Genomic DNA, 57,671 nt, shown 5'->3' with positions numbered 1-57,671 from the left:
TGAAAGAGAACACAGCACAACTTGAAGCCTTCACCAACAACAATGCGACAGTACTGAATGTTGAAGAATCTCGCTTAGCCTATCTAATCAAAGGTCACAACTTTGCTCTGAACTTCTCGAAAGTGAACGGCAAACTGACGTCATGGTTAGTCAATGGTGAGGAACTGATTAAGTCTGAGCCTAAGCTGAACTTCTTCAAGCCAATGATCGATAACCATAAGCAAGAGCACGATGGTTACTGGGAACCTGCACACCTACAGATCATGCAGGAGCACTTCCGTAGCATTGACCTTGAATGCGTTAACGTTGAACAGGTAAATGGCAAGGTAGAGATCACCACCACCAGCATCATTGCTCCACCAGTATTCGATTTCGGCATGCGTTGTGAATATCGCTACCAAGTTAATGCTGAAGGCCAATTGAACGTTGAGCTAAGCGGCGAACGTTACGGTGAGTACCCTCATGTAATTCCTGTGATTGGTTTTGATATGGGCATCAACGGCGACTTCGACCAAGTCCAATATTACGGACGCGGCCCTGAAGAGAACTACCAAGACAGCAAGCAAGCCAACATGATTGATGTGTACCAATCAACCGTTGCAGACATGTTCGAGAACTACCCGTTCCCACAGAACAACGGCAACCGCCAACACGTTCGTTGGGCTGCGCTTTCAAGCCGCGCGGGTAATGGTATTGCAGTAAAACCACAGCAAGAAATCAACTTCAGCGCATGGTTCTACACCAACCAAAACCTGCACCAAGCACAACACACCATTGAGCTAGAGAAAAGCGGTTACATCACGTTAAACCTAGATCACCAAGTGATGGGCTTAGGCTCTAACTCTTGGGGCAGCGAAGTGCTCGATTCTTACCGCGTTTACATGGACGAGTTCCGCTACGGTTTAACTCTGATTCCATTCCAAGCAGGCGATTGCGATGCGCAGCACCTAATCAATCACAACTTTGGCGATGAGTTTTTTACGGTGAATGCACCAAAAGCTCAACCACAACTGAACGAGGCATAAGCGATGATCGTTTTAGAGAACTTAGAACAATTTAAAGTCGTCTACCGCGATGGTCGTAAATGGCAACGCTGTGTAGAAGCGATTGAAAACATCGGAAACATCAAAGATGGCGTGATGTATTCAATTGGTGATTCACTGGCTTACATGATTGAAGACGGTGTGGCTCGTAACACAGAAAACTTCACCGGTAATCGTCGTTACTTCGACGTGCACTACTACCTAGAAGGCCGTGAAACGGTTGAATTCGCAGCGAAATCAGAGCTAGAGCAGATCCAAGCTTATAGCGATGAAACCGACCGCGAACACCTAATGGGGAACGGTGAAACTCGTGAGCTAGCTGAAGGCCAAGTGGCGATCTTTGACAACAATCAGGCTTACCGTTTCCACGGTGATAACCGAGTTCGAAAAGTGGTACTGAAAGTGACCATTGAAGACGGTTACTTCCTCAATAAATAAACAATAACGCTATCTATTCACAGTATGTATCGAGCCTTGCCGTTCAAGGCTCCAACATGCTGAACAAAGCCTCAATGCTTCCTCCCTACAAGGAAGCATTGAGAAATAACGACTATAATTACGTGATTCCTCGGAGGACACTATGTCTGAATCTGTACGCGGTAAGTTAGGCAAATTTGCCCTACTCTCCATGACATTTGCAGCGGTATTTAACGTTCGCAACATTGTAAACAACAACATCGAATTGGGATTGAGTTCAGCCCCTATCTTTTTGCTCGCGACCCTTATTTACTTCATTCCGTTCGTGTTCATCATTGCTGAATTCGTATCAGCAAATAAAAATTCTGAGTCAGGCATGTATGACTGGCTAAAAAAACCACTAGGCTCAAAAGCAGCCTACCTAGGTTCCTTCCTATACTGGTTCGTAAACCTTTTCTGGTTTGTATCCCTGCTACCAAACGTAATCGCCTATGCGTCTTACGCGATGTTGGGCTATGAATACGCCTTCTCGCCAGTCGTCACATCGGCTATCTCGATTGCTCTGTTTGCTGCAGCAACTCACATCTCAACCAAAGGCGCGAGCTGGCTAGGTAAGATTGCCGAGATCGTGGCCTACGGTGTATTCGCTCTGTTTGCAATCTACGTTATCGGTGCACTAATGGCACTGGGCGGCAACCATGAGCCAGTAGAACCAATCACGCTTGAAGCAATGACACCGACCATCAACTGGGCAACGCTAGGTATCATGTGTTGGATCTTCCAAGCAGCCGGTGGTGCAGAAACCGCAGCCGCTTACCTAAACGATGTTAAGGGCGGTCACAAGTCTTTCATCAAGGTTATCATTTGTGCAGGTATCGTAATCGGCGCAATGTACGCAGTGGGCTCTCTTCTAGTAAACGTATTCGTTGCTCGTGATGAACTGACCTACGCTGGCGGCATGGTTGAAATCTTCACAGGTATGGCGAACTACTTCGACATTTCACAATCTCTAACGGGTCGCTTCGTCGGTATTATCCTATTCGTTGCTATGTTCGGTTCGATGATGATGTGGACAGCAGCTCCAGTAAAAATTCACTTCTCTGAAATTCCTAAAGGTGTTTACGGCGAGAAGACAACAGAGCTTAACGAACACGGTGTGCCAGTACGTGCAGCTTGGTGGCAGTTCGCGTTTGTATTCGTGATGCTTGTGGTGAACGGCTTCGGCTCTGAATCTGTACAAGACATGATGAATACAGCAATCAATCTAACAGCAGGTACCGCAATGCTACCGCCAATCTTCATCATGGTGGCCTACTTTGTATTCCGCTTGAAACACGACGACACACCGCGTGATTTCCGCATGGGTACTCGAGTTCAAGGTATGGCAGTAGTATCGGTACTGATTGGTATCTTCATTGTGAGCATGACAGCATCGGCATTCCCGACAGGTGTTGACCTTGTTCAAGCCTTCTTCATCAACGTCTTCATGACAGCGGTATTCTCTGGTATCGCATGGTGGTGGATCTCTCGCTTTGAAAAGAAGCAAGCAGGTAAAGAAGCAAAGCTAGAAACGGCTAAGCAGTCGTAATCCAGAATCTATACATCTAGTTAAAAGCGCCTTAATTGGCGCTTTTTTTGTTTTAAATCAGATAATTAAAATAAAAACCCCAAAAATAAAAACGGCGTTCCGTCAAGGTTTCAGTTCACGAAAAACACCAATTAATAGGTAATAAAACTCAAATAAAAACCAAGGTAAAACATTAACTAAATTTATTTACTCAAGGTCACATATTTGATCAATTTCGATTAACTTCCCGCCGCTTAATCTTTAACCTTCTTGCTGAAGAGACAAACTGATTCATATAAAGAAAGCGACAAAAAAGCCCCTACACGCCTTATAAATCGTCGCTCATGAAACAAGCAATCTCTTAAATGAACTTCTTAATCTTTAACTCTTTGTTTTGGTAATAATTTTACTGAAATACCAAAGAAAAAAATCCCAAAGAAGTCCGATCGTAAATCTATAAAAACAACAATGAGCCAACCCTGACAAAACAAAGCGGGTGTTTGCCAAACCAACATAACAATAAAAGTGCGGCCTAGAGCTTCCCTCTCTAGGACCAAGTTATAACGATCATCAACGTGATTCACCGGAGAACATCATGTCCGAAAATAAACGCAGTACGATAGGCAAATTTGCCCTACTGTCTATGACCTTCGCGGCGGTATACAGCTTCAATAACATCATTAATAACAACATCGAGATCGGCCTTTCCTCGGCTCCGATGTTCTTTCTAGCAACCATCTTTTACTTTGTGCCATTTTGTTTGATCGTTGCAGAGTTTGTGTCACTGAATAAAGACTCTGAAGCGGGTGTTTACTCTTGGGTTAAAAGCTCTCTAGGCGGCCGCTGGGCGTTTATTTCAGCTTACACCTACTGGTTTGTTAACCTGTTCTTCTTCACCTCTCTGCTCCCTAGAATCATCGCTTACGCGTCGTATGCGTTCTTAGGTTTTGAGTACATATTCACGCCAATGACCACCGCAATTCTAAGTACTATTTTGTTTGCGGTCGCGACTCATATCTCGAATAACGGTGCGAAATTACTGGGCCCTATCACCTCACTAACATCATCACTGATGCTGCTGCTAACGATGTCTTACATCTTGCTATCTGGCGGTGCTTTGGTAGGCGGTATCGAGCCAGCTGACCCAATCACCATTGAAGCCATGACACCAAGCTTCAACTGGGCATTCCTTGGCGTAATCACTTGGATCTTCATGGCGGCAGGCGGTGCAGAATCGGTCGCGGTTTACGTTAACGACATCAAAGGCGGTCACAAGTCTTTCGTTAAAGTCATCATCATTGCCGGTATCTTCATCGGTGCGCTTTACTCGGTAGGATCTGTGTTAGCAAACGTGTTTGTTTCGCGTGAAGAGCTTAAATTCACAGGCGGCTCAGTTCAGGTATTTGAAGGGCTAGCAAGACACTTTGGCCTGTCTGAAATCTTGATGAACCGTTTCGTTGGTGTGGTTTCATTCACGGCGATGCTGGGCTCTCTGCTGATGTGGACAGCAACACCGGTTAAGATTTTCTTCTCTGAAATCCCTAAAGGTATCTTCGGTGAGAAAACGGTCGCTCTAAACAAACAAGTCGTTCCAGAGCGTGCGGCTTGGATTCAGTTCTTGATTGTGATTCCACTGATGTTCATTCCGACACTGGCGTCCGATACGGTTCAAGATCTGATGAGTACCATTATCAACATGACAGCTGCAGCATCGATGTTGCCACCGCTATTCATCATGATCGCGTACCTTAATTTACGTTTGAAGTTGGATCACTTACCTCGTGATTTCAGAATGGGCTCACGTATGACAGGCATTACCGTGGTCTCGATTCTGATCGGCATTTTCACTGTTGGCTTCTTTGCGTCAACCTTCCCAACAGGTGCTGACATCATGACCATCATCTTCTACAACGTGGGCGGGATTGTTATCTTCCTTGGCTACGCGTGGTGGAAGTACGGAAAATATGAAAAAAGCTTATCTCCAGAAGAGAAAAAACTAGAAGCAAAACCTGAACCGGCGAACGCTTAGTTTACCCTGCACTCTGATTTAAACTTCGGGCACTCTGACTTAAACTTCAGGCACTCACATTTGGTGAGTGCCTTTTTATTTGTCGGTACATTTCCACTAACCATCTCGATTAAATCAAAGCCATTCAAGAATCAAAACATTCGAACCAACAATCTAACCACCCATCAAACAATTCACCTCCCGAATACTTACAACCCTAGCCATACCTCTGCAAATTCAACTGAAAGTCAAAATAAAAACAAAGTAAATATTTACTAAAAACAGATCACACTTTTAAACTTAATTAATTTTAAACATCAAAATTATCATTAATATCGGTTTTGCGATCGTAAGTAACCTGACCAATACGCCTTGAAGAGCACCCCATATTAGAAGTCAGAACTGCTTGCGAACCTTCATTTATAACCCGACACAGAAGTGATTAAAATGAAAAGTAGTTTTACTAAAACCACTCTTATTACAAGCTGTATTCTTGCTGCCCTAAGTACCACTGCCCACGCGGAAGAGTCCGCAGCAAACCACAGTGATACTCAGCCTCCTAAAACAGAAACTGAAACCCTATTTAACTTTTATGGTGAGCTTGGCCTTGGTGGTCACGTGGCACTAGAAGGTGATGATAAGGGCCGCTACGCAGACGGCACTTACATTGAAGCGGGTTTAGCTATCGAGCATGGCAATTGGTTTGGTTTAGCTTACATGGAAGGCTGGACAGTACAGGCCGATGACGAAGGTAATGCTTGGGCGACAGGCCACGGTTGGGGCGGCTTCGAAGGTGGTTTTAACCGCTTTTACGCTGGCTACCGCACCGACGAAAAAACAGAATTTATTGTCGGTCGTATGGACTCGTCACTGGATGACGTTCAATGGTGGGGTGACCCAACAGTCGAGTACGGCTACGCAATCTCAAACACCCGTGATGTTCACGTTGGTGTGAAGATTCAAAACCTAGAAGGCAAACTTCGCTACAGTGTTTCATTCGCGCCAGAGTCTGACTTCTCTGAAGACGATGCTCTCATTCACTTCGGTAAATACGACAACTTTGCAGACCAATGGAAAGATAAGAACGCCATGGTCAACGGTTACCTCCAATACGAACTGACCGACGACTTAACCCTAATGGGTGGTGGTGAAGTGCGTAACAACGATGGCGGTGAACTATTGCTATTGGGTGCTGAATACAAAAACTTTGCGACTCGTATTTGGCACGACACAGATAAAGGCAACCAAGAATCATTTGGCAGCGAATCCGGTATTCAAACCAGTGCTTGGTACGAAGCGGCTCAGGGCGTTTACCTTTCAGCAGCCTACAACTACGCAAACTTTGATGGTGACAACGGCGACAAAGAGATCACCTCTTACATCAACGCGGGCGTTTGGTACGAATACGGCAACGGCACATTTGCGACAGCTTTCGATAGCCGCTTTGGCGTAGGCAGCGACACTGAAATCGGCGACGCTCAGGTGTTCGCAATGCAATACTTCTACTGGTAATAACAGGAATTGATCATGAAACTGAATAAATCATTCGCAGCTCTCGCTATCGGTGCAGCCCTTGTCGTTACTGGTTGTGCATCAAATTCCATCTCTGGCTCAAGTTCTGATGCTGAGCAACTGCAAGCCAACGAGTTTAAGAACGTTATCGACCGTACTGGCTCGCCAGAATACATGCGAGATTACGACTTCGATGACCACCAACGCTTTAACCCATTCTTCGACCTAGGCGCATGGCACGGTCACCTACTGCCAGACAGTGCAGAAGGCATGGGCGGATTCCCAGGTACAGCACTGCTTACCGAAGAATACATCAACTTCATGGCTGATAACTTCGACCGCCTAAGCGTGTTCAAAGATGGCAAAAAAGTGGCTTTCACTATGGAAGCTTACAGCCTACCGGGCGCATTGGTTCAGACACTAAAATCTGACGATGTGACTGTAGAAATGACGATGCGTTTTGCTTCAAACCGTACCTCTCTACTAGAAACTAAAATCACCACTGACTCGCCGGTTGAATTAGTGTGGGATGGTGAACTACTAGAAAAGACCCACGCCAAAGAAGGCGTCGCGCAAACCGACAAAACCATTGCCGAGACGTACCCTGAGTATGACCGTCAAATCGTCGCAACTGACGATGGCCTAAAAGTAACCTTTGGTAAGGTGCGTTCAACTTGGGATCTACTGACTTCTGGTGAGTCTGAGTACCAAGTTCACAAGTCGATTCCAACACAAACCACAGTCGATGGTTTAGCGTTTACTTCAACGGCAAACATTGAAGCATCGACCACCATCTACACGACTTACTCGCATGTTCTAACAGCAGAAGAAGCGCAAGCGGAACAGCCAGAAATCAAAAAGATCATGGCAAACCCTACCGACTTCTTAGCGGCATCAGCAGAACGCTGGGAAGGCTATCTTGAGATGGGTTTAACCAACCCGAACGCGACACCAGAGCAAGAGCGTGTTGCGGTTAAAGCGATGGAAACCCTAAACGGTAACTGGCGTGGCGCTGCAGGTGCGATGGAGTTTGACTCTGTGACACCATCCGTGACGGCGCGTTGGTTCTCGGGCAACCAAACTTGGCCTTGGGACACATGGAAGCAAGCCTACGCAATGGCTCACTTCAACCCAGATGTAGCGAAAGATAACATCCGCGCGATGTTCGCTTACCAAATTCAGGCTGACGATCCTGTTCGCCCTTGGGATGAAGGTTACGTGCCAGATCTATTGGCTTACAACCTAAGCCCAGAACGTGGCGGCGACGGCGGTAACTGGAACGAACGTAATACCAAACCAAGCCTAGCTGCATGGGCCGTGATGGAAGTCTACAAGACCACCAGCGATGAAGCTTGGCTAGAAGAGATGTATCCAAAGCTAGTGGCTTACCACGACTGGTGGCTACGCAACCGTGATAACAACGGCAACGGTGTTCCAGAATACGGCGCAGCACGCGACAAAGCACACAACACACCTGAAGGTGAAATGTACTTCACCGTGGTTCGTGGCGATAAACACGAAACAGTCGTAGGCCAAGCTGAACTGGATAAAGTGGTAGCAGAAGGCAACTACGATTACATCGAGAGCCCAGCTCAAACCGCTGCGTCTTGGGAATCAGGTCGTGATGATGCAGCAGCCTTCGGTTTCATCGATAAAGACCAGCTAGACGCGTACGTTGCTAACGGTGGCAAGCGCAGTGATTGGGATGTTGAATTCGCTCAAAACCGCGCTGAAGACGGCACTTTGCTTGGCTATTCATTGCTGCAAGAGTCCGTTGACCAAGCAAGCTACATGTACAGCGATAACAAGTACCTAGCAGAAATGGCTGACATTCTAGGTAAAGACGCAGAAGCGAAAGAGTTCCGTGAAAAAGCAGAGCACCTATCGAACTACATCAACACCTGTATGTTCGACGAAGGCACTAACTTCTTCTATGACATTCGTATTGAAGACAAGCCTTTAGCCAATGGCTGCGCAGGCAAACCGATTGTCGAGCGTGGTAAAGGCCCTGAGGGTTGGTCACCACTGTTCAACGGTGCAGCAACACAAGCTCACGCTGATGCCGTGGTCTCTGTGATGAAAGATACCTCAGAGTTCAACACCTACGTTCCACTGGGCACAGCAGCGCTTTCTAGCCCAGCATTTGGCCCAGATATTTACTGGCGTGGACGTGTATGGGTAGACCAGTTCTACTTCGGCCTAAAAGGTATGGACAGCTACGGCTACCGTGACGATGCGATTGAAATGGCAGGCGCATTCTTCGACCACGCCGATGGCTTGGTACAAGACGGTCCTATCCGTGAGAACTACAACCCGCTAAACGGTGAACAACAAGGTGCTCCAAACTTCTCTTGGAGTGCTGCCCACCTATACATGTTATACAACGATTTCTTTACTGACGCAGAGTAAGTAAAAACCTATACCTGTCTTCTGAAATTCAATGAAAATCTAACCTCATAAATTTCAGACTTTGGCACTCAGTTTCTCGCTGAGTGCCTTTTTTATATCTGAAGTAACGTAAGCGAAAAACAAGCACTTAGACCATTTGGCCTACCATGATCCTTTTACTCTGTTCGTTGTACTCAGCTAACACAGGCAAGCTTTTACTCACAAAAAGCAAAGAGTGCTCTTGCTATGAAATCCCATTCAAAAATTTCATCACCCTCACTGAAATATTGAATTCTGAAGACTTATTCGAATTTTATTTATCCTTATTAGCCTTCCGGACATTAATTTGATAGTCGTTTACTAAATAATAGCTAAACTATAGCGTCGCCTACCCCTTTTTTGAGAAAACCTAAATGCCTAATGCTGATTCCACCCTAAACAAACGTATGGGAATCGTTGCGCTCACCTGGCCAATTTTTATCGAAGTTCTTTTAAGAACCGCACTCAACACCAGTGATGTATTCATGTTATCGGGATACTCGGACAAAGCCGTGTCTGCCGTTGGTGTTATTTCTCAGATATCCTTTTTCCTGATCATTGTCTCGACCATGGTCAGCAGTGGTACGGGTATTCTAATCGCGCAGTACAACGGTGCCTCCCGCACTCAAGAGAGCGCTCACGTGGGTGTAGCAAGTATCATTCTGGCCATTATTGCCGGTGTGCTACTGAGTGTGATTGCCGTTCTTGTTGCTGAATATTTTATCCCGCTTTATCAACTCGAACCTCAAGTCGAACAGTATGCGCAAGAATACCTGTTCATCAGTGGTGCTCTCACCTTCAATGTAACCATAGGTGTGGTTCTCACCACTATTTTGCGCAGTCATGGCTATTCAAAATCACCGATGGTGATCAACATGATTGCTGGCGTTATCAACGTATTCGGTAACTACTGCGCTTTATATCAACCTTTTGGTTTGCCTGTATACGGCGTGCAAGGGGTTGCGACCGCGACCGTCATTAGCCAAGTGATAGGGATGTTGATCTTGATTGGTGTGGTCAAAAGCAAAGGGATTTATCTACCAGTGAAGCAGTTTAAATCTGTGCCGAAAGCCATCTATCAAAAAATCATGAAGATCGGCTCGATGAACGCTGGAGAAGTGCTCTCTTATAACATGGCTCAGATCAGCATTACCTTCTTTGTCGTGCAGATGGGCACCTCTTCACTGGCTGCGTTTACTTACGCACAAAACATCGCTCGTCTCTCTTTTGCGTTTGCACTGGCAATTGGTCAAGGCAGCCAAATCCAAACAGGCTATTACATTGGTAAGGGTTGGATCGACGAGATCACCAAGCGCGTGCAACGCTACTTTGTGGTTGGCTTTATCGCGTCAACCGCGATTACCTGCATGGTTTATGTGTTCCGGTTCGAAATTCTCGATCTGTTCACGCAAGATCCAGAGATCATTGCGCTAACGGCGGCACTGATTGCAGGTTCCATCATTCTTGAAGCTGGCCGAGTATTTAACCTGATCTTTATCTCTTGTCTAAAGGCTGCTGGCGACATTAAATTCCCGATCAAAATGGGTATTCTCAGCATGTGGGGCATTGGGGTTGCCATGAGCTATTTGCTTGGCGTGCATTGGGGTTATGGCGTATTGGGGGCTTGGATGGCAATCGCGATGGACGAGTGGTTCCGTGGAATCATCATGGCCTATCGCTGGCGAGCTAAGAAATGGACTCGATTCTCTTTTTAGACTTTTTAGCCTTCCATTTATCTTCACAAGATCGAAAAACGCCGCTCCTATTTTCAAGGAGCGGCGTTTTCGTTTTTAATGAATCGAACTCACCTACGCGGTCGCAAGTGCTTTCTTACGCTTTGCTAAGCGTGCTGCAATACCAAACAGCATCACAATGCCGCACACACCGTAAACCTGCATGATGGTTGGATCATCAGAGACAAAGCCCACATCAGAGAACATCACGTAAGCACCTAATACCATGTAGAGAATGATAGCCGAAGCCTCGAAACGGAACTCCCAAGGTGTCACATCAATATTCTCATTGACTGGCATCACGTACTCAGACTCACGCGGCATAAAGTAACCAATAATGAACATCAACGCAGTACATACCACGAACAGAATCGCTAATTGATGCAGGAAGTGAATCGGTGTTTTAAACACTAACTGCATTGCTGCGTAAGAACTTACAAACACCACCAACGCCACTTTTGCCGCTATAGCTGGAACACGTTTAGATACATAGCCGACAAACACGATAGTGAAGATTGGCACACTGAAGAACCCCGCCACCATTTGTAGGTATTGGAAAAGGCCTTCTGGCGCATACATGATGAATGGTGCGATACATACCGAGATAATCGCAATCACGACACCAAAAATACGTCCTTTACCCACTAGCTCTTCATCGGTTTTACCTTGTCCAAATAGCGGCTTATACACGTTCAATGCAAACAGAGTCGTTGAGCTGTTCAACACACCATTAAAGGTACTCAAAATCGCACCAAACATCACCGCAACGAAGAAACCCACCAGCGGCTTAGGCAAAACTTCATTCACTAAACGGGTGTACATGGTATCTGGGTTACCCGCATCAGCACCAAACATGTGGAAAGCGATGATGCCTGGAATGATCAAGAACAGGGGAGAGATAACCTTAATCGCACCAGCAAGGATGACCCCTTTCTGTCCTTCTTTCAGGTTCTTAGCACCTAATGCGCGTTGAATGATGGATTGGTCAGTACCCCAGTAATACAAGTTCACCAAAAGCAGACCTGTGAACAATGTTGAGAACGGCAGTGGGTCGCTTTCTGTACCCACAGATTGAAGCTTCTCTGGCGCAGCATAAAGCAGAATATCTAAGCCAGCACCGAAACTCCCCTCGCCCAATACCATTAAACCAAATACAGGGATCATCATGCCGCCAACAATCAAGCCTACGCCATTAATGGTATCTGCAATCACAACCGCCTTTAGGCCGCCATAAATCGCGTAAAAGAAGCCAAGTAAACCAATTGTCGCCGAAATCAGTGCGATTGAGCTAAACTCTGAAAAATTAAGCAGAGCCTGAACATCGAAGATTTCACCCAAAACAACGGCGCCCGCGTAAAGTGTGGTAGGCAAAATGTTGATCACGTATTGGCACAAGAAAAGTAACGTCACAAACTTCTTCACCGACATGTCGTAGCGGCTCTCTAAAAAATCAGGAATGGTGGTGATACCTTGTTTTAAATAACGAGGAACTAACATCAAAGCGATGATCACCAAAGTGACACCAGAAGCCACTTCCCACCCCATTACACTCATGTTGTGGGTGTAAGACTGCGCACTCATGCCCACGAAACTGGTTGCGCTCAAGTTCGTTAAGATAAGTGAGCTAGCAATTAAGCCACCGGTTAAGCTTCTTCCGCCAAGAAAGAAACCATCTTGTGAGGTGTTTTTGTCATTTTTCACTTTGTTGTAGGTAAACGCGACTACAAACCCAGTAAATAACAAAAATGACAGCAGAACTGTAATAGACATTTTGTTTTCCTTAAGTTGAGTTGTTGCGGCAGCAATACCTTGCTGCCGATTATAATTTTTATATTTAGATTTTTATTTGTAGGGGTACTCAGAGTCAGAGATTCACATCTTTTTTAGATGCACAATCAAGGCAGACTCTGGGTCGAGAATAGGTAAGGTCAATCCAATCTCTTTGAGGTTATCGCCGCTTAAAGTCAGTGTTTTATCTAACCATTGAGGGCGTTGCTTCATGAGTTGGAAACTGGTTTGTGGCATCTCCACTAACTTCACTTGATACAGCGCACTGTCTTCCACGCAGCTAATACGAAGTGGTGATGGCAGAGCGTATTCAGGCATGGCCAACTGACACACGGTGATCAGCATTTCATCATCATTCTGCACCCCATAGATGTTCTGGTTTTTGTCCGCGGGATCCATGCGGAAACTACGACCTGAGTGCAAAATATGGCGGAACTGCTTATGCAGAGAGATGTAGTGAGAGAAAGCTTGCTTCTCTTGTTGCGACTCTTTAACCGGGTCAAGTTCAACGCCCATGTGCCCCATCAAAGCGGTGACACCACGCATATTGATACTGTGACGACGATTGGTTGAATGGCACTCAGCAGGGCCAATGTGCGCACCCATAACTTCTGGTGGGAAGAAGTAGCTCATGCCTTTTTGAATGGCTTGTCGTTCCAATGCATCGTTACAATCGGATGCCCAGAATCGATGTGTTCTTTTAAGGATTTCAAAATCAATGCGACCACCGCCTGATGAGCAAGATTCAATCTCGACCTTAGGGTGTGCTTGATTCAGTTGATCAACGAGACGATACAAGGCTTGAGTTTGACCATGCACCGCCGCCTTACCTTGGTGGCCCGGCTGAACTAATTCACGGTTCATATCCCACTTAAAGTAACCGATATTGTACGTAGTCAGAAGCGTATCAAGGCGAGAGAACAAGTAGTCAAAACACGCTTCATTCTGCAAGTCTAAAACATACTGCCAACGACCAGAGGGTTGATGATAACCTTGCAAACCAAGCACCCAATCAGGGTGGTTACGGTATAGGTTTGAGTCTTGGCTGACCATCTCAGGTTCAACCCACAACCCGAACTCCATCCCCTGTTGGTTAACGTGTTCAATCACAGGTTCTAAGCCATTTGGGTATTTCACTTCATCGAGGTACCAATCGCCTAATGCCGTTCGTTCACCATCACGACCAATAAACCAACCATCATCAATAATGAATCGTTCAACACCCATCGCGCTGGCTTCCGTTGCCATCCGCATAATGTATTCCGGTTTATGGTCGAAGTAGATACCCTCCCAAGTATTCAAGTGCACTGGGCGAGGTTTATCGGTAGGGAATTGAATAATGTTGTCACGAACAAACTGCTGAAAACGTTGAGCAATACCGTTCAAACCAGAATTGCTGTAACAGCCATAGAGCCAAGGTGTCTGGTAAGTTGCCTCTGGTTCTAGAATCGATTCACCCGCTAGCAATAACTCTCCCGCTTGTACAAAGCGGCGGCCATCACTACGTACATCAGCGCGCATTTGGTGGTTACCACTCCAACCTAAATGGAAGCCCCACACCAAGCCGTTCTGCTCTGAGAACCCTTGAGTGCCTGCAAACATGCCAGGGAAGTTTTCATGTGAAGTACGACCGCGACGGTTCTCTTGCATGAAGCCGCCGTGTTCAAAACGCTGACGTTGCGTTTGGAACTCATGACACCAACGGCCATGGAACGTCATAAGCTCGTTAGCATGATTCGGCAATGGCAGCGTTGAAGAAAGCTTGTTCAAGTAGTATTTATTGCTGCCTTTATTGGTGACGGTTACACGCTTTTGGACGACGTCAGATTCGAAATCCAGCTTAATCTCTACCTTAAGGTTCAGTTGAGCAACCTTGTCTTCAAGGAAAAAACACGCCTCTTGATCTTGAGCATCGTAACGAACGGTCTTAAAGACAGGAGCCCAATCACTCCCTTCTCTGTGACCTTCAATGCCTGGAGCGTTAAAGTGTCCACTGCCTAACTCAGGGCAAAGAGAAAGTGGCACATCCACATCAAGTCGAGCTTGAGAAATCGGTCTTTCTGTCGAAAGCAGAAGATCTTCATCAATACTTGCGATCTTTGCCCCCCAATGCAAAACCTCTGGAACACGCCCTGATTTAATGATCAAACTATGGTTTTTACTCTTTAAGTGAATAAATTCGTTCATTACTAATCTCTATTGTTTTCGTAAACATAATATAGAAATAATAGTGAACCCATCACGCCAGATTAGTATCCAAAACCCACAAAATCGTGATGTAAATTGGCTTTAATATTCGAAAAATTTGCACAAGATCGACTGTTTCCGGAAACATTTTTAATGTTTTAAAAGACATTTATTTGAGAGTGAGCAGAGTTTAGTTTGGTAAATTTCGGTAGGATTATTTCACTCTAAAATATTCGATGAGCAGAGCGATGAGTATCACCTTCAAAGACGTAGCAAAACTGGCAGGGGTATCTACCCAGACAGTATCTCGAGTAACCAATGGCTCACAAGACGTCGCGGAATCCACCCGCAACAAGGTTAACGCCGCCATAAAGCAACTGGGTTATGTACCCAATAAAGGTGCTCAAATGCTCAGTCGAGCCAAGTCCACCAGCGTTGGTTTAGTCACGCTCGATATGGCACTGCATGGCGCAGCAATGATCGCCAATGGCGTGCGAATGCAGGCTCATGATATGGGTTATGGCGTCGCTTTCTCTGTTGTTTCCGAGCCTAATCTCGCGAACACCCGTGAGGCTATTCGTGAACTGATGGCTCAACAGGTCGACAGCATCATTCTCAATGTGCCTTTAAAGAGTGCAGACGCCGAATTGCTGGTAGAACAATATCAACACTTGAACCTCATCTTCATTGATGTCCCTTCTAACAGCCAAGTTAACTATATATGCGGCGATCACGCCGAGGGCGCAAAGCTGGCGGCTCAGCATCTTATTGAAAATGGTCGCTCTGAATACTTGTTGATCAGCGGGCCTAACGAATCCAGTGCCTCACAAATCCGTCTTCAGAGTTGGTTGGGTGTGCTATCAGATGCAAACTGTCAGGTACAGTTTCAACATCAAGGAAACTGGCAAGCGGAAAGTGGCTACCTTGGCATTCGAGACGCCGTTGCGAAACAAATCCCATTTGATGCTGTGTTGGTCGCCAGTGATCAAATGGCATTAGGGGTTTTACGCGCACTGCAAGAACTGCAGATTCCAGTCCCTGACAAGGTTGCGGTCGTCGGCTTTGATGGCATCGAGGACAGTGCGTTTTTTAATCCACCACTGACCACCATCAAACAAGACTTCACCACGATTGGTCGACAAGCTGTGGTACTTGCAGAGAAGCTCAACGCTAACTCACAAGATGCTTTACTGCAGCACCATATCGAAACTGCATTACTCCCAAGAGAAAGCAGCCAACCTAAGGTGACGGCTCACTATGAAAAACAAGAGATCGAGCAACTGCTGAAAAGAATTCAGACCCTTTTGCCAGAATCGACATAAAAGAAAAAGCGCTAGGGGGAGCTAGCGCTTTAAGACCAACTAAGTCCGTTTAGCCTGGTAGTTTTTTAAGCTATATCATGAGGATATAACCAATTTTTTTACTTAGGTAAATCAAAAAGCCTATTCTTTACGACTGCCTTGAGTCGTAAATTAAGTATAGTCGGGTTCTTATAATAAACCGGATTTTTCTAAAATTAATTCATATGAATTTGACGATTAACCGACACAATAAACTATTCGGAAATCACAGATGAGATCGCATTAGTAATCAACTTTCTAAGTAGTTTATTTTTATCATCTAAATGCTTTGCCTTTCTATAAACAAGCTGGATATCAAAATCTGGAACATCAATAGGTGGCTTCACAGCTAGTAAGGTTTCTTCACTATCAATATCCTTGCGCGCGACTAGCTTGGGGACAATACACAATAGTTCTCTGCCACGAATGAGTCGTTTAACAGTTAAAAAGTTACTGGAAGATATCGCGACTTTCCGGCTTAAGCCGAGTTCACCTAAACGAGTGTCCACTCCCGTCTTTAAAGCCCCTGCAGGGGAAACAAGCGCGTGCTCGACAGCAACAAATTGTTCTAGCGACATCGGCTCCTCAATAGATAGAACCGATTGATCAAGTAAACAAACATGTTGCTCCGTATACAAATGCTTTGTTCGATATTGCTTTGGTACCTCACCAAAGCTGCCTATCGTCATATCAAGCTTGGCATCGTCAAAGACTTGCTGGTAGTTACTCAGGTTTACATTGAACAACGCTACTTGAGAATAAGGAGAGGATTGCTTAATCAGGTCAAACAATATTGGAGCGAACATCTGCTCGGCATAATCAGTGAGACCAATCTTCCAAGTCCCTTTATAAGTCTCTGCATCAAACGATTTAGATAACAGAACTTCAGACTGGATGGTATTCAGTAGCGCGTCCACGGTACTTGATAGTTCAATGGCTCGGTCGGTCGCCTCCATCTTGCTACCTACACGCTCAAACAAAGGGTCATCAAACAACTTTCGTAGCCTTTGTAAGCTATGGCTCATCGCAGATTGGCTGACATAACAACGCTCAGCAGCCTTACTCACGCTATTCGTTTTATACAAAGCCTGCAGTGCAATCAACAAGTTAAGGTCGACCCCTTTCCAGTTAAAATCAGCCACAAATCAATCCCATATCATTCATAATTATAATTAAAACAATTAATTTGAATCATAGTTCAACTCCACCTAAATTACGCTAAACATTTATCTGGAATCGATCATGCTTTCAATTTTTAAAACCTTTTTCTGGCTTGGCTGGATTAGCTTCGGTGGACCAGCGGCACACATTGGCTACTTCCGTAAAACCTTTGTTGAGAAACTGAACTGGTTGTCCGACGAAGAGTACGGGCAGATTGTCGCTCTTAGTCAATTTCTACCGGGCCCAGGTTCAAGTCAGGTTGGCTTTGCGGTCGGCTACAAGAAAGGTGGATTAACAGGTGCTATTGCTGCATTTGTCGGCTTCACTTCCCCATCTGTGATTCTGATGCTGATATTGGCGTTAGTCAGCAACCAGCTATTGGAAGATCCACTTTTCAATTCAATCATTCACGGGCTTAAGTTATTAGCGGTAGTGGTTGTAGCTGATGCAACCTTTGGTATGTACAAAAACTTTTGCCAATCGAAGATAGCGACCGCCTTATGTGTGATTACCGCGATTGTACTACTACTGATTCCAGGCATCTGGCCTCAAGTTTTAGTGCTTCTATTTGCAGCAATGGTTGGCAGTAAGTTCTTGACGTCTCAAGAGCTCAAAACGATACCTTCAACGCAAAAAATATCGGTAACGCCTCTGGTGATTTTTGTTGCTTTGCTGGTTGGTCTGCCTCTATTCAGTGCTTACTCTCAAGGTATTGAAGTGTTTGGCCTGTTCTACCAAGCAGGTAGCTTAGTATTCGGTGGCGGCCACGTGGTACTTCCGTTGCTACAAAATGGTATTGGTGACCAACTGTCTCAAGATGCCTTCCTAACAGGTTATGCAGCAGCACAGGCAGTACCAGGGCCTATGTTTACACTTGCGACTTACTTAGGTTATGTATTGATGCCATCGGCACCGATCACAGGCGCACTACTCGCAACGATTGCTGTGTTCTTACCGGGCTTCTTATTGCTACTCGGTATATTGAAAAACTGGCAGGCGATTGCAAGCAAACCATTAGTTGCTGGTGCACTTACCGGTGTGAATGCAGCGGTAGTCGGGTTACTACTTGCGGCTCTGTATCAGCCAATCTTCACAAGTGCGGTGAGTGGCGGTTTAGACTTCGCTCTGATCATCATAGGTGTGTGGCTACTGAAAACGGTCAAGATGCCAATCGTAGGGCTTGTCGGCATGTTTATGCTATTCGGCGCTCTTACTGGCTTTGTTAACTAAAGATCTAACCGAAGCAAGAAGTTAGTGAATACCTAACTTCTTGCTTACGACTGAACGATAGGAGCCGTCGAACCTTTAACTAGCAGGCTTGATTCCATGGAAGTTAAAAAACAAATTGCAATCAATTAGCGGGATTGGGCTTAACGGCCAAAAAGAGTGTTTATTATCAGGGAGATAGTACTTTAAAAAGGCGATCAAATTATTGCAGGGATTAACATGTTCTCTCGCCATAATGTAATCGTAGTTCCACCCCTTTTTCACTCCAAGTTTTCTTGTCGTCATATAACGACCAACCTTCCATGCAATACCTGGGTCTGTAGGAATCAAAATGGACAAAGTGCCGCCCGGCTTTAATACCCTAAGCCATTCTTTAATCACAAGATGAGGCTCATAAAGGTGTTCCAATATATGTGTCGCAATAACACGATCAAAGCAGTTGCTTTCAAAGTCTAACGCTCGTGCATTCGTTACATTAAAAACGAGCTTGTCATAAGTACTGGTGTTACTGAGTTGCCTTTTTGCCACTTCAAGTGCGGCAGAATCGCCATCACTGACCGTATACTCGTCAAAACTATGCTGAACATGTCTCAAGTGTTCACCCGTTCCTGAACCCACTTCTAGCACCTTCGAGAAATGATCTCTGTTACTGAAAGGCTTCTCACACGCTATATGACCCGCCCTCATCACATAGCCTGTTGTACTGCTTTCGTAGACTCGCTCGTCATATTCATCACTGAAACGGGACAAATAATCGAGCCACTCCTTGTCTTCATCCTTGTTTATTCTCATTCCTGAATCCTATTGAGATGGCTTGTGATCGTGACTTCTTAATATTGAAAGGATCCTCATCTCTCGTCTGCCGCGCGACACGTTGTCGAGTATCAAGCCGCAAAAGAAAGACATCACCGCGATAAGTGCAATTGAACTAGACAGAATAGCTGTTGGGACTCTTTCAACGAGCCCGGTATCAATAAAATCGATAATAACGGGAATCCCTAATCCTAATGAAATAAAACAAAGCAACACTGACAACACACCGAAAAAAAACATCGGCTTTACGTCTCGTAGCAGGAACAAAATAAAGTTGAGGATTTTGATCCCATCACTCAATGTATTCAGCTTACTCGCCGTGCCTTCAGGCCTTGAGTGATAATGAGTGGGTACTTCTTTGATCGACATATTGTGGTGCAATGCATGCACGGTTAGTTCCGTCTCAATTTGAAAGCCGTCACTGAAAATAGGGACCGTTTTTACAAACCGGCGACTCATCACTCGATAGCCAGAGAAAACGTCATTCAATTGAGCATTGAACCCTTTATTTATCAGAGTCGAAAACATCTTATTACCCAAAATATGTCCTGCAGGATAAGCCTCGGAAGAGCGCTCTCGACTGCCAATGATCATATCGAGCTGTTCAGTAACCAGTTGTTCAATCAGTGTAGGGCAAATGGAGGCGTCGTAGGTATCATCACCATCAGCCATAATATAAATATCAGCATCAATATCTGAGAACATCCGTCGCACAACTTCACCTTTGCCCTGACGATACTCATGGCGAACAACAGCACCAGCTTGCAGCGCCTCTTCGACCGTGCCATCAGTAGAGTTATTGTCGTACACATAAACCGTCGCACTTGGTAGTGCACGTTGAAAGTCAGCCACCGTTTTTCCAACCGCTCCGGCTTCGTTATAGCACGGGAGTAACACCGCTATGGTTTGATTCTTCATGAGCTCTCCCTGACTCGAAACACTCGGTACCCATTTTCAATATTGTCGTACACAACATCTAACCAAGTTGGCGTATCTGAGCTGTACAGCTTATTGATCAATGCCTCCTCGCTAGCCGAGTCCTTTAAAATCAACAAATGCGGATCATTGCCAATAACAATGATATCGATGCTTTTCTCTATGATTTTCCGTTCGGCTAAGCTCAGATCTTCCTCTAGCATTACTTCAATAAGAAATTGGTTCCCAACAATATTTCGATGGTAAGGAGCAGCAATAATTCGATTATCCGTTTTTGCCAACACTGGAGCCCCCGTTTCAATCCCTGAAAGTATGGTGTGCGAATTTATATCGTTATCTTTTAACACCTTATGAATCTTCAGAGATTGCTCCTTTTGATCAAGAGTAGTTGTAATTTCTTCGGTTGGCGACAACGCGAGAATGACAAAGGCGACCGCTAGTGGTGCTCCAGAAGTAATAACCGCTGCTTTTATGATGGAGGAACGGATGTAATCTGCTAACTGAAGAATCACGTATGCTTGGAGGGGAGCCGCTAGCACAAAACACAACCTCATGACTCTAATCTGCCAAAAGATCGCAAGGGCTAAATTGAACATAAAGATGAGATACAAAATTGCGCAGTGGTGATTTTTACGCTTAAAAAGTGGATACAAAGTGGCAGGAATCACGAGCAAAGCGTAATTCTCTATCGAGAAAAAACCATGACTTGCGACATATCTAACGACCGATTTCGCTTCCGTCACTTGGTCTAACCAATAGACTTTAAGTATTGGAGGGTAATCAATTAACAACGCACTGCTGAGTGATGGATAAAGCACTGCCACTGGGATTAAAAATAGAACAGCTAGAAATACGAACAGAAAAACCTTTTGCAGTAGACTGTTATCTTCATTCATAAACCGATGATAAACATTAACGAAAAGCCAGCCACAGAAGAAAAGGATGATGAGAACAAATGATATTTCGTCGTACTTAAAAACGAAAAACTCATCGTAAGGCCGATTTAATAAAACCGCACAAATCCCAAACAGAGCGGAACTCGCATACAACTTAGAGATATAGCCAAACCACTCATGGCGAACAAGACCGTAATACACGGTGTAAATCGCGAAAAAAAACATGAATAGCAAAACATTATCAAGCCCCGTCCATAAAGATAGAGACAGCAAGATAGATTGCGCATACACACGCCACGCATGGCGCAACTGCTCATGATTCAATGGCGTTAAAGCTAGAAATAGGACCGCGAAGACCAGCTGAATATTATGATGATCAATAGAACCGGGTAAAAAATGGATAATTGAAGGCGAAGAAATCGCAAACATCATACTAATAAAGCGATACTTGGCACCGAAGAGGTGGTCAGCTAGGTAAAAGCATGACAGCGAAAAAAGTAGCAAGTAAAGCAGAGGGACAAGAGAAATGGATATTGTATAAGCAAGATTATCATCGACGATAAACAACAATGGAAAAGCTACGAGCGATAAGATTAAATCAGGAAAGCGAGACCAATGAATAACAATGCCATCAGCGGCATTAAAATTATTCATTGGCTCTAGGTACCAATGTCCAGTTGCCATCCAATCCTGAAATTGAACGAAACGCATATAGTCGTCATTATCATTCAGGTTAAGAGCTGAAACACTCTCCCACTTGTAAATAAAGATCACTGTGGCACAAACTAGCCAAATGACAGAGATAACAATGATATCTTTATTAAAACTCTCACTTTTAGGCGACATGAATATCCTTTTCACTGAGCCAAAATTTAAACGACTATTGCTCCATCTCTCTCACTTCCGCTAGTGCTCTGTTTAAGTTTTCGTTCGCAACTCTGTAATACGATGGTTTCTTGTCTATTGCTTGCTGAAGGTAAGGAACGGCTTCATCCGGCTTACCTTGTAATATTAGGAAATACCCTACATTATTCAACGCTTCAGGCGTATCCATATGTCGCATAAACATATTAGTGGCTTTCTTAACATCACCGGAAGCCAGATAAATGAGGGCTAGATTGTTTTGGGCCTTCTCACTATTTGGCTCTAACTCTAGAGCTGAACGCGTGTACTGATACGCTTCCTTGTAATTGCCGTACATGTAATGGGAGTAGCCCATATTCAACAGAGCTTTGAATGAGTTTTTGTCTATCTGCAGTGACTTTTTGAAGTACTCTTGAGCTATCTGATGCTTTCCGTCGACATCTTCCAACACACCAATTCCCATATATGCTGATGCAGGAGACATACTGTCAACCTTCAAGCTAGCGACTTCACTTTGGCTTAACGCTTGGTGGTTTTTAATCGTTTCACTGCTTTTCAAACGAACTTGGTCGGCATTAATCGCTTTAAAGAAATAACTTCGACCTTCATCCGTTCGTCGCTGCTTCGTATACAAAACGCCTAATTCCTCCAGTACCTCGGTATGTGCTGGATTGAAATCTAAGGCCGCCAAATACGCTTTCTCGGCAAGCGCCGAGTTGCCACGAGATGAATGGATTTTACCTATAGTAAACAGCGTTTTGTCGTGAAACTCTTGCTCAGGAAAAGACAGAGAGCGGATGTATTCATACAAGGCTAGATCGATGTTGTTGTCCCTTAATGCTACATCACCACGCATGATCGCTTCTTTCTCACTCAAAGGAGGGTCATCATTCGTTAACGTATCTATCGGTTTACCGGAATACAGTTCTGCATCAAATTGATTCGTTGGCTCATCAGATGATGCACAACCGAGTAGTAGTATTGGTAGGAAAAGTAGAAGGAACTTATTGTATAACATCATAAACTTGCTCCCGGCGCACTCAATGCGTCCATTACGATAAGTAGTCCTGGGCCAAGTGCAACAATGAAAAAACAAGGCCAAATAAAAATCAGCATAGGAAATAACATTTTGGTCGGTATTTTCGCCGCAATTTCTTCAGCGGCTTGCTGACGTTTATCTCTAAAGTCTTCAGTATAATCACGAAGCGTTTGCGCTAAGCTACCGCCCATTCTCGATGCATGAGAAAGCAAAGAAACCAACCCTTCCAATTCGACTAAACCGGTTCGCTCGATAAGCTGTCTAAGCGCATCAGGCATAGTGACACCCGCTTGGATTTTAGCAAACACAGTCTCTAGTTCATCCGCAAGTTCCGGCTGAGAGACATAGATCTCAGATGCGACACGTCCAAGGGCTGCATTAAAACCAAGCCCAGACTCGGTACACACAACAAGAAGATCAAGCGCATCAGGGACACCATTTCTTATTTTTTTCTGACGCTCTTTTTGTAACTTGTTCAGAATAATATTTGGCGTAAATGTTCCGAGAAAAACACAAGTCATGATGAGTAAATTATTGTAATCTCCACCCAACGATATGTAATAGACCATAAAAGCAGCGACGATGCCTATTAAACTAGATAAAACCTTCAACGCGTAGAAAACTGATAACGAGCTCTTCTCATGGAACCCAGCATGCATCAGCTTTTCTGAGTAAGTTTCATTGTCCTTTTTATTACCTTTACTTATAAAGGGGCTTAATGATTCTAACGTATTAGAAAAATCATAAGGTTTTCGACCACCAGTACTCCCCTCTTCAGATATTTGTCTTAGCTTCTTATCTAAAGGAGATCTAGCACCTAAAAACAAGAACCCAATAGTCAATGTTAATAAGACAGTAGTGAGCAAAATCATCGCATAGATAACAGCCTGAGAGCTGATCCCAAACTCTGCTAACATCTGCTTCCAGACTTCAATATTTAATAATTCCATAAGTTAAATCTCTATACTGATGATCTTTTTAATCCACAAGGCTCCGATCGCCAAGAGAACAATACCGACACTGACCATCGATAGACCGCGAGGATCTTTGTAAAGTGGCTCGATATATTCAGGACTGGCTACCTTTAAGGCAAAAAATAAACCAAAAGGGGATAAGGTTAAGATCCATGCTGACAGACGGCTTTCAGCAGAGAGCGTTTTTACTTTCCTTTCTAACTTAAAGCGGGCTCTTAGTACTTCAGATACCTTTTGCAGGTTCTCTGATAGATTCCCCCCAGTTTCTTTTTGTAGCATTACTGCACTAGAAAAAGCCAACATTGATACGGTGGGAACTCGCTCTGCCATCTGTAAAATAGCTAAACGTAAGTCATAACCGTAATTAAGTAAGTTGTAGGTATTTTTAAACTCAGCACCGATAGGTTCAGGAAGTTCTTCACCAACTTCATTAAATGATTGAACAAGCGGTTGCCCTGCTTGCAGTGCTCGTCGGATAATATCTAAAGCCTCTGGAAGTTGCTCTTCGAATCGAGCCATTCTATAAGCCACTCGATTTTGTACATACAGATAAGATATAACCCAAACAGAAATGAATGCTGCTAAACTAATAAACCATTCTTGATTGGTCATTATTGATATCAATGTGAGCAAGACACCACAAAGAGAAACAATAAGTAAAAACCGGCTCAATGCTAATTTAAAACCAGCTAATTCCAACATTTTTTTTAATCCAGCAAAGTATGGAATAACTATTAACTTACGGTCTATAGGAGATAATTCTTTGTTATAATGTTCTTTTAATAAAGATAGACTCTCTTCATCGATATTACGTTGCGCCTCCTTCAAACGCCGAGACAACTCTTTATGCTTCGCTTTTTTCCCTGCAGCAGGTAATAACAAAGCTTGAGAGATAAAAAGCACCGCAATGAATAACAGACCTAATGAAACGCTTACATTATCCATAACCTCTCCTTAACCGTGAGTCTCAGTAAAGAGCTCGAAAGGCAGGTCGAGTCCACGTTTGACTAACTGGTCATGATATTGAGGAACTACCCCCGTTGCTGTGTAATAGCCGATAATATTGCCATCTTCATCAATACCTTGACGTTGGAAACGGAAAATTTCCGACATCGTAATCACCTCACCTTCCATACCATTGATCTCTTGGATGCTCACCATACGACGCTTACCATCTTCTTGTCGTTCCATCTGTACGACGAGGTGGATAGCCGAAGCTATTTGAGCTCGTAAGTTTTTGGTTGATATGTTCCACCCAGCCATCGAGAACATGTTTTCGACACGGCTCAAAGCATCACGGGGGGTATTCGCGTGAATAGTAGCAAGAGATCCATCATGGCCCGTGTTCATCGCAGCCAGCATATCAACCGCTTCGCTACCACGAACCTCACCAACCACGATTCGGTCGGGGCGCATACGCAGGGTATTTTTTACGAGTTCTCGCTGGTTGATTTCGCCTTTACCTTCAAGGTTTGCTGGGCGAGTTTCCAATCGAATAACATGAGGTTGTTGAAGTTGAAGCTCCGCAGAATCCTCAATGGTAATTATTCGTTGATCACGTGGAATAAAGCCAGAGAATATGTTTAACGTGGTGGTTTTTCCTGAACCTGTACCACCTGAAATCAATATATTGAGCTCGCCTTTTACTGCAGCTTCAACAAACTTAGCCATTTGGGGTGAAACTGAATTGTAGTCAATAAGGTTATCCATCGTTAAGCGATCCACAGCAAAACGGCGGATAGAAACAGAAGGGCCATCAAGTGCGAGAGGAGGGATAATAGCGTTCACACGTGAGCCATCAACCAAGCGCGCATCTACCATAGGTGATGCTTCATCGATTCGGCGACCAACCTGGCTTACGATACGGTCAATGATATTTCTTAAGTGGCGATCATCAAGAAAAGTATACGGCGTCTTTTCAAGTTTACCTCTTCGCTCGACATAAACGCTTTTAGGACCGTTGACCAAGATATCTGAAACGGTTTGGTCAGCGAGTAAAGGCTCCAACGGCCCAAGACCAAACACCTCATCTTCTATCTGCTTTATAACCCGCTTTCGCCCTTCAGCACTCAGCGCATGACTACCATCGTCAGCCATCAACTGTAAAACGGCTTCATGCAAGTCAACCTTAGCCCGCTCTTTTTCCAAACTTGAGAGTAATCCTAAATCTAGGGTCTCAAGCAGTTGCTTATGAAAAAAGTGTTTGATTGATAACTCTTGCTCTAACACTTTTCGAGCTTCATCAATCGCCTTTTCCTTTTCTACATTCGCTTCAGAACTGCGAGATTGACTAGACGTATCAACACTGGATAAACGCTCAACAGGGTTGGTATCTTCTGAGTCATGCGAAATCTGTTCTACTCTTTTTTCAAACTCTGGATTTACATTTTTTCGTTTAAAGAACATCACAATCCCTCGTGTTCACTATTCATCTACCCGTTATGAAAACCACTTTTTCAACCAGCCTTTTTCTTCTTGCTCTGGTGGTGAAAGAACGTGAGACAAATCGATGATAGAACGAGTAATTGAGCTTTTCTTTCTCGACTGAACTAACGGTTGCCCCAAATTGGCACTCTCTAGTGCCACTTTAAAATCATTAGGCATCAGGTGGATGTCGTGATTGCCCACCGCCTGCTCAATGTCTTTTAACTTTATAGAATGTCGTTTTTCGTAACGGTTAAGGATTACCTCTATTGCGTCGCTTTGTAAGCCGTACTCAAACTTCAGAGACTTAATTAATCTACTTGTGTTTTTTACTGACACTAAACTCTGCTGTAAAACCAGAAGCACTTTCGTTGCAGGTGATATAGCAGATGCAAATACATGATCTAACCCTCTAGATAGGTCGATCACCACATAAGGGTAAAAACGGCGCAATATAGGCAGCAGTCTGCCTATTTTTTGTGCCTGCTCGAAATCATCAGCATTGTTTTCATGTTTAAAGCTTAGAACATGAAGACCAGATTCATGTTTATTGACCAAAGTACCTAAGGAGATTTCATCTAGGTCATTCGCGCTATTTATTGCATCAGAAACGCTGTAGGTGGGAATAATATTTAAGTAATCAGGAATTACTCCAAATTGGAGATCAATATCGAGTAAGAGAACTTCATTTGGGTGTTGATTAGCCATCTCAATAGCGGTATTTAACGCTAAAGTGGTTGCTCCCATCCCTCCCTTGGTGTTCAAAAACAAGATAAATTCTCCATAACTGGAGTTTTCAAGCTTTTCGGAAGCCGTTTTCTTAAGCAAAGGGAGTAAGTCTGAAATAGTGACATTATGAGATAAGAAATCTGAGGCTCCTAAGCGAAGCGCAATTTTTAATGACCCGTTATCACTTTCGTCCCCGAGTACAACTAAAGATAAATCCTTATCCTCGAGCGATAAATCATACCCCTGTAACTCCACCATTTTTTGTGCCCAACTTCCACTTGCTTCTACAAAGATAAGCTCTGGAACATCAGCATTTTTTAGGTATTCCTCGCTCATTGCTGCGAGAGAAAATGATGTAACATGTACATTTCGACATTTCTTTAATTCAAGACTCATATGTGAAAGAAAACCTTCTGAGCTGTATATTAACCAGACCTTAAGGTTTGTTTTCAAACGCACAATATCACTCTCATTTGGCGTTATTTTAATTGCTTCCCCCATGCTACAACTCCTGTATAAAATAACTCATGGACATCTATTCCTTGTTTCGGAATCAGCTCTAACAACTCCTAAACTCTCAGCTGGCAAAATAGTTTCGAACGAAGGAGCTGTAAGATACCCACTAGTACCAAAAAAACTCAAATCTCCGATTAACTGAACGCCATATCCAGTTGCACTCGCCCTTACAAATTTAATGGTACTAAATACTGGATCAGTGTCGTAACCTGACGTAATTTCATTCCCATCAATATCTAAATAAGCAACTTCTAAATTGGCAGCGGTAAATCCTACAAGAGGAATATCTCCCACAACCATTGCGGCAATATTATCTCTATCTGCTACATAGCAAACCGTTGCTAACCTTGCTGCTTTCCTCGTGGCTTCACTTACCATCTGCAACGAAAACATATAGGCACCCAATGCCAAGATTATAAAAATCAAGAGAAAAATCAGCCATGACACTAATGTGAACTCTATGATAGCAAGCCCTTCAATACACCTTTTTGACTTTCTCATCACAGCACCCTCATAACCGAAGTGACGCTTAACGGAATCGAAAAACTCTCCGAGGAAAAGGGAATAGACAAGAAATGTGGAACATAATCATAGGTAACACTTACCCGTACATAACTATCTCCTGACGGTGGCGTAACGGTAACATCTGCAGTCGTCAATGAAGATAACACCGCAGTCCCTACACTATTCTGTCCGTAAACCACCACATTTTGAATTTCGGAAGTCGGCGCAATAGTTCCACCGATCGTTCCATAGACTTCACTAACTGCGTAACGAGCACCGTTTTGCACAGATTTAGATATCACATTGTAATGGACTAAAATATTGCCAAATTCCAGCACCAATATCAGAAAGAACAGTAATACCGGGGTCGCTATAACCACCTCAATGGCTGCAAAACCACCCTGTAATTTATTGAATAGTTTCATGGTTACGACTCCCCACTATCTGGGTCCTTATACAATACGATTTTGTATGTCCCTTCCGTAGTCGAGTTAGTACTGCCAGATCCGCTAGCTACGCTACAAGAGTGTATAAATTCACCAAAAACTGCAGGCGTTCCTGAGTTATTGGTCGGCGCTTTTTGTAGCAAGAAGAAACAACCAATTTTGTTCACCGTAAATTCAGTCGCACCGCCACTTTTACCTGAACAATCCACCATAGGTATAGGTAATATACGACGCCAAGCAACACCATTAGCCGCACACCCAGAACCATTATTAGCTATGCATGTGTTAGTCGCTGATTCATATTGAGCATAGGTATAACTGCCGTCAAAATCGATATCTCCCGTACTAGCATCGATCGTAATCTCATTAGTAGGCTCAGTCGTTACATAATCAGTGGGGTAATCTGATGCCGATAATCCTCCACCATAATCACCAAATCGAGTATTTAAGCCATCACCGGTAGGACCAACCGTTCCTCCTGGTTTGGTGGTTATATCGTCACCTATTGCAACAGGATAACTATAGTCCCCCCCTAGACCTTCTTTTACCGTTTTACCACCAGAGCCAAAGTCCAATAGGTGGTAATTTCCATTACCCATTTCAGATAGTTTGTTATCTCCAACTTTCAAAGCATGAACGGTACCGACTTCATAGCCAAAAACATTCGTTATTTCTTCACCAGTTACATCATGAAAGCCATCTTCAGGATCTATATCATTGTCAGATGTCCCATCACCAATACATACACCTATTGGTACAACGTTATTTACAACTTCTTGCCCTGAACTGGGGCCCGCAACAGCACTAGCAGATACCTCTTTATCAAGGCCAAATAATTGAATAAAGAATTCACTCATACCCAATGAATCTACTCGAACACGCACATAAACATCATCGTCGATGCCAAAAGTAGCCGTGCCCGTAAAGTCTTGAGGATCATTAGAGTAATCGATACTGATTGAAGCGGTTGAAAAATCAAACTCGTGGTTTCCCGTCGAGCCAGCCATGGCATTTAATGCAGTGCCAACCTCGGCATCTACTGCATCTTTATCCTTACTATTATCCAAAATAGTTGCGGCAGCTAAAGCAGCTGAATCTACCGCATTTTGTAACCGTGTTTTGTTCACAACCATATGGTTGATATCTACAGCTAACGCTGAGACAGCTAAAAAAACCAACAAAGCGGCTGTAATCATGACTACGACTAAGCCTTGTTGCTTTTTGGGGCTTTGTGATACTCGATACAACATGTGAGTACCTCCAGATTTAGTTAAACTCTTCTAGGATCTGGCTACTACTGCTTCCGGACAGATCATTTTCACCTCTGCCAACATATCGGTCGTAACCAGCCTGCATCCGCTCCCCTGTACCGTCCGGTACTTCGAGTAGATTCTCTTGGGTCGCATTAGGGTTATATGTTTGTTCTGTTTTCACTAGTGCTACTGAATGTCCCAAACGGGCATCATTAGCACAGCCAACTAGCACCATCACGAGAAAGACCATCATTATTCTAATCATATCTATCTCCTTATAAATCATGACCAAATGAGCCTTCACTACCGCCGTCGGTTGGCGATACGGCCTGTGCTGATTGAGATTGCTCTGAAGTGGATTCAGACGGTTCAGCAATGTAAGCGCTTCGGCCTAACAAATAATATTCCAAGTCATTAGGGTCGACGAAAGCATCTGTTGGTAATGTCACTTTCGTGCGGTCGATTGGCTTGGCAAGCCTTGGAGTCACAAGAATAACCAGTTCGGTTTCGCCAGATACATACTCTTGGCTGTTGAAAAGCTGCCCTAAAATCGGCACATCACCAAAGCCTGGCATCTTGTTGCTGATATCTCTCACATTCTCACTCAGTAAACCTGCAATACCGATAGTCTGGCCATCTGCTAACTCAAGAGTTGAAGATGCACTACGACGCGTAATAGGTGGAATGAAGTAAGTCGCGTTGGTAGTACCAGGATCAATCGTTAGCGAGCTACTATTCGCAATTTCACTCACATCAACAGCCAAGTTCAGGTTGATTTTTTTATCACTAAGAACCGTTGGGATGAATTTCAGCCCTACACCATATTCTTTATATTCAATGGTGATGCCGTCTTCATCAGGCACAGGGATTGGGAACTCACCGCCCGCTAAAAATTCAGCTTTTGAACCACTTAACGCGGTTAGATTCGGCTCAGCCAAAACTTTGGCTACACCATTCTGCTTTGCAACATCCAAAGCAAAGGTAAACAATGTATTGCTATCGATAAAAGAACCTAAAATCCCATAATCTGTTGAGGTGGGAATATCAAAAATCGGCGTTGCACCCAATACACCAGCAGGCACAGAAGACGCTCCCCATGAAAAATCAGAACCACTGGTTTGGAAGAAATGGAAGTTAGCATCGAATTTTCGAACTAAGCTTCTTTGCACTTCAGCGACAGTGACCTCTAGCATGACTTGCTGAGCACCACCAATCGACATTAAGTTGATGACCCCAGTCGCCGCAGCTTGCTCACTACCACTCTCTTTTGACTCATCTGCGGTTTGCCCGGAGGAGTAAGTTTCTGCAATTCTCATCGCGACATTCATCTGCTGTTGGTTGCTCACCTGACCGCTCAGCAACAAACGGTTTTGCGCACTATGTACTTCGATAGTTTCATCAGGAAGGAACTCATATAACTTCGCCTTTAAACTATTAAGATCATGAGTAACCTCAATGTTAATAGACTCAATCAACCGACCTCGAGAGTCCCAAGCCATTAGGTTTGTCGCACCTAATTTTTTACCAATTAAAAACACTTCATTTGATTTTAAAATTACAATATCTAAAACTTCAGGATCACCAAGAGAAACCTTCGCCGCTTTTCCCGACAGCACGACATGCGTAGATTTATGATGTGGAACCGTGACTGTTTTTCCCGTTTGTAACGCCGCAACACTGGCCGTCGAAATACAAATTAGGCTCAAAACACACGCAATTAATATTCTCATATTTCACCTCAATCCTTGACGCGCACATTAGATGTTTCTGTACCTTTGATAATGGTGACACTTGGTCTAGGCACATATCGACGAACCACTTTTTTCTCAACTTCATGTGGGTTTCTCAAAGTCAGCTGAATACTGCCTTTGCTTTTAGCCGTGAGAAGTTTCTCGGCCTCTTTCGGCGTCATCTCAAGAGTTACCGCTCGTACAATAATTGGACTGTTTTCATTCGTTTTAGCCGTTTGATCTACAGCCAAAACCTTAATATCTTTAAGAACCGTTTGAGTAGCTGCAGAATTTTTTCCGTAAGAAACCGTATTGAGAATATCAACCTTGTTACCCGGTAATAAGAAACCTGCCACACCAATAACATCATCAACACGTATCGTTACCGCACGTTTATTTTCAGGGATAAGAGCTGCAAGCGTTGACCCTTCTCCTGGTACAGTAAATCGTAACTTGTGAAGCACCTCTCCGGCATAAATGGTATTAGCGACAACCTTACCGATTAGCTCAGATTGATCCGAATAGTTGTTTTCATTGATCCAATCAACTTCCATCAACTTCGTCGTTAAATACTGCTCTTCAATTATGGTTCCAGCTTCGATTTCTTGTGAGGCGACAACAACGGGGTGACGCTCGACCGTTTCAACTTCAACGGTTGGCTGAACTTGATCATCCATCCACTGCTTAGCAAAAAATACAGCCGCTAAGCCGAATACTACGGACAGTAAAAACAGTAGGAAAACTTGACTCTTATTCATTATTCTCTTCCTCGTGTCCATCAGAGGTAAAATAAACTTCCCATGCCATGGAAAGAATATCGAATGTGATAACAGGTGGTAGCTGCTCAAACGAAAGAATATCTTTGCTTATACCAACGAGATCTTTCGGTAAACATGGGAAAAGTGGCACCTTAAGCAGCGTGTGCATTTGAGACAAACGCTCAAAAAAACCGTCTTGAAGCTCGACCTCTTTATCAGCAACGACGCTCATCCATAAAGCTTCATAATCTCGCTGATTAAGTGGCTTGAATTCAATCTTGTAACCTAAACGACGTAAAAAGGCAGGATCGCTTATTTTCTTGGGGTTTAGATTGGTAGAAAAGGCAAGAGTTAATACAAATGGCATCGTAATTTGCTGACCGTTGGGCAGCGATAGATAATCAAAAGCGTACTCCATCGGCACTATCCATCGATTCAGCAATGTGTCTACAGGCATAGGTTGACGGCCAAGATCGTCTATCACGAAAATTCCATTGTTTGCCATCATCTGTACCGGGGCTAACCAGACTCGACTGTTTTCTGAGTGATTCACCTCAAGCATATCCATGGTGAGCTCACCACCGACCTGGATATTCGGTCTCTCACAGTTAAGCCAGCGCTTATCGTATTGATCTTTTAGCGAGATAGCTTTGGTACTGCCGTTTCTATCTAAAGGTTTATGGTGTTGTGCAGAGAAAACCTTGATGATATTGCCAAGCGCATAGACGGCATAAGGAATAAACACCGAAGTGTGCAAAGCGTTGACAATACGGCTAGCAACAAAGGTTTTACCAGTACCAGCATGCCCATATAACAAAAGGGCTCGCCCTGAGTTTATTGCCGGCCCTAGGACGGAAATCATTTTATCGATGCCATAGACATCACTTAACGCCGCCTCGACATGTGGACGAGTCACGAGCTCAGCCCTAAGGTCTTGCTGCTTGACCACCTCACTATATTGCTCAAGAGAAACTGGGGCTGGACCTAAATAAGCATCACGCTTGAAAGCTAAATCGGCTTCTTCTAGCCCTTTCTCTGAGAGAGAATAACGAACATGACTATGTGATGCAGATGAGAGAGAAAGATCTGAGGTAGGTTGAAAAACCTCAATTAGAGATTTTTTCCTCAATACCGCCAAAGCACTTTCCACAATATGAGTCACAACACATATATGGTTGGAAAGTTCTAAAACGTCCGATTTAGGGTATGCAGACAAATGCTTAAGTACGAGATTTTCAATCACGACTTCAGGAATTCCCAACGTATCAAGTGATGTTGGGACAACAGGAGCTGATATTTGCGGTTTTAATGTTGTTGAAGCCGTATGCCCTATAATATCCATTATATTATTCCTCTCCACAAAGCTTACCAACAACAGCTTTAATTAAAATAGCTATACATCGCTAATCCTATGACAACAGAGGGGGCAAAAGGCATTGTCACTTTATTTAAGTATCGATTATGAAAATTAGTACGCTCATCTTTGACTGGTGAAACACCACTCAATAAAATAAGTTTATTTTGGAAATAACCTTTAATGCTGACACTACTTGAGTTAGCGTAGTTATACAGTAAATAAAAGGATCCGATCATCCCAGAAGCAAGTAAGATAAAGTACGATGCATCAAGTATTTGTCCCCACCCAAGATACATTCCAACAACGCCCAATAACTTCACATCACCTGCAGACATTGCTCTCATAAAATACAAAAGCAAACCAAACCCAAAAAGTACTGCAAACCCTGCTAATGAAGACAAGAAAAAGCCCAACGTATAATTGCTATCAAACATTGACAAAAAATAAACAAACAAAAGAAGTATCAATATTTTATTAGGTATACGATGCTTCTCAACATCGTATACCGAAACTGCAATTAGCAGCGCCCAAAAAGCAGAAGGCTCATTAATCATATTTTCTATTTATACACTCGATATAATACTCTGGAACTTACTAAGTAAGGCTGTTGCCATTCCAGAAAAAATAAATCCAACAGCAAGAACAAGTGAAGCAGCACCAATCACGTATTCGACCGTAGTAAGCCCTTTTTGCTGTCTTGCTCTTTTCTTATCCATAATCGTATCAACCACTACTCGTAGTGTTACCAACGTTAGCAACAATAGCGTTTAATTTATTTGCCAGAGTATTACCTAGGCCAGAAAATACAGTTGTTAAGCCTAAAACCAATAATGCTGCACCGATTACATACTCGATTACAGTCAACCCTTCTTCATCTTTCATGAATTCTTTGCAATTATTCAAAAACTTACCCATGACAACCTCTCCTTGATTTTCATAACAGGCTTCGTTTACCTGTAAAGTAAATCTAGAGGTGAGTCACACATTCGGTTAGGATTTTTTTGCCATTTACTTGCACTTTTTTGTTGTACTTCTAATCTCTGTAATAACTCCCTTATTTCTAAATTTTCACATCTGGCCCTTTATATATGATACAGGTTTAGTAGAAATGAAATTAATAACACCACTGCTATCAGATATAGATAGCGAGTTTAATTCAATTATTATAAATAAAATTAGTCGCTACTTCCCTGTGGAAAATTTTCAACAAGATATATCAGTTATCAGTAACTTAGATGTAATAATTGTATTTTTCATTTTAAATAGAGAAAGTGAAATTCAATTACTTACCATGGCATTATCTATTTGTAAAAACCTAAACAAGCGGATAGTTTTAATTTCTCCATTTGAGATACCTAATATCATTCGAAATCATAAGAATATATTTTTCATTATAGAAACGAGTAACAATCATCTGACCAGTGCCTTCGAAGAATTAAAGAGTAAAACACAGCATATCTTTGAAGCACACTTCGACCTCGATAGAGACATGAATAGCAACAACCAGGAGCCGACCAAGCAGTTTACTTCTGAAGTTGTTAATTTTGTTATGGATAACATTAACAAGGAAATAAGAGAAACGGACATAGCTGAAAAATGTCACTGTTCAGCAACCTATTTTTCTAAAAAGTTTCATCTACACTTTGGAGTAAGCTTTAGAGACTTTGTGTGCGATAAACGAATACTGTTAGCCAAAAAGTTGATTGAGGCGGATACCGAATCAAAAATAGCTGTAATTTCTTATCAATGTGGCTACAAGGATGTGTCGTATTTTTCAAGAATTTTTAAGAAAAGGACGGGCGTAACCCCTGCAAGCTACAGACGTGCCTGCACAGATAACAGAAAACGCTAATTTTACTCCCTAAAAGAAAAAATCATGGTACATTTAACATGATTTTAACAAAAATAACCAAAAATAACTTAGCGAAAAACATGGAGTTAGACAATGATTCAGCCTAACGAGTTTAGCCAAGAACAAGCAACAGCTCTCCCTACACCCAATGACATGATTTTAAAATGGGCAGAAGATCGCCCAGATGAAGTCTATTTGAAACAGATTATTAACCGTCAATTTGTCGAATTTACTTATAAAGAAGTAGCCGACAAAGCACTGAAACTGGCGTCAGCATTAGAAGGACTCGGAGCCCAACCTGGCGATCGAGTCGCTCTCGTATCGAAAAACTGTGCAGAGTGGTTCATCTGCGATCTTGCCATGATGTTAGGAGATTTTGTCAGCGTCCCAATCTTTCCAACAGCAGGTTCAGATACCATTCAGTACTGTATTGAACACAGTGAATGTAAAATTGTGATTGCGGGTAAGCTTGACGATCCTAAAGCCACTCAAAAAGTACTTGATGACAACCCGAGCTTGGTGAGTATTTCACTGCCATACGACAGCGCAGCGAAGTGCCAACACACTTTCGAGCAGCTCATTGAGACACATGAACCATCAACCAAACGCCCTCAGCATCACGACGATAAGCTGATGTCACTTGTTTATACATCGGGTACATCAGGGTTACCAAAAGGCGCAATGCTCACCTACGGCGCGTTTACTTGGTCTGTTCAAAGGTTGATTGACCATATTGGGATCCAACCTGGCGATCGCCTGTTTTCTTACCTACCGCTTGCTCATATTACAGAACGCGTTTACATCTTTGGTTCTTCAGTAATGGGGGGCGTGGTTACGGCTTTCCCTGAATCTTTAGACACCTTTATTGATGATGTGAAAATGCATCGCCCTACGCTGTTTATTTCAGTTCCTCGCTTATGGACTCTGTTCCAGCAGCGAATCCAAGACAAATTGCCACAGAAGAAACTGAACTTCTTACTGAAGATTCCGTTTATCAACAACATCATTAAGAAGAAACTTGCTGATGGCTTAGGGTTAGACCAAGCTCGCGTTCTTGGATGTGGTTCTGCACCTGTATCACCCGCTCTACTCGCATGGTATGAGAGTGTTGGCCTGCACATTACCGAGGCATGGGGCATGACAGAGTCTTTCGCCTACAGCACGCTCAACTACCCATTCAGAGCCGATAAAATTGGTACGGTTGGTAATGCAGGTCCAGGGATCGAACTCAAAATAGCTGAAGATGAAGAGATTCTAGTTCGAGGCAAAGGCTTATTCTCTGGTTACTACAAGAATGATATTGCAACCCAAGAGTCTTTTAACTCGGATGGTTGGCTTCATACCGGTGATATCGGTGATATCGATAGTGAAGGTTACCTAACGATTCGTGGGCGTAAGAAAGATACCTTTAAAACCGCTAAAGGTAAGTTTGTTGCCCCTGTACCAATCGAAAACAAACTGTTTGAGTACAGCCGCGTAGAAATGATGTGTTTGATAGGTCTTGGCCTACCTGGTCCAATCCTACTTGTGGTACCGCATGACTTCCCTAATTTCGATCGAGCTCGCTATGAGAAAACGACAAAGCGCGTTATCGAGAAAATGAACGAGCAGCTTGGTTCACACGAGAAGATCAAAGGTGTATTGATGATTAAGGAACCATGGAGCATTGAGAATGGCGTGTTAACACCAACACTCAAGATCAAACGCCATGTACTAGAGCAGAAATACCATGAAGTCGGTCATAACTGGCCGAAAGATAAATTGGTGGTTTGGGAAGAATAATTAAAATCGAGAGGGAGCCATTATGGCTCCTTTTTTGTAAGCTCACATTATAAGTACTTAGTATAATCCGCAGCATCACTACTCTCGTAATCTAAGCCGACATCCTTTCTCATTCGATGACTTAACGATTCCAAGCAAACAACTTGTCTAGATTTAGCCCCCTTCCTCACCTTAGTATTATCATTGATTTTAAGTACCTGAGTAACAAATATACCGACCCAGCAGGTTATTGCTTTCATGTTCTCTCTCTTGTATTCCCTGTTTATTTATCGCTATTATGAAAACAACCTGTTCGATAAGCGAACAATCATTATTAACAAGAACTATAAGCTGAGATTATGGACAATAGACTGCGTCACCTTTCAGGCCTCCGTTACTTTGAAGTTGCAGCACGCTTGAGCAATTACAGTAAAGCGGCTGAAGAGCTGTTCGTCACTCAGGCAGCAGTCAGCCAGAAGATTCGACAGTTAGAAGAACAGGTTGGATGTAAGCTCTTTATTCGTAAGGGGCGTGCAATGACTTTGACACATGAAGGGCACACACTTTTTAGACATGTCTCTGATGGATTTCAAGAGGTTCTGCTGGGGTTAAACAAGATCCAATCAGAACCTATTCAAGGGTTGCTTGTTGTTAGAAGTCCCCCTTCTTTTGCTTCTCGTTGGTTGCTGCCTAGGCTGTGGAAGTTCTCGGTAAAACACCCAGAGATCCCAATTAAGGTGCTCACAGGGTCTGACACCCCAAATTTAAAACATGGTGAGATTGACGTGGCTATTCTGCAGGGCGAAGATCTGTGTGTTGAAGAAGGCTTAACTCTCGAGATGCTAATCAACGAACCGGTTTACCCTTTTTGCTCCCCTGAACTCGCAAACTCTTTGAACTTCACATCACCTGAACAACTCCTCAAATGTTGGCTGATTCAGTTTGATAGCGGTTGTTTCCCGTGGGAGGAATGGTTTAGGCAAGCAAACATATCGACTCAAAGCAGCACCATTCAGTGGATGGAAGTAGGAACCTTTGATATGGGGCTAACCACGGTCATGGCAGGGCATGGGGTTTGCTTGGCAACAGACAGCTTGGCTGGTGACTTCATCGAACGCGGCTTGTTAGTGAAGCCCTTTAATATTGGCATGACACCTGGTGTTCAAGTAAACCTATGCTTTGATCCTAACTCCCCGAGAGAAGAGCGCATTACCGCGTTCACCAATTGGTTGCACGAAGAAGTAAACGAGCTATTGGAGAGTTAAATCTCATCTCTCACTTCTTTATATAAACCATCAACCTAACTCAACATAGAACGGTAACGTAAACGTCCCGACACCGACAAAACTATGTTGAGTTAAAGCAACGTCGAGTTAAAAGCTACGCTGCCTTGAATCACTCCCAAAATGACTTCTTCAGTTCTTTCTCGACTTGTTCCGACGTAATCCCAATATCTCTCAGTAAATAATCGGGTAGCTCAGACAGTTGCTTTCTGGTTCTACGATTTTGAAAGTACAGGTCTAATTTAGAATAGAATTTCTTAATTGATAATGATGATAAAAATGAATGGTTGGTATTTGCTGTTGCTGTGATCGTATTCATAGCCTTTCTCCTGTTGATCTTTTGCTTTGTTATGGTCAATAATCGACCAGTAGAGCAACATCGACAAACGATAGATACTGGCATTCAGTTAAGGAAAACTAATGTGAGAGAACGCACTCCACCATTCCAAGGGATCTACTATTTTTACACGGCGGCAGAAACAGGCAGTTTTAAACTCGCCGCACAAAAGCTATTTGTCACGGCTGCAGCAGTCAGCCAACAAATTCGCCAACTTGAAGAGTGGTTAGGCGCAGATCTGTTTATTCGCCAGCACCGAAAAATAGTATTAACCCATGAAGGTGAAGTGCTTTACCTGCAAGCGAAGAAAGGCTTTGCTCATATTCAAGATGGGGTGAGACGAATCAACCAAGATCCTAACCCCACTCAACTGTCGATCTCTACCGTGCCTTCCTTTGCTCAGCATTGGCTCGTACCAAGAATTGGCGACTTTCGCGATCGCCACCCTGATCTATCCATGCTAATTGAGCCGACCAATAAGCTAGTCACATTTGAAGATTCTAATGTCGATATCTGCGTTCGATACGGTCATGGAGACTACCCAAACATCGAATCACGTTGGTTGATGGACGAGGTCATTTACCCGGTTTGCCACCCTATTTATCAAGAGAAACATGGTATCTATGACATCGACGATCTGCATAAAGCGGAACTTATTGAAGACCGTTGGCCTGATATGGATTGGAATCTCTGGTTACAAGTCGCAGGGGTAAAAGCTGGCCGAACATCACTGCAATTTGATGGCTCTCATTTTGTGTTAGAAGGTGCGCTATCCGTTCAAGGTGTCGCGCTTGTTAAGCACAGCTTGGTATACCGCTATTTACAAGAAAAGAAATTGGTGCGAATCGGAAACATCGCGCTGAAGCCTAAGTACAATTATTTTTTGTGTGCGCCTCCAGGTTACTTTCATCGAGAAAAGATAAAACGTTTCGAAGAATGGATGCAGAATCAGGTTAAATTATTTGGTAATACAGGTAGAGAAGAGCTTTCGATTATCCACACCGACTACGAACTCAAATGGTCGGATAATTCATAAGGCGAAACTGGTATACTTAGCTCAAATAAATGGCGAGAACATCTCATGACACAAGACAATAATCCACTTCACGGTATCACGCTACAGAAGCTACTGACTGAATTGGTTGAACATTACGGTTGGGAAGAGTTGAGTTACATGGTGAACATCAACTGCTTTAAAAAAGACCCAAGCATTAAATCGAGCTTAAAGTTTTTGCGTAAAACAGATTGGGCACGTACCAAGGTAGAGCAAATCTACATCCAACTAAAAACTAGCTAGTCCCTACCTTTAACAAACGCACCATTTACGGTACTAAAGTATGAACCCATTGGTGCGCATTCCATTCAATTTTATTATTTTCCTTTGAAAATCAATAATTAAAACAAATAGCACATCCATTCCATTGAATAATGCTCAATCAATACTAATATTATTGAACCAGAGACAGTGGGATAACTCCCCATTAACCTAGCGATTAATAAAGATTTTGTGTATGAGTAAATAGAGAGGTCAATCATGGAAGTTGATTCTGAACTCGCGTTAGACATTCATGTCCTTACCCGCAATAATTCATACTATAGGGTGATAAAAGACCTACTTTCGGTATCTATTCCTAGCGCGCAAATCACTCATTCCCAATGCTTTGTGCAAGTACCGAAACTCGAACCTGAAACGGTTGTTTTATTTGATATTCAAACAATGCCATGCCCCAAAAGATACGGATTTATCCTACATGAACGAAACGAATTTTGGTTAGCAGTCAATGTGAATGACAATACCTCTACAGTATGGCTAGAGAAAGGCTTTTCAGGGCAAGTCGGTCAGCACTTTGAGTTTATATCGAAAGCAATTTTATCTGTTTATCAAGAAGATATATGGTTCCCAAGGTCAGTGTTAAATAAGCTGGTTTCTTCCTATCAAAGCAATGAGCCTAATTATGAATCAGCTTGCGAAAATATAATCAATTACAAAGAGTTAACTAAAAAGGAAAGGGATACCTGCACATTGATGCTAAAGGGGCTTTCAAACTCTCAGATTGCATCTCAGCAGCACGTCAGTATCAATACAGTGAAAACTCACTCATCAAACTTACTTCGTAAATTAAACTTACGATCGAGATATGAACTTCTTGCTCAAGTAAAAAGCGCTAACTAGGTAGCAACAAGGTTAAATCAAAAGAAAAATGAATTATGACAAAACTCATTCTAAACTCACCCTATGCAAACGATATTTTTCACTCCATGTGATGAGGTTTGACTAACCGTTCCCTCGTAGTCTTTAGAGGCGATGCACAGATATGCATCTTAACTAACGAGGGATTGAGTTATGAAAAAGTTACTTCTTGCTACTGCTGTAGCAGCCGCTTCACTTTCTTTTGGCGCTTCTGCGGTTCAATTTAATAATGCTGTGGACTTTACGACACTGAGTAACACGGACCAAAAAACGATTCGAATTGAAGGCCGAGTTCCAAAACGCTGTCTACTGCGAATAGGTAAGAAAGATGTGAAGAATAACGTTCTACGCAAAGCGAACAAAGTGCACGAGGATTCATGGTCCAATGGCTTCAACAATAAGGAAGTTTTGGTAGGTAACTTGCGTGCATGGTGTAACTACGGAACTGATTTGGAGTTTTCAGTAACAGCTTACCAGCTAAACGGCGTAACCAAGCACAATATGAGTGAAAAAATTAACTACGCAGTGAAAATTGGTTCAGATACGGTGGCGAACACCGAAAACGACCATGGCATGGAGGTAACGGCGTCGCCAATTCCATCATTGGGCGAACACTTGGTGAACAAAATCAACAAGCATCCAATTTATGTACAACCTGAAGATTCAGGCTTTGCACGAGCAGGTAAATATAAAGGTAAAATCAAAGTGAGTCTTGCTGCAGCAGGTCCAGCAAGCTAATAACCGAATGACGCTTTATGGATAATGTCTTTTAGGCAAGAAACTTGGCTCGGTTCTCGAGCCAAGTTTATTTTATGGAGAAATATCAATGACTAGGATTATAACTCTTCTATTTTCTTTATTGTTCAGCTCAGCCCTTTTCGCGTACGAAGTCAGCCCAATCTATCTAGAACTTGATGATGTTGGTCGAAATGCACAAGGCTTGTATAAAGTGACTAATGTGGAAGAAGAACCAATCCTCTTAGAAGTAAATGTCTATCAAACTGATTTTTCTACTGGCGAAGAAATTTTAACACCATCGGAAGATGAGTTTCTCGTCCTACCACCTCAAGCTAAAATTGACGGGCAAAAATCTCAGACTTTCCGCGTACGTTACATGCCAACAGGACCTATAAAACAAACCGTCACCTACCGTATCGTCTTTTCGCAAATTGAACTAGAAAATCAAATTGAGGAAGATGACGACAGTTCTATTTCCATGTTATTAGAGTTTGCGACTTTGGTTTTTGTCTCTCCCACATCCAGTAAATCAATTCCAACTACTACACTCCAAAATCGCCAGGTTGCTATCCGTAACGATGGCAAACGAGTACTGAACATGAATGGTATGGAGTTCAGCTTCTCTGGTGACAAAGCAAACAAAACGGTCGATTGGGAAGTATTAAGTAAAAAGACAAGCGCTTACTTAATGCCAGGAACAACCGTCAAGTACACCTTACCAAGTGAATTAGGGCAGCCAGAGAAAGTTTCTGTTAAAACAATAGACTAGTGAGGTTTTCATGAAAAATCTCATTTTATGTCTCACTCTCATTACTGTTATACAAACCGCGCTCGCGCAAAGTTGGTTGTTCCCATTCCCAGTAACTTGGGGGGAAAACACTATCGGCGAAGTAAATGCGTATTCTGATGGTATGACTGTTGGATCCATTAACGTAGAACAGCTTGTGCAGGCAACTGAAAAGCTGATCAACCCTGAGACATTGGTGGCGCTACGAAATTTCTCCGAAGAGTACATTACGATAGAACAACTGAACCATATGGGTATCAGTGCAACCTTCAATTCCTCCGATCAAAATATTAACCTAGTTATTGATGAAACCGCTGCTGCTGAGTTTTTGCTTTCGTTTGGTAGCAAATATGAACCCGCCCAATACTCAGAAAGCGCTTTTTGGACAATGCAAAATACATTAAATGCCAGTACTGACTACTCCTTGTTTAACGACTCTAATACAGAGGACACCCAAACGTGGCTTGGTGAATGGTTATTAAAAACCAATATTGGCGGCGTTCGAGGCGCTAATATTGACATTTCCGGTTTTGTTACTGGTGGTAACGATATCAACTCTGACGTCTATCGTGGCGAAGCTCGTCTTTTCTTCGATGAACCGACAACCCCTTTTCGACTTACCTTTGGCGATGTAACCCAAGCAAGTGCCGGACACCTTCCTAGTACACCTCTCGGTGGACTTGCTTTTGAACGTTTGTACCAAGACTTACAACCTACCCGGAATATCCAAAATGGCGGAACTCAACCACTGGTACTGAATGAGAGTGCTGATATAGAAGTCTATATTAACGACGTTTTTCTCACTGAAATTCGCTTACCTCCAGGTCGATATACACTAGACGACTTGCCTCTCGTTTCTGGTACCAATGATGTTCGGTTGGATATTAGTTATCAATCAGGTCGAACCGATACCATCGTTTATAGCCAGTTCTTTAACTCGCGTTTGTTACGCGAAGGTATTTCAGATTTTGGATTCTACTCTGGTTTAACGTCGACGATTGAAGATAACAACTTTAAGTATGACGACGAGCAATGGGTAACTTCTGGTTATTATGACTATGGTATTAGCGATACCTTAACAGCCGGTGCAAACGCTTTGTATCACCCTGAAGGACAGCAACTAGGCGTGATTGCAACAATAGGTTCTGATTGGGGGAATTTAGGCGTTAGAGCTTCAGCACAAAACAACAAGCCCAATAACGATACAGGTAGCATCTACAGCTTAGATTATTCCCATCAACTATGGGGAACAGACAGTTATGGCTCCCCAAACTTTCGCCTTGGTAGTGAATACCAGGATAATTATTTTGCACTACCCTGGCAGATTGCAGATGCGAGTACTGGACTTCGTGTCTTTTCAAACTACGTTTTCAGTATTACGGATAACCTTAGTTTAATCCTGAGCGGTGACTATCGTGATTTTGAAGAGGCTGAAGTGCAATGGCAGGCTTCTACTGAAGTTGCTTGGCAATTTTATAATATATCACTCTCTGCTGGTATAGAGAAAGAAGATAACCCAAATGAAAACATTGACGAAACCCGTTTTACTTTTTCAGCAGATTGGGACTGGAACTCTGACAATGGAGAATACAATGCAAATATATCCTACTCCAACGAACCAGATACCTATCGAGCTCAATTTCAACGCCCATCAGAGGACTATACGGGCAGTTATGGCTATGCGATGACTGCTGAAGGCGAGAGCGACTCTCAAACTTACTCTTTCGAGGGTAATTATGTGGCAAACCGTTTTATCACAGATGCTAAGGTTTCTCACCTAGCATTTGATAACTCAGCAAACTACCAAACCGCTTCTTTACGAGCAAGTACAGCGCTTACCCTGGCTGACGGTAACTTAGCTTGGTCACGTCCCATCAATGGTCCAGTGGCAATTATTGCCGTTCATAACTCGTTAGATGCTGATGTAGAAATTAATGCGGTTGCAGATGATCCTGCAGAAGCAATATCTACCTATACTATTAGTAATGCCGTTCAGTTGTCTGGAGGGCACCAATTGTCCAGTATCTACATTGATGTGCCAGACGCACCGATAGGTTATGACTTTGGCGACCACGAGTACAGCATTACGCCAGGATCACAAACAGGCCATCTAATAAAAATCGGATCGGCAGCATCGAAAACCATCATTGGTAAAATTGAGATCGGACAAGAAAAACCATTAAAGCTCTTCCAAGGTCAGTTGGTTGGACAACAGAAAACGTATGAATTTTTCACTAATCGATCAGGCAGGTTCGTTGTGGAAGGCGTTGCACCGGGCAACTACACCATCGTCATAGATGGCTTTAGCCCAACAAAATTGAACGTCCCAGAAATCAATGACAACCTGATTTATCTACCAACTTTACTTATTAAAGAGGGATAAACCATGAAACACTTTCTAAAGATCTCAGTGTTCGGTTTAGCCATGTTATCTCAACCAATTTGGGCCGCCGAATGCAATGGCAAGTGGATGCTAAACATCGACAGAAGCAATGTTGAATTTAAGCGAGATTTAGGCGCTTATATTCCTGTTTATTTAGAGTTGTCACGTGATATTCAGAACTGTCGATTCCCAATGGCCATAGTATCGGTCAACAATAAACAATCTAGCTACTTAAGTTCAATTGGAACGAATTTGCCCCTTACTATTCTGGACAAGAACTTCCGTCAATTGAGTCACTTTCCTAGCAAAGGTTTTCAACTACCTCTGGATAATAGCCAAAGGACGAAGTTTTGGATAAAGGTACCAGAAGCTAAAGTAGCAGCATCTGGTAACTATAACGGACTTCTTGAAGCCTCTATTTCCTTAGATAGAAAGCAAGAGACCAAAAATGCCAAAGTTAAACTCAAAGTCCCAGCGTTTGTAGCTTTCAACTCAGTGCCAAATGCGCCACACGTTCAACGTTCAGGGAGCTCAGGTTATCGCTTCCAACTTGGTGATCTTGAATCTAACCGCACCTACCGTTCTGATTTTGATCTTCTTTCAAACTCGAATGTAAGGTTAGTTGTAAAGCAAAAATATGGAGAGTTAAAGCAGAAGTCGGAACCCAATATCTCGATCCCATATACGTTGCGATTTAATAATGCTTTGGTAAACCGGAAGTCAGTTTATACCTTCTCAAACAATGATGAAACCAAGCGTTGGGGGCTCCCCCTTGAAGTAATGCTAGGTAACATAGACTTTGCGAGAGCTGGTAAATATCAAGATACGATAACGGTTGAAGTTAAAGCTATGCCATAGATACACGTGATGAAGAAACCTACGGTTTAGTCAGTGGACAGCTAAAAATATTAACGAACACCGTATATGGCTCTACCACTATCCTATGAAAAGAAATTAATGCATCACTGTAACTTTAAGTTTTTGGATATAAGCACTTAAGATAAGAGAGCAGAATTAGTTTTGTTGAAAATAAAAAGCCCCGCAAGCTTTCACTTGCGGGGCTTTTTTAGCTAATTGAGAAAAGGGCTAATTACTTACCAGCTTCTTTTTCTGCTTTAACTTTTGCAATCACTTCGTCAGCAACGTTAGTTGGACATGGTGCGTATTGTGCGAATTCCATAGAGAATTGGCCACGACCAGAAGTGATAGTACGTAGGTGACCGATGTAGCCGAACATCTCAGAAAGAGGTACGTCAGCTTTAATACGAACACCAGTAACGCCAGCTTGTTGATCTTTGATCATGCCACGACGACGGTTAAGGTCACCGATAACATCACCAACGTGATCGTCTGGAGTGAACACGTCAACGTTCATGATTGGCTCAAGAAGTTGCGCGCCAGCTTTAGGCATAGATTGACGGAATGCGCCTTTCGCTGCGATTTCAAATGCGATAGCAGATGAATCGACTGCGTGGAAACCACCATCGAAAAGTTCAACTTCAACGTCTAGAGTTGGGAAGCCAGCTAGTACGCCGTTTTCCATCATAGATGCGAAGCCTTTCTCAACTGCAGGCCAGAATTCTTTAGGAACGTTACCGCCCACAACTACAGAGTTGAACTTGAAGCCAGAACCTGCTTCGCCTGGTTTGATACGGTAATCGATCTTACCGAATTGACCAGAACCACCAGATTGCTTCTTGTGCGTGTAGCTATCTTCAATTGCTTGAGTGATAGTTTCACGGTAAGCAACTTGAGGAGCACCTACAGTTAGGTCAACGCCGTATGTACGCTTAAGGATATCTACCTTGATGTCTAGGTGAAGTTCACCCATACCTTTCAGGATAGTTTCGCCAGTCTCTTCGTCAGTCTCAACTTGGAAAGATGGATCTTCTGCAACCATTTTACCGATAGCGATACCCATTTTCTCAGAACCGCCTTTATCTTTTGGAGATACAGCGATTGAGATTACTGGAGTTGGGAATACCATTGGCTCAAGCGTTACTTGGTGCTTAGGATCACATAGAGTGTGACCAGTTTGCACGTTCTTCATACCAACGATCGCAATGATGTCACCAGCTTGTGCGCTAGTTAGTTCGTTACGGTCATCAGCTTGCATCTCAACCATACGGCCAACACGTTCAGTCTTGCCAGTGAATGAGTTAAGAATCGTGTCACCTTTGTTCAGTTTACCAGAGTAAATACGAACGAAAGTTAGAGCACCGAAGCGGTCATCCATGATTTTGAATGCAAGCGCTTTGAAAGTCTCATCTGTAGAAACGATAGCGTGTTCGCCAGTTTCTTCACCGTTCTCATCCATTAGAGGCTGAGGGTCAACTTCAGTTGGTGCTGGTAGGTAATCTACTACAGCATCAAGGATAAGTTGCATACCTTTGTTCTTGAACGCAGAACCACAGAACGTTGGGAAGAATGCGATATCACGAGTACCTTTACGGATACAACGCTTAACGTCTTCAATAGAAGGCTCTTCACCTTCCATGTAAGCTTCCATTAGGTCATCGTCTTGCTCTACAGCAGTTTCGATTAGCTCTTCACGGTATTGCTCAACGTCATCAACCATGTCCGCTGGAACATCTTTGATTTCGTAGTTTTCAGGAAGACCAGTGTCATCCCAAACGTATGCTTTACGGCTTAGTAGGTCTACAACACCAACGAACTCGTCTTCACGGCCGATTGGTAGAACCATTACTAGAGGAGTTGCACCTAGAACGTTTTTAACTTGGTCAACAACGTTGTAGAAGTCTGCACCCATACGGTCTAGTTTGTTAACGAAGATCAGACGAGATACTTCTGATTCGTTAGCGTAGCGCCAGTTAGTTTCTGATTGAGGTTCAACACCACCAGAACCACAGAATACACCGATACCGCCATCAAGAACTTTAAGAGAACGGTATACTTCAACTGTGAAGTCAACGTGTCCAGGAGTATCGATAACGTTTAGACGGTGATCGTTCCAAAAACAGCTTACAGCTGCTGATTGGATAGTAATACCGCGCTCAGCTTCCTGTTCCATGAAGTCAGTCGTTGATTCGCCATCATGTACTTCACCAGTCTTGTGGATTTGACCAGTTAGCTTAAGGATACGCTCAGTGGTAGTTGTTTTACCCGCATCAACGTGCGCGAAAATACCAATGTTTCTGTATTTCGATAAATCTGCCATTGTCTTACTCTGTTAATAGGATATAAAATGCGCGCAGAGTATATCACAATCTGTGAAGACTGATAGCTTTGCATGCATTTGGGACTAAAAAACTTTGCCTTTTTCTAACATATAGAAAAAGGCACTCAGTAGTAACAATCTAAATGATTGTTAATTATAGTGCTAACCTAAAGCCTAATCGGCGTTAAGGTTAGGCTGAATTGCTGCTGTATAGAGTAGCTGAAGTGAGTTCAATTACAACTCATCAAAAGCATTAATTGCTTCCGATAATTTTTTCACACCGTGGATCTGCATTCCTGGAATGCCACCTTTAGGCATGTTAGCCGCCGGTACAATCGCTTTCTTAAAGCCGTGTTTAAATGCTTCATTTAAACGCTCTTGTCCGCTCGGTACAGGTCGAATCTCACCCGCTAGGCCTACTTCTCCAAATACCACCACATCTTTTGGTAATGCGCGGTCTCTGAAACTAGAAAGTAGAGCCATCACCAACGCAAGATCAGCACTGGTTTCGGTTACTTTAACACCACCGACGACATTCACAAACACATCTTGGTCAGCCATTTGTAAGCCGCCGTGTTTATGCAGCACCGCTAATAACAAAGAAAGCCTGTTTTGCTCTAGGCCGACAGCGACGCGACGTGGGTTAGCCAGCTGTGAATAATCCACCAGCGCTTGGATTTCGACAAGAAGTGGACGCGTCCCTTCCCACACCACCATGACAGAACTGCCCGAGGTTTCTTCTTCACCACGAGACAAGAAGATAGCGGATGGGTTGCTGACTTCTTTTAGCCCTTGGCCTGTCATCGCAAACACACCCAGTTCATTCACTGCACCAAAACGGTTTTTGTGGCTGCGTAGCGTTCTAAAACGGCTATCGGTTCCGCCATCTAATAAAACAGAACAGTCAATAATGTGCTCAAGTACTTTTGGCCCTGCTAAGGTGCCGTCTTTAGTTACGTGTCCAACTAAGAACACAGCAACGTTATTCTGTTTTGCGTAGCGCGTTAATGCGGTTGCCGATTCACGAACCTGTGCAACACTGCCCGGAGAAGATTGAACATCCGCAACGTGCATAACTTGGATCGAGTCGATAACCATGATCTTAGGTTGTTCTTTTTCTGCAACCTGACAAATCTTATCCACGTTCGTTTCTGAGAGCATCTTTAGGTGCTCTTTTGGCAATCCAAGTCGAGACGCACGCATCGCGACTTGTTGCAGAGATTCTTCCCCGGTTACATAGAGAGTCGGTAATTGAGAAGAAAGCTGACACATGGTTTGTAATAGCAGCGTTGATTTACCGGCACCCGGGTTACCACCAATCAGGATCGCAGCACCCGGTACGACACCACCACCAAGTACGCGGTCTAGCTCTTTAAAGCCACTGCTAAAACGTGGGACTTCTTGCAGATCGATTTCTGACAGCGTTTGAACCGAAGATTCAGTTGCACCGCCCGCATAACCACTCAATCGTTCATTACGTGCGACCTGAGGTGAAGCGGCTAACCTAACTTCTGTAATCGTGTTCCAAGCACCACATGCATTGCACTGCCCCTGCCAACGTGGAAAATCGGCACCACAGTCATTACACACATAAGCTCGCTTTGCCTTCGCCATAAAACCTCAATAATTTACTCAATTACACAATGATGTTGTCAATTTGTGACTTATTTGACCGTACGGATGAAAATAAAAGTTGCAGTCATACCACTTATACTTAAAGATCGATTTAAACTAGTCGATAACATAAACGCACCGTCCATTCTAACAAGAAAAGTATGCAGCAATCTGAAATTCTATCTGTAGCAGAACGTTTAATCCCGGCTTACCACGCCGAAGATTTCGAATTCCTTCTTTCTCAAATGACAGAAGGGGAATCGCCGTCTCTGAAGCTGCTCGTTAAAATGGAACTGAATCGTATCATGGCTCCGTGTACAAAGAGCATTGATTTACGCGGGCGTATTGATAATGAGTGTCGTCAGTTCACTCTCGATGGCCGTAAGCACTGGCTCGATGATATCGCTTTAAACGCATATCAACGTGGTACGAAAAAGTTTAAAGGTTACACAGAAGGCGCATGGGAGTTAGTAATGACTCCGCGAACTCAGCCTCTGAGCGTTGTTAAAACATCTTCTCAAGGTAACCTCGACATTACTAGCGCCAATAGCCCGTATGAAGCGGAAGCTATTAACCTAGGTTACGACTTAAAGCGCCAAGAGAACAGACTCAAGATTAGCTCGCAGATCGAGATCACCACATCGAAAGGGCAAAGCCTACATGGTGTCACGGTTGATATCTCCCCGTCGGGCGCAAAGTTCAAGGTGCCGAGCGCCTTTCGATACAACCTCGGCGAGATCATCAGCGTTAAGTTTTCAGAGCTTATCGAAAAGTCCCAAGAAAACGATGTTAACCAAGCGGTTGAATTTCGTGTTTTGGGTATCGACGAATCTTATGAGAACAACGCGGTCAAATTTCTAAGAACCATCAAGGTAAGCGACAACAATATTGTGGCTCGCTTACTCGATGAGTCTTTAAATAGCACCAGTAAGAAAACCAGCCATGAGAATCAAGATAGGATTATTCGAACTCGTACTCGAGGAATCGAACATACCTATCTAAAGCATACTTGTAACCTACCCCTGTTTTTCAGCGGCAGCGAACTAAAGCTTGCCCTACTGACGGATAACAACCATCCATTATGGCAATATTGGCACGACGAACGAAATCAACAAGCGCTGGGTACCCTGTTCAACGAGCAACGTATGAACCTGTTGGCGAAACCAGGAGTGAAGGGAACCAGTAACGTTATCTACTCTTTTACCCATGAACACCAAAACAAGACCTTGTTCTATTCAATGATGCTGCCTGAAGCCTCTCGTGAACAAAGACAGCTGTTCTGGCACATCGGTGGCAAACGTAAAAGTTGGAAGGCGTTCAAGTTCTCGGTTTTCGAACTTTCAGACACTGAGCGACAAGCATTAGCTAAACACTCGGATACGCTGGCTCAAAGCTCAGCTCAACTGACGCATTGCGGAATCTTGCAAGAGATTGGCGATCACGAAAGTGCGGCGGACTATCTTCTGAGTGAAAAGCCACGCATTCCAAGCAGTGAATTGAACCGCTTCCGTCACCCGCGTACTGTCGTCGGCAATATTCAAAGCATCTACTTTGACTCTCAGACTCGTCGTAAAGAGCCGAGATACCAATTTAAGTCACCGTTGCAACTTACATCACAAGATGGCGCAGCGGCGAACGGACACACCTTAGATATTTCGAAGCGTGGACTGAGCATTAGCCTTGAACACCCAATGGTACTCAAGATTAATGATCCGGTATTAGTGAACTTCAATGAACTGCAGCTCTATGACAAGAACCTGCCACTGAGCACAGTGCCTTACCACGTAATTCGAGTGAGTCCGAATGGTCGCAACGTGCAGTTGGTTATTGCCGAGAACGCCAAGACAATGCGTACCATCGCTTTCCTTAATGGGCTTATCGATCAAAACCAAAGTAAGCTGATTAAGAAGCAAGAGATACTGCCAACACATTCGCTACTCGAATCACTGCACAACATTTTGTTGAGCAAGATGGTCAGTAACCCAATATTCATTGATAAGCCAAGTTCAACGCTGCGCTGTAAGATCATTGGTGTGAATTTCCCACTGAATAAGCATCTAACGTTACTTGCTAAACTTGGTCACAACCAAAAGTTCTCACTCGAGCCAATCTTCAAGGGTCACACCAACTCACTGTTGGCTGAGCCACTAAAAAGAATTGAAGGTGCGGAGCCTAAGCATCATGACGTGTACATTGCTGCAGTGAAGTTTGGCGACAAAATCCAGTCGGTACACACCAAGTTGGTCAAAGACTTCGCCTCAGCAAAGGAACGCATCTTATTCATCAAGAAAGCGCAGCACTTAGGTGATGTGTATGTATTGCGAGTCACCACGGCACCTATCTTTAATCCGCTAACGAGTTTATTCCAGTCGGATTTAGAAGAGCTTTCACGCATCAGTATGCATCAAGCTAAGAAGCTAGAGAATGAGGTGACGGCGTTTATCGGTTATGGCGAGATAGAGGACATTACCGATGAAGTGCTGATTCGATTGGAGCTAACACGCTAGCCTCGAGTGGCGTATTAACTTAAGCATGAAAATTGAAAAAGCAGGCTGATAGCCTGCTTTTTTTGTGTCTGAGCCACTATTGCTAAATAAGATACATAGCCAATAGCACTTAGGTAGAGCCCCTAAGGTTTCGCTTGCCAGCTGATCTTCTGTTGCTTAGCCAATACACCCGACAAGATACACAGCACACCGCCTAAACCTGCGTAACGAACAGCAGTTTGAGCTTGCTGCTCTACTTTTGGTTTTGCGTGGTAGGCAATGCCTAAACCTGCAGAGCCCATCATCACCAAGTCATTGGCACCATCACCAACGGCAACGGTATTATGTAGTTCCAATTCGTACTCTTCAGCCAACTCTACCAAGATATCCGCTTTGGTCTGCGCCGAAACAACATCGCCTAAGACTTCACCCGTCAACTTACCGTTGACGATCTCAAGCGTGTTTGATTGAGCATGGTCTAGATCAAGGGTATCTTTCAGGTAGTCAGAGAAGTAAGTAAAACCTCCTGATGCAATCGCTGTTTTCCAGCCAAGCTTATTTAGAGTATTCACCAGCCCGACCAAGTCTGGCATGAATGGCAATGACTGACGCACTTGCTCTAATATCGACTCATCCGCACCTTTCAGTGCTCCTACTCGTTGGCGCAGGCTCTGTTCAAAGTCGAGCTCGCCTTGCATCGCTCGTTCTGTGATTTCAGAGACTAACTCTCCCACTCCAGCTAGCTTGGCAATCTCATCAATGCATTCAATTTGAATCGCTGTGGAATCCATATCCATCACGATCAAACCTTGCTTAGATAAGTCTGGGACCTCGCTAAGGCAAGCATAATCAAGCTTTAGCGCTTGGAGGATTTCTTCGTGTGCTGGCGTTAGATTGCCTGACATCAAAGCCACTTCATAATGCCCAACCTTCCACGTATCGAGGATGGTGTTGTAAGTGCCAGTGAAAAAGTCGATGTCATCGAAAGATTGTGGAGATAGGTACTCACCAAACACAATCCAATTGGCCTTGGATTTAGCGAGTTGAGAAGCGAAACGAGTCTCGGGGAGTCGAGTTAATAATGTCGTATGCCTTTTTATCGGCAGATATTTCTGAGCGTCCATGTGTATGATTCCTAATTAACTATGCTAAACGTTAACCTATTGCAATTTGAAAACGCAAGTCTCAATATGTCTTAATCATAACATTTGTTTATTTCAGGCTTCGTGAAACATGAATGAATCATTGTTCTCAATACGTAACGCTTTACGAATGCTAGCCCTCATTTTGTTGGCTACCATGTTCGTTGTAACGATTAAAAATACGGTCGTGATCAGTAAAGGTAACGAGAAGATCCAAGCAAAACAGTTGGAAACTCTTACCAAGCTGCTTATCTCTCAGGCATCACTTTCAGCCAGCAAGATGATCACGCAACAAGACCAAGAGCGATTGCTTGATCTGACTAACCAGCTATCTCAAGACCGACTGGTGTTCGATACCACCATCTATGATGCAGAGGGTATTCGACTGGCTTCGAGCGAAAAAGCCCTCTCGGTACGTGAGGTTCTTGGCTTAGATACACCACTTTCAACAGCAAGTATCGGCAGACAACAGTTAGTTGAACCTATTTATTCTCCAGAGAAAACGATCATCGGCTTTATTCGAGTGACTTTTGAAACCGGTAAGATGACGGCGATTTCTGATCACCACTACCGCAAAAGTGATCGCTACATGATCGGTATGGTGTTGATGGGGTTTGTGAGTGGCGTGTTGTTCATCATGCTGATTCGCAGAAGACCAACTAAGTCTGGTGAGAACTTACTATTGAAAAATGTAAGCTCATAAACACACTAGGCTGACAATTAATACTAGACTCAGAATAAGTACAGCAATCCAATAAAAAGCCCCGACGCTCAGGCAGCAACGGGGCTTTTTGTTATCTGTTAACTTATCAAGCTAAGACAAATCAAGATTATTCTTGGTCACCAAGCAACACTGAGTCTAGTGCGATAACCATCATGTCGTTGAAAGTCGTTTGACGTTCATCTGATGTCGTTTGCTCACCGGTCTTGATGTGATCAGAAACAGTACAAATCGTTAGAGCTTTGGCGCCATATTCAGCACATACACCATAGATGCCTGCAGCTTCCATCTCTACGCCAACAATGCCGTATTTGTCCATTACTTCGAACATCTCTGGATCTGGCGTGTAGAACAACTCAGCCGAGAACAGGTTACCGACTTTTACGCCAACACCGCGAGCTTTGGCTGCATCTTCTGCCGCGCGCACCATCTTGTAATCCGCAATAGCTGCAAAGTCATGACCTTTAAAGCGAATACGGTTCACTTTAGAGTCAGTACATGCGCCCATGCCGATCACCACATCACGCACTTTGATATCTTCGCTCACTGCACCACAACTGCCGACACGAATGATCTTCTTCACACCAAAGTCTTTGATCAGCTCAGTCGCGTAAATAGAACAAGATGGGATACCCATACCATGTCCCATTACGGAAACCTTACGACCTTTGTAAGTACCGGTGTAACCAAACATGTTGCGAACGTCGCACACTTGAACCACTTCTTCTAGGAAGGTTTCAGCAATGTATTTAGCACGTAGCGGGTCGCCTGGCATTAAAACTACGTCAGCGAAATCACCCATTTCAGCATTAATATGTGGAGTAGCCATTGAAAATATCCTTAATCTCAAAACAAAAAAAGAAGAGAGAGGTTTCCCTCTCTCTTCGTTAACTATTATAGAAAGCTTGTACCGTGTCCCATTGGCGATGTGCCAAAGTATGACGCTAAGCTTTGACCGATATCAGCGAAAGTATCGCGACGGCCTAAAGAACCTGCTGGAACCTTTTGACCGTAAACAATTACAGGGATGTGTTCACGAGTATGGTCAGTACCTGGCCATGTCGGATCACAGCCGTGGTCAGCCGTTAGGATAAGCACATCATCTTCTTTCATCATATCGATGATTTCATTGATGCGACCATCGAAGTACTCAAGTGCCGCTGCATAACCAGCAACATCACGGCGGTGGCCGTAAGCTGAGTCGAAATCAACGAAGTTAGTGAACACGATAGTGTTGTCGCCTGCTTCATTGATCGCTTCTTTGGTTGCTTCAAATAGCGCAGGAATACCTGTTGCTTTGGTTTTCTGAGTGATGCCACAACCCGCGTAGATATCAGAGATCTTGCCGATTGAGTGAACGTTACCGCCCTTCTCATCAACCAACTTCTGAAGAATGGTGGCTGCAGGTGGCTCAACAGAAAGATCACGACGGTTACCAGTACGTTCGAATTGACCTTTACCTGGGCCAATGAACGGACGAGCGATAACACGACCAATGTTGTAATCTTCTAGCTCTTCACGAGCAATCTGACAAAGATCTAATAGGTTTTGCAGGCCGAATGTCTCTTCGTGACAAGCGATCTGGAAAACAGAGTCTGCAGAAGTATAGAAGATTGGCAGACCAGTCTTCATGTGCTCTTCACCTAGGTTATCTAGGATTTCCGTACCAGATGAGTGGCAGTTACCCAAGAAACCAGACAGGCCTGCACGCTCAAGGATGCGGTCAGTCAGTTCTTTTGGGAAGCTGTTCTCTTTGTCGGTGAAGTAGCCCCAGTCAAACAGTACAGGAACACCTGCGATTTCCCAGTGACCTGATGGCGTGTCTTTACCAGAAGACAGCTCAGCAGCGTGACCGTAAGCGCCAATGATCTCAGCGTCTGCATCCATACCAGGAGCAAAACGACCCGTAGACTCTTTGTGAGCCATCGCTAGACCTAGCTTAGACAGGTTTGGCAGTGCCAGTGAACCTTTACGATCTGCATTGTCTGCAAGACCTTGGTCACAATGATCTGCGATGTGGCCCATAGTGTCAGAACCTACATCACCAAATTTGTCTGCATCCGCTGTTTCACCGATACCGAATGAATCTAAAACTAAAATAAATGCTCTTTTCATTTTCTTCACCAACTTATTGCTCTTTGCACCAGAACTCTGTTTATCGGTATACGCGAGGTATACCGATACCTGTTATTTACACGTCTTCAGAACGAATCTGACGGTAAACGTCTGGCGTTGCTGTATATTCTCCGCCCACAGTGATTGCATTTTGTAATGCTGTTGCAGCTTCTTGCCACTGTTGTTCGTTACGAGCATGAATCATTGCTAATGGCTTATCTTCACTTGCTACTTCACCTAGGCGAATGAAGTGATCAAAACCGACTGCGTAATCAATGCTGTCAGTTGCTACACGACGACCGCCGCCCATACCAACCACAGCCATACCAATTGCACGAGTATCCATTGCTGATACCACACCGCTTTCTAACGCGTACACTGGCTTAATAATGTCTGCTTTTTCTAGGTAGTTATCGTAGTTCATTACGAAATCAACTGGACCACCAAGGCCCGCTACCATTTTACCGAAGCACTCTGCTGCCTTACCGTTATCCAGTACTGCCATCAGTTTTTCGCGCGCTTCGTCTGAGTCTTTAGCTAGGTTACCGAGCACCAGCATTTCAGCACACGATGCTAGAGTGATCTCTAACAAGCGAGGGTTACGGTATTCACCCGTTAGGAACTGAACCGCTTCACGAACTTCTACTGCGTTACCCGCTGAAGAAGCCAGCACTTGGTTCATGTCCGTTAGGATTGCTGTTGTTTTAGTACCCGCACCGTTTGCTACTGCAACGATAGATTTCGCTAGCTCTTCAGATGCTTCGTAAGTCGGCATGAATGCGCCTGAACCTACTTTTACATCCATCACTAGAGAATCAAGGCCCGCAGCCAGTTTCTTAGATAGGATTGAAGCCGTGATCAGCGAGATGTTATCGACTGTTGCTGTGATATCACGAGTTGCGTAAACACGCTTGTCAGCAGGCGCTAGATCGCCTGTTTGACCGATGATAGCCACGCCAGCATCTTTCGTTACTTCACCGAACACATCGTTGGTTGGTGTAATGTTGTAACCCGGAATAGATTCCAGCTTGTCTAGCGTACCGCCAGTGTGGCCTAAACCACGACCAGAGATCATTGGAACGAAACCGCCACATGCTGCCACCATTGGGCCAAGCATCAGAGAAGTAACGTCGCCAACACCACCAGTAGAGTGTTTATCAACGATTGGGCCATCAAAGTTCATGTGGCTCCAGTCAATCACCATGCCTGAATCACGCATTGCACACGTTAGTGCGATACGTTCTGGCATCGTCATTTCATTAAAAAAGATAGCCATTGCGAATGCGGCAATTTGGCCTTCAGAAACCGTGTTCTTAGCCACACCTTGAATGAAGAAGTTAATTTCTTCAGCTGTTAGGACTTCACCGTCACGTTTTCTGCGAATAATTTCTTGAGGTAGATACATTAGTGCCTCCCAAACTCTAGTGAGTATGG

At 43.7% G+C, this 57,671-nt stretch carries 49 protein-coding genes (1 of these 49 only partly in view); 21 read left to right on the top strand and 28 right to left on the bottom strand.

Annotation, left to right across the window (positions count from 1 at the left end; genetic code table 11):
• The 7 genes from ebgA to AB4384_RS00680 form a co-directional block, all read left to right on the top strand.
• Positions 1 to 1,025, top strand: the end of a protein-coding gene (gene ebgA / locus AB4384_RS00710; RefSeq protein WP_372128709.1) for a beta-galactosidase subunit alpha. It extends 2,107 nt beyond the left edge of the window; only the last 1,025 of its 3,132 coding nucleotides appear in the window; its start codon lies off the left edge, out of view; the stop codon is at positions 1,023 to 1,025.
• 3 nt (positions 1,026 to 1,028) lie between these two features.
• On the top strand, positions 1,029 to 1,481 hold the full coding sequence (locus tag AB4384_RS00705; protein WP_017066026.1) for a beta-galactosidase subunit beta: 453 nt from the start codon (positions 1,029 to 1,031) through the stop codon (positions 1,479 to 1,481).
• 142 nt (positions 1,482 to 1,623) lie between these two features.
• Positions 1,624 to 3,048 (top strand): amino acid permease, encoded by a 1,425-nt coding sequence (locus AB4384_RS00700; RefSeq protein ID WP_372128708.1) that lies wholly within the window; start codon positions 1,624 to 1,626, stop codon positions 3,046 to 3,048.
• A 574-nt stretch (positions 3,049 to 3,622) separates the two neighbouring features.
• Positions 3,623 to 5,056 (top strand): amino acid permease, encoded by a 1,434-nt coding sequence (locus tag AB4384_RS00695; RefSeq protein ID WP_372128706.1) that lies wholly within the window; start codon positions 3,623 to 3,625, stop codon positions 5,054 to 5,056.
• 426 nt (positions 5,057 to 5,482) lie between these two features.
• Positions 5,483 to 6,547 carry a protein YgjJ gene (gene ygjJ / locus AB4384_RS00690; protein WP_171732484.1) on the top strand — a complete coding sequence of 355 codons (1,065 nt, stop codon included), beginning with the start codon at positions 5,483 to 5,485 and terminating at the stop codon, positions 6,545 to 6,547.
• A 15-nt stretch (positions 6,548 to 6,562) separates the two neighbouring features.
• Positions 6,563 to 8,956 (top strand): alpha-glucosidase, encoded by a 2,394-nt coding sequence (gene ygjK, locus AB4384_RS00685; protein WP_372128704.1) that lies wholly within the window; start codon positions 6,563 to 6,565, stop codon positions 8,954 to 8,956.
• A 392-nt stretch (positions 8,957 to 9,348) separates the two neighbouring features.
• A complete protein-coding gene (locus tag AB4384_RS00680) occupies positions 9,349 to 10,689 on the top strand; it encodes an MATE family efflux transporter (protein WP_102393203.1) in 1,341 nt (446 codons plus the stop codon).
• Between the two features lie 93 nt (positions 10,690 to 10,782).
• On the opposite strand, the gene AB4384_RS00675 is transcribed toward AB4384_RS00680, so the two are convergent.
• Complete coding sequence (locus AB4384_RS00675; protein WP_372128702.1) at positions 10,783 to 12,477, bottom strand: solute:sodium symporter family transporter; 1,695 nt, start codon at positions 12,475 to 12,477, stop codon at positions 10,783 to 10,785.
• Positions 12,478 to 12,579: 102 nt separating this feature from the next.
• On the bottom strand, positions 12,580 to 14,682 hold the full coding sequence (locus AB4384_RS00670; RefSeq protein WP_372128701.1) for an alpha-galactosidase: 2,103 nt from the start codon (positions 14,680 to 14,682) through the stop codon (positions 12,580 to 12,582).
• A gap of 248 nt (positions 14,683 to 14,930) precedes the next feature.
• Here AB4384_RS00670 and AB4384_RS00665 point away from each other — a divergent pair, with 248 nt between their 5' ends.
• Positions 14,931 to 16,004: a LacI family DNA-binding transcriptional regulator gene (locus AB4384_RS00665; protein ID WP_102398363.1), complete on the top strand. Its 1,074-nt coding sequence runs from the start codon at positions 14,931 to 14,933 to the stop codon at positions 16,002 to 16,004.
• Between the two features lie 233 nt (positions 16,005 to 16,237).
• On the opposite strand, the gene AB4384_RS00660 is transcribed toward AB4384_RS00665, so the two are convergent.
• Positions 16,238 to 17,164: a LysR family transcriptional regulator gene (locus tag AB4384_RS00660; protein WP_102319933.1), complete on the bottom strand. Its 927-nt coding sequence runs from the start codon at positions 17,162 to 17,164 to the stop codon at positions 16,238 to 16,240.
• A gap of 100 nt (positions 17,165 to 17,264) precedes the next feature.
• On the opposite strand from AB4384_RS00660, the gene chrA reads away from it, so the two are divergent.
• A complete protein-coding gene (gene chrA / locus AB4384_RS00655) occupies positions 17,265 to 18,413 on the top strand; it encodes a chromate efflux transporter (RefSeq protein ID WP_372128699.1) in 1,149 nt (382 codons plus the stop codon).
• Between the two features lie 75 nt (positions 18,414 to 18,488).
• Here the strand turns inward: chrA and AB4384_RS00650 are convergent, their stop codons facing one another.
• The 18 genes from AB4384_RS00650 to AB4384_RS00565 are packed head-to-tail and all read right to left on the bottom strand — an operon-like array spanning position 18,489 to position 34,564.
• The gene (locus tag AB4384_RS00650; protein ID WP_102319931.1) at positions 18,489 to 19,202 is read right to left on the bottom strand and encodes a class I SAM-dependent methyltransferase; all 714 of its coding nucleotides are present in this window, start codon (positions 19,200 to 19,202) and stop codon (positions 18,489 to 18,491) included.
• 9 nt (positions 19,203 to 19,211) lie between these two features.
• Entirely contained in the window at positions 19,212 to 20,141 is a 930-nt protein-coding gene (locus AB4384_RS00645) for a glycosyltransferase family 2 protein (protein WP_102319930.1), read from the bottom strand.
• Positions 20,138 to 21,901: a hypothetical protein gene (locus AB4384_RS00640; RefSeq protein ID WP_102319929.1), complete on the bottom strand. Its 1,764-nt coding sequence runs from the start codon at positions 21,899 to 21,901 to the stop codon at positions 20,138 to 20,140. Before AB4384_RS00640 ends, AB4384_RS00645 begins: the two co-directional genes overlap by 4 nt.
• 34 nt (positions 21,902 to 21,935) lie before the next feature.
• The gene (locus tag AB4384_RS00635) at positions 21,936 to 22,940 is read right to left on the bottom strand and encodes a lipopolysaccharide assembly protein LapB (protein ID WP_102319928.1); all 1,005 of its coding nucleotides are present in this window, start codon (positions 22,938 to 22,940) and stop codon (positions 21,936 to 21,938) included.
• Positions 22,937 to 23,908 carry a type II secretion system F family protein gene (locus AB4384_RS00630; RefSeq protein ID WP_102319927.1) on the bottom strand — a complete coding sequence of 324 codons (972 nt, stop codon included), beginning with the start codon at positions 23,906 to 23,908 and terminating at the stop codon, positions 22,937 to 22,939. Before AB4384_RS00630 ends, AB4384_RS00635 begins: the two co-directional genes overlap by 4 nt.
• 3 nt (positions 23,909 to 23,911) lie before the next feature.
• Positions 23,912 to 24,877 (bottom strand): type II secretion system F family protein, encoded by a 966-nt coding sequence (locus tag AB4384_RS00625; RefSeq protein ID WP_102319926.1) that lies wholly within the window; start codon positions 24,875 to 24,877, stop codon positions 23,912 to 23,914.
• Between the two features lie 9 nt (positions 24,878 to 24,886).
• Positions 24,887 to 26,338: a CpaF family protein gene (locus AB4384_RS00620; protein WP_372128697.1), complete on the bottom strand. Its 1,452-nt coding sequence runs from the start codon at positions 26,336 to 26,338 to the stop codon at positions 24,887 to 24,889.
• A gap of 33 nt (positions 26,339 to 26,371) precedes the next feature.
• Positions 26,372 to 27,586 carry an AAA family ATPase gene (locus AB4384_RS00615; RefSeq protein WP_102319924.1) on the bottom strand — a complete coding sequence of 405 codons (1,215 nt, stop codon included), beginning with the start codon at positions 27,584 to 27,586 and terminating at the stop codon, positions 26,372 to 26,374.
• A 24-nt stretch (positions 27,587 to 27,610) separates the two neighbouring features.
• Entirely contained in the window at positions 27,611 to 28,102 is a 492-nt protein-coding gene (locus tag AB4384_RS00610; RefSeq protein ID WP_102319923.1) for a TadE/TadG family type IV pilus assembly protein, read from the bottom strand.
• The gene (locus AB4384_RS00605; protein WP_050652461.1) at positions 28,102 to 28,530 is read right to left on the bottom strand and encodes a TadE/TadG family type IV pilus assembly protein; all 429 of its coding nucleotides are present in this window, start codon (positions 28,528 to 28,530) and stop codon (positions 28,102 to 28,104) included. The genes AB4384_RS00610 and AB4384_RS00605 overlap by 1 nt, the downstream gene beginning before the upstream one ends.
• A gap of 2 nt (positions 28,531 to 28,532) precedes the next feature.
• Positions 28,533 to 29,801 carry a Tad domain-containing protein gene (locus AB4384_RS00600; RefSeq protein ID WP_102319922.1) on the bottom strand — a complete coding sequence of 423 codons (1,269 nt, stop codon included), beginning with the start codon at positions 29,799 to 29,801 and terminating at the stop codon, positions 28,533 to 28,535.
• 16 nt (positions 29,802 to 29,817) lie between these two features.
• Positions 29,818 to 30,090, bottom strand: a complete 273-nt coding sequence (locus AB4384_RS00595) for a hypothetical protein (protein ID WP_061032538.1) — start codon at positions 30,088 to 30,090, stop codon at positions 29,818 to 29,820.
• Positions 30,080 to 31,534, bottom strand: a complete 1,455-nt coding sequence (locus AB4384_RS00590) for a type II and III secretion system protein family protein (protein ID WP_102319921.1) — start codon at positions 31,532 to 31,534, stop codon at positions 30,080 to 30,082. Before AB4384_RS00590 ends, AB4384_RS00595 begins: the two co-directional genes overlap by 11 nt.
• Before the next feature lie 8 nt (positions 31,535 to 31,542).
• Positions 31,543 to 32,292 (bottom strand): Flp pilus assembly protein CpaB, encoded by a 750-nt coding sequence (gene cpaB, locus AB4384_RS00585; RefSeq protein WP_059020093.1) that lies wholly within the window; start codon positions 32,290 to 32,292, stop codon positions 31,543 to 31,545.
• A complete protein-coding gene (locus AB4384_RS00580; protein WP_102319920.1) occupies positions 32,285 to 33,634 on the bottom strand; it encodes an AAA family ATPase in 1,350 nt (449 codons plus the stop codon). The genes cpaB and AB4384_RS00580 overlap by 8 nt, the downstream gene beginning before the upstream one ends.
• Before the next feature lie 38 nt (positions 33,635 to 33,672).
• Positions 33,673 to 34,203 (bottom strand): prepilin peptidase, encoded by a 531-nt coding sequence (locus tag AB4384_RS00575; RefSeq protein ID WP_061032534.1) that lies wholly within the window; start codon positions 34,201 to 34,203, stop codon positions 33,673 to 33,675.
• Positions 34,204 to 34,212: 9 nt separating this feature from the next.
• Positions 34,213 to 34,365 (bottom strand): hypothetical protein, encoded by a 153-nt coding sequence (locus AB4384_RS00570; RefSeq protein WP_198594302.1) that lies wholly within the window; start codon positions 34,363 to 34,365, stop codon positions 34,213 to 34,215.
• Positions 34,366 to 34,372: 7 nt separating this feature from the next.
• Entirely contained in the window at positions 34,373 to 34,564 is a 192-nt protein-coding gene (locus AB4384_RS00565; protein ID WP_102319919.1) for a Flp family type IVb pilin, read from the bottom strand.
• A 193-nt stretch (positions 34,565 to 34,757) separates the two neighbouring features.
• On the opposite strand from AB4384_RS00565, the gene AB4384_RS00560 reads away from it, so the two are divergent.
• The 3 genes from AB4384_RS00560 to AB4384_RS00550 all read left to right on the top strand — a co-directional run bounded on the left by AB4384_RS00560 (position 34,758) and on the right by AB4384_RS00550 (position 38,527).
• Positions 34,758 to 35,501 carry a helix-turn-helix domain-containing protein gene (locus tag AB4384_RS00560; protein WP_372128694.1) on the top strand — a complete coding sequence of 248 codons (744 nt, stop codon included), beginning with the start codon at positions 34,758 to 34,760 and terminating at the stop codon, positions 35,499 to 35,501.
• 93 nt (positions 35,502 to 35,594) lie between these two features.
• Complete coding sequence (locus AB4384_RS00555) at positions 35,595 to 37,283, top strand: AMP-binding protein (RefSeq protein WP_372128693.1); 1,689 nt, start codon at positions 35,595 to 35,597, stop codon at positions 37,281 to 37,283.
• Between the two features lie 338 nt (positions 37,284 to 37,621).
• Positions 37,622 to 38,527 carry a LysR substrate-binding domain-containing protein gene (locus AB4384_RS00550; RefSeq protein ID WP_372074603.1) on the top strand — a complete coding sequence of 302 codons (906 nt, stop codon included), beginning with the start codon at positions 37,622 to 37,624 and terminating at the stop codon, positions 38,525 to 38,527.
• A 130-nt stretch (positions 38,528 to 38,657) separates the two neighbouring features.
• Here the strand turns inward: AB4384_RS00550 and AB4384_RS00545 are convergent, their stop codons facing one another.
• On the bottom strand, positions 38,658 to 38,864 hold the full coding sequence (locus AB4384_RS00545; RefSeq protein WP_065584040.1) for a DUF1127 domain-containing protein: 207 nt from the start codon (positions 38,862 to 38,864) through the stop codon (positions 38,658 to 38,660).
• 103 nt (positions 38,865 to 38,967) lie between these two features.
• Here AB4384_RS00545 and AB4384_RS00540 point away from each other — a divergent pair, with 103 nt between their 5' ends.
• The 7 genes from AB4384_RS00540 to AB4384_RS00510 all read left to right on the top strand — a co-directional run bounded on the left by AB4384_RS00540 (position 38,968) and on the right by AB4384_RS00510 (position 45,839).
• A complete protein-coding gene (locus AB4384_RS00540) occupies positions 38,968 to 39,918 on the top strand; it encodes a LysR substrate-binding domain-containing protein (protein ID WP_372102527.1) in 951 nt (316 codons plus the stop codon).
• Between the two features lie 45 nt (positions 39,919 to 39,963).
• Positions 39,964 to 40,179, top strand: a complete 216-nt coding sequence (locus tag AB4384_RS00535; protein ID WP_102319916.1) for a VF530 family DNA-binding protein — start codon at positions 39,964 to 39,966, stop codon at positions 40,177 to 40,179.
• A gap of 237 nt (positions 40,180 to 40,416) precedes the next feature.
• Positions 40,417 to 41,055, top strand: a complete 639-nt coding sequence (locus AB4384_RS00530) for a response regulator transcription factor (protein ID WP_102319915.1) — start codon at positions 40,417 to 40,419, stop codon at positions 41,053 to 41,055.
• Positions 41,056 to 41,226: 171 nt separating this feature from the next.
• Positions 41,227 to 41,811 carry a hypothetical protein gene (locus AB4384_RS00525; protein ID WP_372054894.1) on the top strand — a complete coding sequence of 195 codons (585 nt, stop codon included), beginning with the start codon at positions 41,227 to 41,229 and terminating at the stop codon, positions 41,809 to 41,811.
• An 88-nt stretch (positions 41,812 to 41,899) separates the two neighbouring features.
• Complete coding sequence (locus AB4384_RS00520) at positions 41,900 to 42,580, top strand: molecular chaperone (RefSeq protein ID WP_102319913.1); 681 nt, start codon at positions 41,900 to 41,902, stop codon at positions 42,578 to 42,580.
• A gap of 10 nt (positions 42,581 to 42,590) precedes the next feature.
• A complete protein-coding gene (locus AB4384_RS00515; RefSeq protein ID WP_372054892.1) occupies positions 42,591 to 44,981 on the top strand; it encodes a fimbria/pilus outer membrane usher protein in 2,391 nt (796 codons plus the stop codon).
• A 3-nt stretch (positions 44,982 to 44,984) separates the two neighbouring features.
• On the top strand, positions 44,985 to 45,839 hold the full coding sequence (locus tag AB4384_RS00510; RefSeq protein WP_102319911.1) for a hypothetical protein: 855 nt from the start codon (positions 44,985 to 44,987) through the stop codon (positions 45,837 to 45,839).
• 232 nt (positions 45,840 to 46,071) lie between these two features.
• On the opposite strand, the gene fusA is transcribed toward AB4384_RS00510, so the two are convergent.
• Positions 46,072 to 48,159: an elongation factor G gene (gene fusA / locus AB4384_RS00505; protein ID WP_017058825.1), complete on the bottom strand. Its 2,088-nt coding sequence runs from the start codon at positions 48,157 to 48,159 to the stop codon at positions 46,072 to 46,074.
• Positions 48,160 to 48,393: 234 nt separating this feature from the next.
• Positions 48,394 to 49,773: a DNA repair protein RadA gene (gene radA, locus AB4384_RS00500; protein WP_017063288.1), complete on the bottom strand. Its 1,380-nt coding sequence runs from the start codon at positions 49,771 to 49,773 to the stop codon at positions 48,394 to 48,396.
• Positions 49,774 to 49,934: 161 nt separating this feature from the next.
• Between radA and AB4384_RS00495 the strand changes: the two genes are divergently transcribed.
• On the top strand, positions 49,935 to 52,280 hold the full coding sequence (locus AB4384_RS00495) for a PilZ domain-containing protein (protein WP_372128692.1): 2,346 nt from the start codon (positions 49,935 to 49,937) through the stop codon (positions 52,278 to 52,280).
• A 122-nt stretch (positions 52,281 to 52,402) separates the two neighbouring features.
• On the opposite strand, the gene serB is transcribed toward AB4384_RS00495, so the two are convergent.
• The gene (gene serB / locus AB4384_RS00490; RefSeq protein WP_372128691.1) at positions 52,403 to 53,383 is read right to left on the bottom strand and encodes a phosphoserine phosphatase; all 981 of its coding nucleotides are present in this window, start codon (positions 53,381 to 53,383) and stop codon (positions 52,403 to 52,405) included.
• A 109-nt stretch (positions 53,384 to 53,492) separates the two neighbouring features.
• Here serB and AB4384_RS00485 point away from each other — a divergent pair, with 109 nt between their 5' ends.
• Positions 53,493 to 54,104 carry a YtjB family periplasmic protein gene (locus AB4384_RS00485; protein ID WP_076655999.1) on the top strand — a complete coding sequence of 204 codons (612 nt, stop codon included), beginning with the start codon at positions 53,493 to 53,495 and terminating at the stop codon, positions 54,102 to 54,104.
• A 127-nt stretch (positions 54,105 to 54,231) separates the two neighbouring features.
• Here AB4384_RS00485 and deoD read toward each other — a convergent pair whose 3' ends face one another.
• From deoD to deoA, 3 genes are all read right to left on the bottom strand, one after another.
• Positions 54,232 to 54,951 (bottom strand): purine-nucleoside phosphorylase, encoded by a 720-nt coding sequence (deoD, locus tag AB4384_RS00480; RefSeq protein WP_017066980.1) that lies wholly within the window; start codon positions 54,949 to 54,951, stop codon positions 54,232 to 54,234.
• Between the two features lie 65 nt (positions 54,952 to 55,016).
• Positions 55,017 to 56,237, bottom strand: coding sequence for a phosphopentomutase (locus AB4384_RS00475; RefSeq protein ID WP_017063284.1), 1,221 nt, complete (start codon positions 56,235 to 56,237; stop codon positions 55,017 to 55,019).
• 76 nt (positions 56,238 to 56,313) lie between these two features.
• The gene (gene deoA, locus AB4384_RS00470; protein ID WP_017063283.1) at positions 56,314 to 57,642 is read right to left on the bottom strand and encodes a thymidine phosphorylase; all 1,329 of its coding nucleotides are present in this window, start codon (positions 57,640 to 57,642) and stop codon (positions 56,314 to 56,316) included.
• Between the last annotated feature and the right edge of the window lie 29 nt (positions 57,643 to 57,671).

Origin of the sequence: Vibrio sp. 10N.261.51.A4, assembly GCF_041471945.1 — a bacterium.
GTDB lineage: Bacteria > Pseudomonadota > Gammaproteobacteria > Enterobacterales > Vibrionaceae > Vibrio > Vibrio crassostreae_C.
The sequence above is the reverse complement of the archived record's forward strand: the minus strand, read 5'-3'. Positions and strand labels throughout refer to the sequence as shown.

Coding starts and splice junctions, on each gene's coding strand:
- AB4384_RS00705 (WP_017066026.1), top strand. CDS start 1,029: ATGATCGTTTTAGAGAACTTAGAACAATTTAAAGTCGTCTACCGCGAT.
- AB4384_RS00700 (WP_372128708.1), top strand. CDS start 1,624: ATGTCTGAATCTGTACGCGGTAAGTTAGGCAAATTTGCCCTACTCTCC.
- AB4384_RS00695 (WP_372128706.1), top strand. CDS start 3,623: ATGTCCGAAAATAAACGCAGTACGATAGGCAAATTTGCCCTACTGTCT.
- ygjJ (WP_171732484.1), top strand. CDS start 5,483: ATGAAAAGTAGTTTTACTAAAACCACTCTTATTACAAGCTGTATTCTT.
- ygjK (WP_372128704.1), top strand. CDS start 6,563: ATGAAACTGAATAAATCATTCGCAGCTCTCGCTATCGGTGCAGCCCTT.
- AB4384_RS00680 (WP_102393203.1), top strand. CDS start 9,349: ATGCCTAATGCTGATTCCACCCTAAACAAACGTATGGGAATCGTTGCG.
- AB4384_RS00675 (WP_372128702.1), bottom strand. CDS start 12,477: ATGTCTATTACAGTTCTGCTGTCATTTTTGTTATTTACTGGGTTTGTA.
- AB4384_RS00670 (WP_372128701.1), bottom strand. CDS start 14,682: ATGAACGAATTTATTCACTTAAAGAGTAAAAACCATAGTTTGATCATT.
- AB4384_RS00665 (WP_102398363.1), top strand. CDS start 14,931: ATGAGTATCACCTTCAAAGACGTAGCAAAACTGGCAGGGGTATCTACC.
- chrA (WP_372128699.1), top strand. CDS start 17,265: ATGCTTTCAATTTTTAAAACCTTTTTCTGGCTTGGCTGGATTAGCTTC.
- AB4384_RS00650 (WP_102319931.1), bottom strand. CDS start 19,202: ATGAGAATAAACAAGGATGAAGACAAGGAGTGGCTCGATTATTTGTCC.
- AB4384_RS00645 (WP_102319930.1), bottom strand. CDS start 20,141: ATGAAGAATCAAACCATAGCGGTGTTACTCCCGTGCTATAACGAAGCC.
- AB4384_RS00640 (WP_102319929.1), bottom strand. CDS start 21,901: ATGTCGCCTAAAAGTGAGAGTTTTAATAAAGATATCATTGTTATCTCT.
- AB4384_RS00635 (WP_102319928.1), bottom strand. CDS start 22,940: ATGATGTTATACAATAAGTTCCTTCTACTTTTCCTACCAATACTACTA.
- AB4384_RS00630 (WP_102319927.1), bottom strand. CDS start 23,908: ATGGAATTATTAAATATTGAAGTCTGGAAGCAGATGTTAGCAGAGTTT.
- AB4384_RS00625 (WP_102319926.1), bottom strand. CDS start 24,877: ATGGATAATGTAAGCGTTTCATTAGGTCTGTTATTCATTGCGGTGCTT.
- AB4384_RS00620 (WP_372128697.1), bottom strand. CDS start 26,338: ATGTTCTTTAAACGAAAAAATGTAAATCCAGAGTTTGAAAAAAGAGTA.
- AB4384_RS00615 (WP_102319924.1), bottom strand. CDS start 27,586: ATGGGGGAAGCAATTAAAATAACGCCAAATGAGAGTGATATTGTGCGT.
- AB4384_RS00610 (WP_102319923.1), bottom strand. CDS start 28,102: ATGAGAAAGTCAAAAAGGTGTATTGAAGGGCTTGCTATCATAGAGTTC.
- AB4384_RS00605 (WP_050652461.1), bottom strand. CDS start 28,530: ATGAAACTATTCAATAAATTACAGGGTGGTTTTGCAGCCATTGAGGTG.
- AB4384_RS00600 (WP_102319922.1), bottom strand. CDS start 29,801: ATGTTGTATCGAGTATCACAAAGCCCCAAAAAGCAACAAGGCTTAGTC.
- AB4384_RS00595 (WP_061032538.1), bottom strand. CDS start 30,090: ATGATTTATAAGGAGATAGATATGATTAGAATAATGATGGTCTTTCTC.
- AB4384_RS00590 (WP_102319921.1), bottom strand. CDS start 31,534: ATGAGAATATTAATTGCGTGTGTTTTGAGCCTAATTTGTATTTCGACG.
- cpaB (WP_059020093.1), bottom strand. CDS start 32,292: ATGAATAAGAGTCAAGTTTTCCTACTGTTTTTACTGTCCGTAGTATTC.
- AB4384_RS00580 (WP_102319920.1), bottom strand. CDS start 33,634: ATGGATATTATAGGGCATACGGCTTCAACAACATTAAAACCGCAAATA.
- AB4384_RS00575 (WP_061032534.1), bottom strand. CDS start 34,203: ATGATTAATGAGCCTTCTGCTTTTTGGGCGCTGCTAATTGCAGTTTCG.
- AB4384_RS00570 (WP_198594302.1), bottom strand. CDS start 34,365: ATGGATAAGAAAAGAGCAAGACAGCAAAAAGGGCTTACTACGGTCGAA.
- AB4384_RS00565 (WP_102319919.1), bottom strand. CDS start 34,564: ATGGGTAAGTTTTTGAATAATTGCAAAGAATTCATGAAAGATGAAGAA.
- AB4384_RS00560 (WP_372128694.1), top strand. CDS start 34,758: ATGAAATTAATAACACCACTGCTATCAGATATAGATAGCGAGTTTAAT.
- AB4384_RS00555 (WP_372128693.1), top strand. CDS start 35,595: ATGATTCAGCCTAACGAGTTTAGCCAAGAACAAGCAACAGCTCTCCCT.
- AB4384_RS00550 (WP_372074603.1), top strand. CDS start 37,622: ATGGACAATAGACTGCGTCACCTTTCAGGCCTCCGTTACTTTGAAGTT.
- AB4384_RS00545 (WP_065584040.1), bottom strand. CDS start 38,864: ATGAATACGATCACAGCAACAGCAAATACCAACCATTCATTTTTATCA.
- AB4384_RS00535 (WP_102319916.1), top strand. CDS start 39,964: ATGACACAAGACAATAATCCACTTCACGGTATCACGCTACAGAAGCTA.
- AB4384_RS00530 (WP_102319915.1), top strand. CDS start 40,417: ATGGAAGTTGATTCTGAACTCGCGTTAGACATTCATGTCCTTACCCGC.
- AB4384_RS00525 (WP_372054894.1), top strand. CDS start 41,227: ATGAAAAAGTTACTTCTTGCTACTGCTGTAGCAGCCGCTTCACTTTCT.
- AB4384_RS00520 (WP_102319913.1), top strand. CDS start 41,900: ATGACTAGGATTATAACTCTTCTATTTTCTTTATTGTTCAGCTCAGCC.
- AB4384_RS00515 (WP_372054892.1), top strand. CDS start 42,591: ATGAAAAATCTCATTTTATGTCTCACTCTCATTACTGTTATACAAACC.
- AB4384_RS00510 (WP_102319911.1), top strand. CDS start 44,985: ATGAAACACTTTCTAAAGATCTCAGTGTTCGGTTTAGCCATGTTATCT.
- fusA (WP_017058825.1), bottom strand. CDS start 48,159: ATGGCAGATTTATCGAAATACAGAAACATTGGTATTTTCGCGCACGTT.
- radA (WP_017063288.1), bottom strand. CDS start 49,773: ATGGCGAAGGCAAAGCGAGCTTATGTGTGTAATGACTGTGGTGCCGAT.
- AB4384_RS00495 (WP_372128692.1), top strand. CDS start 49,935: ATGCAGCAATCTGAAATTCTATCTGTAGCAGAACGTTTAATCCCGGCT.
- serB (WP_372128691.1), bottom strand. CDS start 53,383: ATGGACGCTCAGAAATATCTGCCGATAAAAAGGCATACGACATTATTA.
- AB4384_RS00485 (WP_076655999.1), top strand. CDS start 53,493: ATGAATGAATCATTGTTCTCAATACGTAACGCTTTACGAATGCTAGCC.
- deoD (WP_017066980.1), bottom strand. CDS start 54,951: ATGGCTACTCCACATATTAATGCTGAAATGGGTGATTTCGCTGACGTA.
- AB4384_RS00475 (WP_017063284.1), bottom strand. CDS start 56,237: ATGAAAAGAGCATTTATTTTAGTTTTAGATTCATTCGGTATCGGTGAA.
- deoA (WP_017063283.1), bottom strand. CDS start 57,642: ATGTATCTACCTCAAGAAATTATTCGCAGAAAACGTGACGGTGAAGTC.